Annotated in this window: 49 protein-coding genes, 1 tRNA gene and 1 pseudogene (2 of these 51 cut by a window edge); 39 read left to right on the top strand and 12 right to left on the bottom strand. The window is 53.7% G+C overall.

From position 1 onward, the window contains the following. The 9 genes and pseudogenes from CCALI_RS00530 to CCALI_RS14555 form a co-directional block, all read left to right on the top strand. Positions 1-151 carry the end of a class I SAM-dependent methyltransferase gene (locus CCALI_RS00530; RefSeq protein WP_016481512.1) on the top strand. 653 nt of this gene lie to the left of the window's left edge, so 151 of the gene's 804 nt are visible here — the last part of the coding sequence; its start codon lies off the left edge, out of view; the stop codon is at positions 149-151. Between the two features lie 29 nt (positions 152-180). Next, positions 181-1,170, top strand: coding sequence for a hypothetical protein (locus CCALI_RS00525; protein WP_016481511.1), 990 nt, complete (start codon positions 181-183; stop codon positions 1,168-1,170). A 50-nt stretch (positions 1,171-1,220) separates the two neighbouring features. Then, a pseudogene (carB, locus tag CCALI_RS00520) lies at positions 1,221-2,777 on the top strand (carbamoyl-phosphate synthase large subunit); the annotation flags it as partial. Between the two features lie 387 nt (positions 2,778-3,164). Further along, the gene (locus CCALI_RS00515) at positions 3,165-4,505 is read left to right on the top strand and encodes an O-antigen ligase like membrane protein (protein ID WP_016481509.1); all 1,341 of its coding nucleotides are present in this window, start codon (positions 3,165-3,167) and stop codon (positions 4,503-4,505) included. Between the two features lie 104 nt (positions 4,506-4,609). Further along, the gene (locus tag CCALI_RS00510; RefSeq protein WP_016481508.1) at positions 4,610-5,704 is read left to right on the top strand and encodes a hypothetical protein; all 1,095 of its coding nucleotides are present in this window, start codon (positions 4,610-4,612) and stop codon (positions 5,702-5,704) included. Beyond that, on the top strand, positions 5,701-6,780 hold the full coding sequence (locus tag CCALI_RS00505; RefSeq protein ID WP_016481507.1) for a hypothetical protein: 1,080 nt from the start codon (positions 5,701-5,703) through the stop codon (positions 6,778-6,780). The genes CCALI_RS00510 and CCALI_RS00505 overlap by 4 nt, the downstream gene beginning before the upstream one ends. Positions 6,781-7,001: 221 nt before the next feature. After that, the gene (locus tag CCALI_RS00500; RefSeq protein WP_016481506.1) at positions 7,002-7,661 is read left to right on the top strand and encodes an RNA polymerase sigma factor; all 660 of its coding nucleotides are present in this window, start codon (positions 7,002-7,004) and stop codon (positions 7,659-7,661) included. A gap of 50 nt (positions 7,662-7,711) precedes the next feature. Beyond that, positions 7,712-9,937, top strand: coding sequence for a transglycosylase (locus CCALI_RS14560; RefSeq protein ID WP_016481505.1), 2,226 nt, complete (start codon positions 7,712-7,714; stop codon positions 9,935-9,937). 20 nt (positions 9,938-9,957) lie between these two features. Then, positions 9,958-10,788: a prepilin-type N-terminal cleavage/methylation domain-containing protein gene (locus tag CCALI_RS14555; protein WP_016481504.1), complete on the top strand. Its 831-nt coding sequence runs from the start codon at positions 9,958-9,960 to the stop codon at positions 10,786-10,788. A 37-nt stretch (positions 10,789-10,825) separates the two neighbouring features. Here CCALI_RS14555 and CCALI_RS00485 read toward each other — a convergent pair whose 3' ends face one another. Continuing rightward, positions 10,826-14,515 (bottom strand): hypothetical protein, encoded by a 3,690-nt coding sequence (locus CCALI_RS00485; protein ID WP_016481503.1) that lies wholly within the window; start codon positions 14,513-14,515, stop codon positions 10,826-10,828. 184 nt (positions 14,516-14,699) lie between these two features. Here CCALI_RS00485 and CCALI_RS00480 point away from each other — a divergent pair, with 184 nt between their 5' ends. Beyond that, a complete protein-coding gene (locus tag CCALI_RS00480; RefSeq protein ID WP_016481502.1) occupies positions 14,700-15,095 on the top strand; it encodes a DUF423 domain-containing protein in 396 nt (131 codons plus the stop codon). Between the two features lie 21 nt (positions 15,096-15,116). Here CCALI_RS00480 and CCALI_RS00475 read toward each other — a convergent pair whose 3' ends face one another. Next, positions 15,117-16,904 carry a TolC family protein gene (locus CCALI_RS00475; protein WP_016481501.1) on the bottom strand — a complete coding sequence of 596 codons (1,788 nt, stop codon included), beginning with the start codon at positions 16,902-16,904 and terminating at the stop codon, positions 15,117-15,119. A gap of 231 nt (positions 16,905-17,135) precedes the next feature. On the opposite strand from CCALI_RS00475, the gene CCALI_RS00470 reads away from it, so the two are divergent. The 8 genes from CCALI_RS00470 to folE all read left to right on the top strand — a co-directional run bounded on the left by CCALI_RS00470 (position 17,136) and on the right by folE (position 24,878). Next, complete coding sequence (locus CCALI_RS00470) at positions 17,136-18,032, top strand: hypothetical protein (protein ID WP_016481500.1); 897 nt, start codon at positions 17,136-17,138, stop codon at positions 18,030-18,032. A gap of 135 nt (positions 18,033-18,167) precedes the next feature. Beyond that, positions 18,168-18,638: a hypothetical protein gene (locus tag CCALI_RS00465; RefSeq protein WP_016481499.1), complete on the top strand. Its 471-nt coding sequence runs from the start codon at positions 18,168-18,170 to the stop codon at positions 18,636-18,638. A gap of 145 nt (positions 18,639-18,783) precedes the next feature. After that, positions 18,784-19,851, top strand: coding sequence for a BMP family lipoprotein (locus tag CCALI_RS00460; RefSeq protein WP_016481498.1), 1,068 nt, complete (start codon positions 18,784-18,786; stop codon positions 19,849-19,851). 2 nt (positions 19,852-19,853) lie between these two features. Beyond that, positions 19,854-21,434 carry an ABC transporter ATP-binding protein gene (locus CCALI_RS00455; RefSeq protein WP_016481497.1) on the top strand — a complete coding sequence of 527 codons (1,581 nt, stop codon included), beginning with the start codon at positions 19,854-19,856 and terminating at the stop codon, positions 21,432-21,434. Further along, positions 21,434-22,540 (top strand): ABC transporter permease, encoded by a 1,107-nt coding sequence (locus tag CCALI_RS00450; protein WP_016481496.1) that lies wholly within the window; start codon positions 21,434-21,436, stop codon positions 22,538-22,540. Before CCALI_RS00455 ends, CCALI_RS00450 begins: the two co-directional genes overlap by 1 nt. A 10-nt stretch (positions 22,541-22,550) precedes the next feature. Beyond that, a complete protein-coding gene (locus CCALI_RS00445) occupies positions 22,551-23,495 on the top strand; it encodes an ABC transporter permease (protein WP_016481495.1) in 945 nt (314 codons plus the stop codon). Between the two features lie 19 nt (positions 23,496-23,514). Further along, on the top strand, positions 23,515-24,318 hold the full coding sequence (locus CCALI_RS00440) for a 6-carboxytetrahydropterin synthase (RefSeq protein ID WP_016481494.1): 804 nt from the start codon (positions 23,515-23,517) through the stop codon (positions 24,316-24,318). Further along, the gene (folE, locus tag CCALI_RS00435) at positions 24,315-24,878 is read left to right on the top strand and encodes a GTP cyclohydrolase I FolE (protein WP_016481493.1); all 564 of its coding nucleotides are present in this window, start codon (positions 24,315-24,317) and stop codon (positions 24,876-24,878) included. The genes CCALI_RS00440 and folE overlap by 4 nt, the downstream gene beginning before the upstream one ends. 41 nt (positions 24,879-24,919) lie before the next feature. Here folE and CCALI_RS14550 read toward each other — a convergent pair whose 3' ends face one another. The 5 genes from CCALI_RS14550 to CCALI_RS00410 form a co-directional block, all read right to left on the bottom strand. Next, entirely contained in the window at positions 24,920-26,056 is a 1,137-nt protein-coding gene (locus CCALI_RS14550; protein ID WP_172636609.1) for a murein hydrolase activator EnvC family protein, read from the bottom strand. Between the two features lie 164 nt (positions 26,057-26,220). Beyond that, complete coding sequence (locus CCALI_RS00425) at positions 26,221-27,114, bottom strand: permease-like cell division protein FtsX (RefSeq protein WP_016481491.1); 894 nt, start codon at positions 27,112-27,114, stop codon at positions 26,221-26,223. Continuing rightward, positions 27,101-27,814 (bottom strand): cell division ATP-binding protein FtsE, encoded by a 714-nt coding sequence (gene ftsE, locus CCALI_RS00420; RefSeq protein WP_016481490.1) that lies wholly within the window; start codon positions 27,812-27,814, stop codon positions 27,101-27,103. Before ftsE ends, CCALI_RS00425 begins: the two co-directional genes overlap by 14 nt. 79 nt (positions 27,815-27,893) lie before the next feature. Then, positions 27,894-28,256, bottom strand: coding sequence for a DUF488 domain-containing protein (locus CCALI_RS00415; protein WP_016481489.1), 363 nt, complete (start codon positions 28,254-28,256; stop codon positions 27,894-27,896). Between the two features lie 506 nt (positions 28,257-28,762). Continuing rightward, complete coding sequence (locus CCALI_RS00410) at positions 28,763-29,791, bottom strand: LacI family DNA-binding transcriptional regulator (RefSeq protein WP_016481488.1); 1,029 nt, start codon at positions 29,789-29,791, stop codon at positions 28,763-28,765. Positions 29,792-29,901: 110 nt separating this feature from the next. Here CCALI_RS00410 and CCALI_RS00405 point away from each other — a divergent pair, with 110 nt between their 5' ends. Continuing rightward, the gene (locus tag CCALI_RS00405; RefSeq protein ID WP_016481487.1) at positions 29,902-30,750 is read left to right on the top strand and encodes a YesL family protein; all 849 of its coding nucleotides are present in this window, start codon (positions 29,902-29,904) and stop codon (positions 30,748-30,750) included. A gap of 180 nt (positions 30,751-30,930) precedes the next feature. On the opposite strand, the gene CCALI_RS00400 is transcribed toward CCALI_RS00405, so the two are convergent. Then, positions 30,931-31,755: a serine hydrolase gene (locus CCALI_RS00400; RefSeq protein ID WP_016481486.1), complete on the bottom strand. Its 825-nt coding sequence runs from the start codon at positions 31,753-31,755 to the stop codon at positions 30,931-30,933. A 136-nt stretch (positions 31,756-31,891) separates the two neighbouring features. On the opposite strand from CCALI_RS00400, the gene CCALI_RS00395 reads away from it, so the two are divergent. The 4 genes from CCALI_RS00395 to CCALI_RS00380 are packed head-to-tail and all read left to right on the top strand — an operon-like array spanning position 31,892 to position 37,506. Continuing rightward, positions 31,892-33,286, top strand: coding sequence for an ABC transporter substrate-binding protein (locus CCALI_RS00395; protein WP_016481485.1), 1,395 nt, complete (start codon positions 31,892-31,894; stop codon positions 33,284-33,286). Beyond that, on the top strand, positions 33,283-34,164 hold the full coding sequence (locus tag CCALI_RS00390) for a carbohydrate ABC transporter permease (RefSeq protein WP_016481484.1): 882 nt from the start codon (positions 33,283-33,285) through the stop codon (positions 34,162-34,164). Before CCALI_RS00395 ends, CCALI_RS00390 begins: the two co-directional genes overlap by 4 nt. Positions 34,165-34,178: 14 nt before the next feature. Then, entirely contained in the window at positions 34,179-36,629 is a 2,451-nt protein-coding gene (locus CCALI_RS14545) for a PAS domain S-box protein (RefSeq protein ID WP_016481483.1), read from the top strand. Between the two features lie 22 nt (positions 36,630-36,651). Next, positions 36,652-37,506 carry a carbohydrate ABC transporter permease gene (locus tag CCALI_RS00380; protein WP_016481482.1) on the top strand — a complete coding sequence of 285 codons (855 nt, stop codon included), beginning with the start codon at positions 36,652-36,654 and terminating at the stop codon, positions 37,504-37,506. A 298-nt stretch (positions 37,507-37,804) separates the two neighbouring features. On the opposite strand, the gene CCALI_RS00375 is transcribed toward CCALI_RS00380, so the two are convergent. The 3 genes from CCALI_RS00375 to ric all read right to left on the bottom strand — a co-directional run bounded on the left by CCALI_RS00375 (position 37,805) and on the right by ric (position 39,483). Beyond that, the gene (locus tag CCALI_RS00375; RefSeq protein ID WP_016481481.1) at positions 37,805-38,038 is read right to left on the bottom strand and encodes a hypothetical protein; all 234 of its coding nucleotides are present in this window, start codon (positions 38,036-38,038) and stop codon (positions 37,805-37,807) included. 34 nt (positions 38,039-38,072) lie between these two features. Further along, positions 38,073-38,672 carry a hemerythrin domain-containing protein gene (locus CCALI_RS00370; protein WP_016481480.1) on the bottom strand — a complete coding sequence of 200 codons (600 nt, stop codon included), beginning with the start codon at positions 38,670-38,672 and terminating at the stop codon, positions 38,073-38,075. A 76-nt stretch (positions 38,673-38,748) separates the two neighbouring features. After that, a complete protein-coding gene (gene ric / locus CCALI_RS00365) occupies positions 38,749-39,483 on the bottom strand; it encodes an iron-sulfur cluster repair di-iron protein (RefSeq protein WP_016481479.1) in 735 nt (244 codons plus the stop codon). A 337-nt stretch (positions 39,484-39,820) separates the two neighbouring features. Between ric and CCALI_RS00360 the strand changes: the two genes are divergently transcribed. Together CCALI_RS00360 and CCALI_RS00355 are read left to right on the top strand one after the other, a co-directional pair. Next, on the top strand, positions 39,821-40,258 hold the full coding sequence (locus tag CCALI_RS00360; RefSeq protein ID WP_016481478.1) for an Rrf2 family transcriptional regulator: 438 nt from the start codon (positions 39,821-39,823) through the stop codon (positions 40,256-40,258). Between the two features lie 179 nt (positions 40,259-40,437). After that, complete coding sequence (locus CCALI_RS00355) at positions 40,438-41,820, top strand: hypothetical protein (protein ID WP_016481477.1); 1,383 nt, start codon at positions 40,438-40,440, stop codon at positions 41,818-41,820. 417 nt (positions 41,821-42,237) lie between these two features. Here the strand turns inward: CCALI_RS00355 and CCALI_RS00350 are convergent, their stop codons facing one another. Continuing rightward, entirely contained in the window at positions 42,238-43,125 is an 888-nt protein-coding gene (locus CCALI_RS00350; protein ID WP_016481475.1) for a glycosyltransferase family 2 protein, read from the bottom strand. 45 nt (positions 43,126-43,170) lie between these two features. Here CCALI_RS00350 and CCALI_RS00345 point away from each other — a divergent pair, with 45 nt between their 5' ends. From CCALI_RS00345 to CCALI_RS00280, 14 genes are all read left to right on the top strand, one after another. Then, positions 43,171-43,749, top strand: a complete 579-nt coding sequence (locus tag CCALI_RS00345) for a peroxiredoxin-like family protein (RefSeq protein WP_016481474.1) — start codon at positions 43,171-43,173, stop codon at positions 43,747-43,749. A gap of 109 nt (positions 43,750-43,858) precedes the next feature. Then, a tRNA-Val gene (locus CCALI_RS00340) sits at positions 43,859-43,930 on the top strand. A gap of 297 nt (positions 43,931-44,227) precedes the next feature. After that, entirely contained in the window at positions 44,228-45,142 is a 915-nt protein-coding gene (locus CCALI_RS00335; protein WP_016481472.1) for a ParB/RepB/Spo0J family partition protein, read from the top strand. Positions 45,143-45,227: 85 nt separating this feature from the next. Next, complete coding sequence (locus tag CCALI_RS00330) at positions 45,228-46,520, top strand: GspE/PulE family protein (protein ID WP_016481471.1); 1,293 nt, start codon at positions 45,228-45,230, stop codon at positions 46,518-46,520. After that, a complete protein-coding gene (locus CCALI_RS00325) occupies positions 46,517-47,551 on the top strand; it encodes a hypothetical protein (protein ID WP_016481470.1) in 1,035 nt (344 codons plus the stop codon). Before CCALI_RS00330 ends, CCALI_RS00325 begins: the two co-directional genes overlap by 4 nt. Before the next feature lie 82 nt (positions 47,552-47,633). Then, entirely contained in the window at positions 47,634-48,254 is a 621-nt protein-coding gene (locus tag CCALI_RS00320) for a uridine kinase family protein (protein ID WP_016481469.1), read from the top strand. Next, positions 48,247-49,923 carry a formate--tetrahydrofolate ligase gene (locus CCALI_RS00315; RefSeq protein ID WP_016481468.1) on the top strand — a complete coding sequence of 559 codons (1,677 nt, stop codon included), beginning with the start codon at positions 48,247-48,249 and terminating at the stop codon, positions 49,921-49,923. Before CCALI_RS00320 ends, CCALI_RS00315 begins: the two co-directional genes overlap by 8 nt. A gap of 206 nt (positions 49,924-50,129) precedes the next feature. After that, on the top strand, positions 50,130-51,128 hold the full coding sequence (gene hpnH / locus CCALI_RS00310) for an adenosyl-hopene transferase HpnH (RefSeq protein ID WP_016481467.1): 999 nt from the start codon (positions 50,130-50,132) through the stop codon (positions 51,126-51,128). A gap of 5 nt (positions 51,129-51,133) precedes the next feature. Next, on the top strand, positions 51,134-52,144 hold the full coding sequence (gene hpnA / locus CCALI_RS00305; RefSeq protein ID WP_016481466.1) for a hopanoid-associated sugar epimerase: 1,011 nt from the start codon (positions 51,134-51,136) through the stop codon (positions 52,142-52,144). Further along, on the top strand, positions 52,122-53,051 hold the full coding sequence (gene ispH / locus CCALI_RS00300) for a 4-hydroxy-3-methylbut-2-enyl diphosphate reductase (RefSeq protein WP_016481465.1): 930 nt from the start codon (positions 52,122-52,124) through the stop codon (positions 53,049-53,051). The genes hpnA and ispH overlap by 23 nt, the downstream gene beginning before the upstream one ends. Next, positions 53,048-53,788 (top strand): phosphorylase family protein, encoded by a 741-nt coding sequence (locus tag CCALI_RS00295; RefSeq protein WP_016481464.1) that lies wholly within the window; start codon positions 53,048-53,050, stop codon positions 53,786-53,788. The genes ispH and CCALI_RS00295 overlap by 4 nt, the downstream gene beginning before the upstream one ends. Next, positions 53,785-55,092 (top strand): TolC family protein, encoded by a 1,308-nt coding sequence (locus CCALI_RS00290; RefSeq protein ID WP_016481463.1) that lies wholly within the window; start codon positions 53,785-53,787, stop codon positions 55,090-55,092. The genes CCALI_RS00295 and CCALI_RS00290 overlap by 4 nt, the downstream gene beginning before the upstream one ends. A 5-nt stretch (positions 55,093-55,097) precedes the next feature. Then, positions 55,098-56,426: an efflux RND transporter periplasmic adaptor subunit gene (locus CCALI_RS00285; protein WP_016481462.1), complete on the top strand. Its 1,329-nt coding sequence runs from the start codon at positions 55,098-55,100 to the stop codon at positions 56,424-56,426. A 6-nt stretch (positions 56,427-56,432) separates the two neighbouring features. Next, positions 56,433-57,671, top strand: the 5' portion of a protein-coding gene (locus CCALI_RS00280) for an efflux RND transporter permease subunit (protein WP_016481461.1). It continues 2,004 nt past the right edge of the window; 1,239 of the gene's 3,243 nt are visible here — the first part of the coding sequence; the start codon lies at positions 56,433-56,435; the stop codon falls past the right edge of the window.

The raw sequence follows: 57,671 nt of genomic DNA, 5'->3' as shown, positions 1-57,671 counted from the left end.
AATCGAAGAGGCTACCGAGAACCTGGTAGCCGCTGGCCTTGCGACCAGAGAGGAGATTAACGATATCTGTCAGCAGCTGCGGAGAATGGCCAACGACGAAAGCGTCGTTTTTGGAATGGCGCGTATGATGCAGGTGTGGGGCACGAAATAGACATAAAAAGCCAAAGGTTACAGCACGCCATGCAGATCGGCTTAAAGGACATAGATAAAGAGATTGCAACCCAACTGGCTGCACGGCTTGAAGTGGCGCCGGGGAGCTATCTGCTGGATAACATCGCCTGGAAAGGAACCCTGCCGTTCCACTTTACCTGGTCGGCCGTCTCCGGCCCTCGATGGATTCAAAAACGCCCCCCTACACCCGTAGAGGCGAAAGCCTACACCAGCTACCTGAAACGCCGTCGTCGCCAAAGAAACCGTAAGCTTTACCTTACGGCAGGCATCGGCTTTCTTGCTCTACTCCTTTTGACGACCTACATCGTTTATGGATTTGTGTTCCCTGCGCCCGTCTTCCTTCAAATGCTATGGTTCCTCATCCTGTTCTGCGTTCTGGGCTGTGGCATAGGTGCTCTACGCCAACGCTTGGTGCCGCTCGACAATACCATTCCTCCCGAGGAATTGGCGGCAGCTCTCCCTCTCCTCCATCTCTCTGAGGCAGAGCGAGCCTATGGCGATATTCTGCTCCTCCTCGCCCAAACGTCTCCTTCCGAGCCGGAACAGGAGCGCGAACTTCGCTCGACGCTGAACCACCTTAGCCGCCTGTTGGAATCGAAACGACAACTTGAAACTATTCGCCAAAACCTCCTTAAGCTTCATCAAGAAGAGAACCTCCAAAGGCTATCCGAGGAGTACGCCGAACTGGCCCTCCAACGGGATGCAGCGACCGATCCCGCGGCACGTGCCACCTTTGAGCATTCTATGCAGCTCTGCCTGGAACGCATCGAAGGGCTGCGCGCGCTGCAGCGCAACCTCGAGCGCCTTTCAGCGCAGCAAAAGGCCATCGAACAGACGATTTTAGCGGCCCGCAATGCCCTTGTGCGCCTCCAATCGGTGCCGCGTTACGAACCGCAGCTACAAAGCGCCTCGAATGAGCTTTATGACACCATCGCACAGGTGCGCCAAAGAGCACAGGCGACCGAGCAGGCCGTCATCGAACTGCTTCATATGAACTGATTTTGAAAGGATGGTGAAGAGTACACACTATGCTGAATAGCAAACCGATGAAAGTTGCCGTCATTGGCTCCGGCCCCATTCGCATCGGGCAGGGCATCGAATTTGACTACTGTTCCGTTCATTGCATCTGGGCCCTCCGCGAACTCGGCCATATGGCCATCATCGTGAATAACAACCCCGAAACCGTCTCCACTGACTTCGATACCTCCGACCGACTGTTTTTTGAGCCGCTCACACTGGAGGACGTTCTCAACGTCCTCGAACATGAAGAGGTGGATGGAGTTATCGTGCAGTTTGGCGGCCAAACGGCCATTAATCTGGCTCGTCCCCTCCATGAAGCCGGTGTTTCCATTCTAGGCACCTCACCCGACTCCATTGACCTCGCCGAAGACCGCGACCGATTCGAGAAGGTTCTGACCGAGCTTGGCATTCCAAAACCACCTGGGCGCGCTGTCACCAGCATTTCGGCAGCGCTGGAGGTGGCAGAAGAGATCGGTTACCCCGTTCTCGTACGCCCCAGCTATGTGCTTGGAGGGCGCGCAATGGAGATCGTGTACAACCGCGCGGAACTTGAGCAATACATGAACTATGTAGTGGATGTCTCACCTCGTGCTCCCATTCTTGTGGACAAATATATTCTTGGGCGCGAGGTGGAAGTGGACGTTATTGGAGACGGTGAGGAGTGCCTTATTCCTGGCATTATGGAGCATATCGAACGCGCCGGCGTTCACTCTGGCGATAGTATGGCTGTATATCCTCCTCAGACCCTTTCCAAGCACGTTATCTCTCAGGTAGTTGAGACCTCCACGCTCTTGGCAAAGCGACTCGAGGTGCGAGGTCTTATGAACATTCAGTTTGTGGTGGATAACGAGACCGATACAGCCCAAGTTCTCGAGGTAAACCCGCGCTCCTCCCGCACCGTTCCCTATCTTAGCAAAATAACGGGCATTCCAATGGTAAAAGTGGCGACGCGAGCCATATTCGGATATACCCTTCGCGATCAGGGCTATCAGCCGGGTCTCTACCCTGAATCGCCATCCATTGCCGTAAAAGCCCCCGTCTTTTCCTTCCTTAAACTTACTCAGGTGGATATCAACCTCGGCCCAGAGATGAAATCCACCGGAGAGATCATGGGCATCGCGCGCGACTATCCTCAAGCGCTTTACAAGGCCCTCATCGCATCGGGAATCGGCGTACCCCGAGGCGGCAGCCTCATTGTTACGGTTGCCGATGCCGATAAGGCCGAGAGTGTACCCATTGTACGAGAGTTCGAAGAGCTCGGCTTTCGCATCTTTGCCACGGAGGGCACAGCCCGCTTCCTTAATCAACATGGCATTCGGGCAAACGTCGTCAAAAAGCTCCATGAGGGAGAGGGCAACATTGTAGACCTTATTCGCAGCGGTCAGATCGCGCTGCTCATCAACACACTTTCAAGCGATCGTCGCATTGAGCGTGAGGCCGCCCGCATACGTCGCGCGAGCGTGGAGGCCGGTGTACCTTGTCTAACCAGCCTGGACACAGCTCGCGCCCTGCTCGTCGCTCTCAAAGCCCGCCGCTCCGGCACTCCAGAAGTCGCCACCATAACGGAATACCTTCAACCCATCTAGACAGGGGTCTATAAACCGCGCCTCCCTATTCAAGAGGCTATACCAGCCAGTCCAACGTGGGCAGGTGCTTACCTGCCCAACTTTCACTTTTCGTGGAAGCCTCCTAGCAAAGAGCACCTCAATAGATGGCTTTGCTTCATCGTGCATTTCCTCGCCATTCAGAGCATCGTTGCCATTTTTCCGCCAAACCTTGCGGCACCCTTGGTTCAGCAAAAAGCGGATCTTATAGTGACTTCCAGACGGTTTTAGGTGTTATTATAGATGAAGGTGCAAAGAACCCGATAACCTTCTAGTAGTTTGGCCTTGGCCCTTTTTGTATCGTTCATAATGTTTACCTTGGAGACAGGACACACCAAGGAATAAGTCCTAAGAGCACAGGAGAGCAAAGTGATTCAAACTCCTTTTGCGCTGCGCACAAAACAACCGGATTCGGCAGACTCCACAGGACAGCTGGGCGGCTTGGTCTTTGTGTTGATCGTCGGGTTCTTCCTACCTGCGGCGTTGCTGCCCCTTCACTTTGTGAGATATCCAACATTTGAACTGGATGGTTACCCCTTTACCCTGATACCCCACGCGGCTTGGGGGCTTTGTCTCCTCGGAAGTGTTGCCCTCCTTGCGTGGTACTCGCGTGCCCGATCGGCGAAACTGGGGCTAGTAAATGCCTCGGCTATCTGTTTCTGCATCTATGTGCTCCTACTTTGTTCAACCTTCTCGTCTTTTCTCGCGGGCTGGTCGCTCTTCTTTCTCTCCCAGTGTTTGCAGGGCCGCGAACGTCAGCTGACACTGACAACCCTTAAGGTGCTGCTAGCACTGCATGTGGTGATCGCCTATCTCGCCTATGCCTTGCACTTTCATCAGTTCCACTCCCCCTATGTGGGCTATCGCGCCTCCGGCCTTTATGGCAACCCCTTTGATCTGACCCCGCACATGCTTGTGTTCTTCTTTATCCTGTTAGCGGAGCTGTTGCAACATCCCCTGTCGTGGCGGACGCCTTGGCGATTGAACGCACCCTTTTTTGTGCTGGTGCTCCTTCTCTTAACCTACACCCGCGGTTGTTATGTTGGATTGGCCGCTGGCCTAGGTTGCATCGCCCTTTTTCAAAGTCGCCCACGACGCTACGTGTTGATCCTCTCCGCAGCCGTGCTGATCATAGGCTGTTTTTGGCTGCGCAGCGATAAACATATCTCCACGCAGCTGCTTCAGCACGATAACTCTACAAGAACGCGAATCTCAGACTGGTTCAGCGGGCTCGAATCCTCGCTCTCCAACTATCCCTGGCTTGGCGCTAACGCGCTCGTTCATCCCTCAGACCTCTCTAACGGGGCGGGCATTCATACCCTCATCTCTAGGGCTTACGACCGGTGGCTTGAAGAGGGCACGCAACAGTTCTCCTACAATTATAATATTATAGTAGATTATAATCTTTGCATCGGTTTCCTCCACGGCTATGGCGCGGTTGGATTGACGCTTTTTCTACTGCTCGTTCTCGCCCTTTTCTACTGGCTATGCCGACAGCTCCAATCGCCCGATCTGCCACCAACTCAAAACGGTCTCGTTGTCGCAACACTAGGCGCATGGACGGCCTTGATAGTTACGGGCCTCTTCGACCCCAGTGTGTTTCTCGACGTCGAGCTATACGCCGGCCTAATCTCTCTGCTCCTTCTAACAGGTTTGGCGCTAGGCAGGCGCTTCGATGTCATCGTGTCAAAATCGCCTCCAGCAGTGTGACCCTGCGCCGCTATCAGGTGTCTTTATAAATGAGATCACCGCTAAATTGACCCCATCCGTTAGGTGAACCAGTACCCAACCTGGGGATTTAGGAAAAGACGGCGATGAGACAAAGGCTTCTGAATAGATACACCGTGCAATGGTTCTGCATTGTCATCCTGTGGTTTATGGTGGCCTTTATGTTTGTTATTCCCGATGGCTACTCTCACGGTCTATCCTGGCTACGAAGGATGTTAGGCTTAGGTCAGCCGGTCGCGCGTGGTCTGAACTTTGTTCCGTCGCATATCTCCATGGCGGTGCTTCCCGGGGTGATTCGTGGCAGGGTAACCCTTCGTAACTCCACCGAGAAGACGCTGTCTAATATCACTCTCACCACAAGCTGCTTCTGCACTAAAATCTTGGGCGCTACCTCCATTCCCATCCTGCCCCCGCATAAAGAGGTGACCATCGCCTACCAGATCACCTGTCCTGATTCTGGAGATCTCCTCGAAGGCCTTTTCGCTTCTGTGCAAGGAGCCGTCGCCAAAGTACCGATCGGGGTTCACGTCTATTCTCCCATCCTTGAGGCACAGCCTGTGTGGAGGTTGCCCACACTCGTTCGCTGCGCCCCTGGCTGCGCTACAGATCCCGTTCTCGTCCCTTTTCACCCCTATTCCAGCATCTACAGCATTCATATCTCCTCACAGATCCCTTGGCTTCATCTCTCCCAAAAGCTTTTGCCTGGCAGAGGCCATGTGCTTGTATGCAAAGCAGATGGGGAGGCACCGGAGGGACCGTTTTCAGGATTTGTGCACGTGCAGTTTGACGCACTACACCAAACCGGTTCGACGGACATCCCGATCACCGGTCAGATTCGCTCGAAGTGGCAAGTTCATCCGCCCCAATACACCTTTGGGCTGGTTGCGCAAAACAGCCCTTCTCCCCTGCAAACGTTTCAGATCGTCACCGACGAGCTGCTGCCAGCCGACCTCACGGTTCGTTGTACAACCCCAAGCCTTGAGGCGCATCTGCTGAAGCACTCCGCCCATCAAGCTTCTTTCTCGGTGCGGCTTCTAACAGACCGTCCAGGCGAGATAGATGCCTATGTCCAGCTGAAAGGAGGTGGTAAAACGCTTATTGCTATTCCTATCTCAGCCTTTGTTCAGAGATCTTCCACTCGAGTTGCTACTATCGCTAAAGAAGGAGATAATAAGAAATGAAGCTATCATTCAAACGGTTGATGACCGTGACGAAGCCCAAGGCGCTTCTACTTTCAGGCCTATGTATCTTGTTGAGCGTCTCTACGGGCTACGCCCAATCGCAACTGCCCTCGCCACAACTTCTCCTCAACGGCTGGCAACAGTATGTTCAAAACGTGAACAACGCTCTCTCGTCTTATCGAATGCGGGTCTTCGTGACCCCCAACATGCCCCTGAAAAATGCCACACCATCTCCGCTCTATCAGGAGCAGATAGAAACGGTGGTTAGTGGCAATAAGTTTCACGTGCTCTTCACGGACAACTCCCCCAATCACAAGGACGAACAAGAGTACGCCTACGATGGAAAGGGCTTCGATACGGCGGAGAATCAATTTTTCTCCCATCAATTTCATTGTGCGCATCATACAAGCGATGAGTCCGTAGAAAACTATCTAGCTCCTATACGCGCTGAGGGATTGCCGATTTTTCTGAACGACCTTCTTCTCTATCCAAACTTCGATGCCAAGATGATTCAGTCCGGCCCTTCTTTGATAGCCTACTATCTGACGCGTTCTACCTCTCTTTCGGTGGTGGGCACAGACAGAATCGGGGGTTGGAACTGTTTCCACGTCCGGTTTCTGGGGCAGCAACCACCGGCTCTTGATGTGCCGCAAGACCTGTGGTTTGCCCCGATCGGACACTACTTCTTTCCAGTGCGCATTCAAACTACGAACGGTGATTCCCAAGTCGTCGTGATTTTTACGCGGGGTCAGCAAATAGCTGGAATTTGGGTTCCTACTGAATATCGAGTGGAAACCCACTTAAAAACAACCCATCCTTCCGGAAAAGTGGACTTCGAGGCCTACATGGTTCCCTCTCCGGTTTTTCATCTGGATTTAAGCGATATAAACACACAATTCCCAGATAGTACGTTTCACCTCGCCTGTAAGCAATCCCATGTACCTGGAAAGCACATTACAAAACGGCAAGTACTTCTCGTCTCTATTTTCATCATTCTTCCGTTATTAATTGTGACACTTATTATAGCAACTCTTCTCTTACGTAATAGAGCCCACCAAGGGAAACCGAACAGCTGATGGATGCCTAACAACGCATTGTTAGAGCTGCAAATTTCAAGACGTCTCGTTTGAGATCTCAGCAAAAAATTTTTCTACGCTCGGTGACTTTTTGCCTTATTTGTGTGTTAATATAGATAGAACCTTTTTATACGCTTTCGATCGCTCTGCCGGGGCGGTGCCCCCATGAGTTGGACAGAAGCCCATGATGGCTTCTTTTATGCTATGGAAAGGAAGGAAGGATGAACTCAGATGCCACTGCATTATCAGTCTCCGATACGCTATGGTCTAAAGAAGAAAAGGACGAATTGGCGGCATTCGAGGAGTTGGTGAAAATCGGCTTCGTTCAAGCCTGCCGTGTCGGAATCCCTTGCCTCGAACGTGAAGACTGTGCCCATGACTTTGCCGTGCACCTCTTTCACAAAGCGCTCTCTGATGGCCTCATGAGCAATAAGCCGTACCTCCATCGCTCAGCCCACAACTTCGCCTGTAACTACCTCCGCGCTCTAAAGCCCTGTACTTGTCTTGATGAGATACCCGAACGCGATCTCCAGATGAACTTTAAGCCCGAATTCCTTCGCGCCGAGCTTCGCTGCCTCTTTCAGCAGATCCTCCCGCTGTTAACTCCCCTCCAACAGGACGTGTTGCAACGGTACTATTACGGAGAGGAGTCGCTGCTGCAGATAGCGTCATCTTTGCGCATCACTGTAAGCGGAGCGAAAATGCACCTGCATCGGGCAAGAGTAAAGCTGCGCCTTATCATCGAAGAAGATGTTGCAAAGCCAACACTATCCCATCAGAAACCGCGCAGGCTCCTTCGGAAACGGCAAGCAACAAAGGAACAAAGCGAATCGAGGGACGACTCGAATCCCTACCCCTCCAATCCGGAGGAGCTACCTTGATCGCCCATCAGCTTTAAACTTCGCAGAGAGCTCCGGCAAAGAGGTTCCTGATGCCCACCACGATCAACTTGGACATAACCACCCAATCGTCGAAAGAAACATCGGTAGGGCATACCGTGCTGCGCAGATTGGGTCTCATTCTTCTACCGTTTTGCTATCTGTTATGGACAGAAAGCATCGTGAAAGACTGGTTCCTCTCCACGGCCGATCTCTACCCGTATCGTCTTGCGGGGTATATCACGGCGGCCGCATTTGCTGGGCTTGCTCTGCTCCTCATCGCACGCGATCTCTACAAAGTTTGGCTCGGCCTGTTGGGATTCCTCGATCTGTTGATGGTCGTTGGGCTACTGCTTCATGGCGGGCCGAGCGTGGGACTTTGGGCTACCTTGCCCACCGCGCTTGCTGTCGCCGGCCTATGGCACGGCAAGGTGCGAAAGATAGCGTGGCCGCTTGTTGCTCTTGGGGTGTTCGCCATCCTCATCTGCGCGCTGCCCCTGTCCCTACGCCTCCTATTACTGCTTGCTCCCGCCCTCACCGCCCTATGTCTTCTAACCCAAAGAGCGCCATGCGAGCTCCGCTGGTCTCTGTTTTGTTGCCTCACTTTCGGTCTCATCGTTCTTGTAGCTCTCTCGGTGCTGCCGCATCCGCTCCACCTCCTTCAAACCGACCCCTTTGGCACTGGCCTCGGCACTTTTCAAACCTCTTCCTTCGCTAGAACCTATCTCATGGAGCAGGGGCCTATCGCTACCATCAGCCTTGCTCTTTTGCTGATCGTAGCTGGCCTCGTAGCATTTCAACGCGCTCTCTTATCTACATCACAGGCACACTCCTATGAAACGCTGCTCGCCGCAAGCGCCTCAGGCACGCTTTTAACGCTTCTGCTGTTTAATGCTATTCGCCCCGCTTTTCTCACCGACGCCTCAGCACTCGGCACATGGCCGCTCGCCCTCTCTCTCGCTCTGCCCGGGTTAACCCACTTCCCAAAGCCTGAACCCTCTGCAGAAACCTTGACAGGCCTTCGCGCCCGGCGACGGAGACTACTAGTGGCGGCTGCACTCCCCTGCGATCTTTGCCTAATGTGGCTTGCCGCGTTTCTGTATCATGCCTACCACCTGATCTTGCCCTACAGGGGTAACGGCAAGCCGGCGGGCTACAGCGTGTATGTGCCTCTTAACCATATCTCCCAGACCATGCAAGACGCCACGATCGCCACGGAGGACGGCTCTTTCTACGAGAACGCAGGGGTGGATTGGAACGCTACCGATCGCGCCATGCGGATAGATATTCGCGCCGGAGAGATCAAGCTTGGGGGCAGTACCATCACACAACAGCTAGCCCGCAACCTATTTCTCACGCCGCGTAAAACCCTATCCCGCAAGCTAGAGGAGATCCTTATTGCCCTGCTGATGAACCGCCTACTGCCCAAAAAGCGGATCCTTGAGCTCTATCTTAACACCATTGACTACGGCCTGGGGTATCACGGCATCGCACAAGCCGCATGGGGGTATTTCTATACCACCCCAGACAAACTCACCCTCGCCCAAAGCGCGCTGCTTGCAGGCCTTGTGTCGCATCCCCCAAAACCCGACCCTCAGCTTGCTGCTACCGGTGAAGCGCAGTATGTCCCCCTCGACAAAATGGCGCACTGGCAACAGACAGCTCTCGGTCGCCTTAGTGCCTTCTTTGGTGACCGATATACAACAGCTCAACTTCAACAGGCCGCCCGAATACCCATTGACCGCTTTGTGCGCCCCTACCGCGACGTATACGATAGAGGCGCCACCGACTTTATTCCAGCCCACTGGCTTGGAGTCTCCTTCTACAGCTTCGTGAACCCACAAATTCCTGCCTCTATCCCTAACGTGGCCCCATGCCTAAAACAACACCTTGCCGCTTTTCTACTCCTAGCCCATAAGACGCTGGGGCTCGTCGGTATTCATCATCTGGGAGTCTATAACGACCGGACGATCCGTAACGATCTCGCCCATCTCTCCGCGCATGCCTACGGTCAAGCGATAGACATAGCCGGCTTCGTTTTTTCAAACAGAACAACGATGTGGGTCAAAGATCATGACAATCCAAGTGTAACACCAAAACTCCTTAAAGTGGAAAAGCTCCTCAAACGCCACTTCGATCTTGTTTTAGACTGGCAAAATAACCCCTCAGAACACCAAACCCACTTTCACTGTGAGGTACGAGGACCGCGCCCCCCGGCGCCAACGCCCCCACCCTATATGTTTCACAACAGCATACCGAATAGCGCTGCAGGCTTCTGATAGCAAAGGAAGAACCCTCTATGAAACACCGTGCATTTACCCTCATTGAGCTGCTTGTGGTTATAGCGATCATCGCACTGCTGGCTGCATTGCTCTTTCCAGTGTTCGCTAGGGCACGCGAGGCCGCCAGAGCCGCCGCCTGTCTCTCGAATGTGCGCCAAGTGGGCCAAGCCGTGCTGATGTATGCACAAGACTATGACGAGGTCTTTTGCCCCTACTACAGCACGCTTATCTACATTAACAATCAGTCGGCCTTCGTGTCCCCAAACCAGTTCTGGCCGCAACTTGTATGTCCTTACGTTCAGGGCAACGTCATCGGCCACGGTCATTTGGGGCAGGCGCTGATCACCGACCTACCGGCCATCTTTACCTGCCCAGATACCACGCCAGATAAAAACTCTCAACTGGCCGACTGCGCCGGCAACGGCTATATCTCCTCCTATGGCATTAGCGACGACATCGTCAACTGGCGCGGCCCCGATTCCCACAGCGGCACCCATACTCCCGCCTCCATCGCCGCGGTTACCGCACCAGCCAACACCGTTCTCCTAGCCGAAACTTTCGATTGGCTCTGCAACGGCAAACAGCCCGGAGCCGCCCTGTTACTCAGCTACTTCGATGTCTCCGGCTCCAATATCCCTTCCGGCTCAAACGGCGCCTGGTGGACACTCGCAGGCCGCCATAGCGCCTCCTTCGTACGCAACAGCCTCAGCGGCGGCCCCACGCTCCCCGATCCCAAATCCACCAACAACACCTTTTTCTGCGACGGACATGTTAAGGCAATGCACACCTCTACCCTCGCCACCAACGGGAACTACTGGAGCCTAGGCCAAAACAACCAATGGCCCTAACCGATTATGAGGCCTATGAAGCAGCCCAGGCAATAGTCTACGAGCCCGCGGCCCCCTGTACCACCCACCGCACGACGGCTTCGAGGATGAGCGGACTATACCGATCGTCATGCAGCAGCACATCGGAGATATAGAGAATCCGCCCGCGTTTTCCATCCGGTCCTGGGGGCAACGTGACGAGAGCCGCCGCAACCCCATAGTCCTTACCGGAGGCACCCACCACCCGATAGATCGGCTCTAAGGTCGCTCCTGCTGGTAACGAGGTCAGGTCTACGCTTCGCAAGCGGGGGTCACCATCCGGATAGGCAAACCGCTGAGGTAGATCGGTCAACACATGTTGCCCTTCGATCTCCTGCACCTCTAGCCTATCTTGCGGCATCGTCTCAATGGCATTATAGAGCGGTAATCCGAGGCGCGGCAGTAAGGGATCGGCGTGAGAAAGCTGCCCAGAAGCCTGCGCATAGTAGAGTGGGTAGGGAAGGCCGGTTAGCAATACAAGGGTTCCACCTTGTTGAAGGTAGCTTTGCAGAGCCTCTGCCGCGTCATGAGGCTGGTGTACCGTATCGAGATAGTCCTCACCATCGAGGTCAAAAACCGCCTTGTACTTCTCCGCATTGAAGATCTGCGGGTTCACAAGCTGCTCCGGCGTTAGTTGGTCACATCGAGACCGAAAATCCCCAAAGTCTAGGAGATTTACCACGGAACTGCTGTTTTGCGTGTAAGGTAGAATAGCAAACGCCCCTTGTGGCACTTGGCTTGCAAGCGCTCGGATGGAATCGGCGATCCGCTCGAATCGCAGCATGGCCTCCCAACGCTGTACGTCTTGCTGCATGGCCTTAGCCACCTGATCAGCCACCGCCTGACTTGCCCCACTCGGCAAGCCCACAGCGGCGATAACCGTCCGCCCATTTGGATCGATACCCACGACACGCTGTCCCACAGGAACCTCATAACCCGCCAACAGTAGCCGAGCCGACATAACAGGTGGCCATGCTTCCCAGGCAAGCGCAGGGGTTGCATAGATCGGCTTTGCTTGTTGGCCGTTCTCCAAAAGCACTTGCGGCGCCACCGCTGTGTCTTGCCCCTGAGGTAGGGCTGTGTACAGCAAGTAGACGTCCTGCAGCCCCTCAAGTGGGCGCGCCCATCGAACAGGCTTCGACGCCCCTCTCAAAGGCCCCTCAGAACGCACAAACGGAACCCAGTCTATCCATTTTAACCCTACCCATAGGCCGGCAAACGCCTGTTTGTCGCTCCAACTCGTAGGGAGGGTGGTATCGGTGGACAGCGGTAATGAAACGAAAGGCGCATAAGCCTGCGCTGCTATGGGCGCTTCAGCCGCTGTTAGCGGCGGCTTCGTAGGCAGCGGCTTCGCGTGAGCAAGATCGGGATGCCCAACGATCACGGTGTCCCCAACATATACTCCACGCACCACCACCGTCCAAAGCGCTTTCGGATCGCGCTGAACCTCAATAGCACGCTCGTCCCCATTTGGCGAGCGAACGACAATCGGCTTGGCAGATAGATCCCCATAGGGAAAGGTGATGGTAACGCCAAACGGGCCTGACGGTTCCCCCACCAAACGAAACGCGAAATCACCATCTCCGGTGCAGACATAACGGGCAAGTCGCAACTGCGAGCCATCCCGATCAAAAGCCATAGCAGCCTTCTCGCCTGCGAGCACACGTACCACCGTGTCTCCAACCGGGTCCATCATGGCGAAATCAACTCCAAATCCGTAGTGGGCATGATGACCGGGATAGAAGGGACTGCCGGGTGCCAAGCCATACTCTTCGGCGAACTCAGATGGGAGATAGTCATTGAGCGATGAATGGTAGTTATCTTGATAAAGGCGATACCAACGTGAAAGAGAGCCTTGCAAAGCCCACATCAAAATGGGGTCGCCCGTATGCACAGCTACCTGCGCGAGGGTATCTAAGTCCCAGAAAACCTCATTAGCGCAGGCCGCTCCCGTCCAGTCTCTTCCCGAATTGGGCTCCCAAAGAAAGGCGCTAGAGACGCTATCATCCCTCCGGCTGTCGGCAGTCCACATGACCATGTACCGATAAACATAAGAGCGCGCTAGCTCCAAAGCTTGAACAGCCCGTGTGTGATGCGCTGGGTCGTTTTTGAAGGTGAAGTAGTAGTCCAACAGGAAAGCGATTGGAAGTGTAGCCCCGATAGCGAAGGGCGAGGAGGGTACATCGGCAAACTCACAGCGTGTCCACACCATCTGAGTTGCCCAGTTATAAGCCCCTTCGACGTAGGGCAAATACTCTTTCTTCCCCACGTAGTGGTACAGATCGAGCAGCAAGCGCGCGGCTGCGAAACCATTCGCGTTGTGCAAAGTGGTTACAGGCTGCCCACCCCATGGATCAGTCCAACGCCCCACAAGAGGCTTCTCCCAATAGGCACAGGGCTTTCCGTTCACGGAGAATCGCTTGGTGTACTTTAGAAAGATGGCCGCCTCTCGTTCAAGCGCCTCTATCCGCGTGCTATCCCCCTGTTTAACCGGCGCCGCCACAGCGCTCTCATTGTGCCAATACCATCCATCAATTAGTAGGCTTCCCGGAATCTGAAAGTTGCCCTCTGGCCCCGCCAAAAGACTGCCGCCTGGTGCTTCGGGCGGGTTGTTCATATGCCCTGCAGCTCCAATATAGGAAAGATCTACCGTCGTGGGAACCCGCGGCAGCCTTGCCCGTACAAAGGGATTCCGCCACCACCGTTGCCAATTAAAGGAGTTTGGGTCTGCAGTAGGGCCAAGGCTTCGGCTAAACACAAGGTCGGCGAAGGAAGCGATATGCGCCCCATCGGTAGGATAGACACACTGCTGGTACCCTAACCCTCCATAGGGATAGACTAGCGCTACAAACTTGCTTCTCCCCTCTCTATCGGCATTGCGCTCACGACGCTGTAAGGGAGTCAGTGCCGACTCGCCATCGTCGTTAACCCCCTCTTTGAGGGCATCGGTAGGTGGTACCTCACCATTGGTCGGCGTGATCAGGCGATTACAAAAACCCGATGCAATATCCCGTTCAGAGTTATCGGTGAGGCGTGCCTCTTGAAAATCCCAAGCAGCGTAGAGACCATGTTCCGGATCCCATAAACCGGTTAGCGGAAGGGGTTGGGCGGACACCGGAGGTGTCGTAGACCATTCGCGATTATAAGGATAGGCCGATAGTTCCGGCGTCCCACCATGCACATCTAAAAGTAGGGGGAACAGATCGGCACGAGGTGTGGCGTTAAGCCACCCGCCATGCTGCCATAAAAGCGCGCTCGGCATCAGGATTTTGAGAAAATGGAACGGCTGTTTACCTACCTTCTGCTGCCATTCGGTAGGAGAAAAATGCGCCACGGTAAGATCGAAAAACACTTTTGGAAAATGTCCCGCCCGCAATGTCACCTCAATACGACTATGAGAAAGTTGAAGCCCAGAGTTAGGGACCGTCTTTAATGAGGGAAAAACAAGTCGCGATAGGTCTCCATGCCGAATCACATCGGCATGTGGGGCAAAGATAACTCCTTCGGATGTGAAATGGACGGGCACAATGGGCTTTCCGTTCTCAAACACCTCAAACCCTATGTAGTGCCCTGTCTTGCCTAGGGCCTCAATTGAGATAACGTGTCCGTCTCGCGGCTGTTGAATCGCGGGATTGGCGCTTGCACGAACGCCCTGTAACACCGCAAGCACACCGATAAGCGACAGCGATAACCTACGCATAAGACCCATTTTGTTTCTGAACTCCCTTGCCCTTGTTATTTCAAGTAAAGTCTTCTTAGCTAAGCGCGTCCCGTTTTCCTGCATAAAGAGAGTTTTACATTTATTGCTATCTAATCAATGGATACAGAAAAGGCATACTATCCTCCTGCTACGCCCTACGTGAAGAGTGGGTAGAATGAAGGGGGAGATTTTTATGGGGCAATCATCAAGTTCGGCGCGAAACTTTGTCTTTCTGGCTGGTATTAGCGGCTTTCTTTCGGTAGCCTTAGGCGCTTTTGGCGCGCACGGTCTGCAGGCGCATTTGGCCGCCTTACAGATGACAGAAGTCTATCATACGGCGGTCCAATACCATATGGTGCACACGTTGGCGCTTCTTGGAGTGGCTCTTTTTATGGAACGCACACAGCCCAGCCTCCACCTCTCTCTGGTCGGTTGGCTCTTCATCGTAGGTATTATTCTCTTTTCTGGCAGCCTGTACGTTCTCGCCATCTCCGGCATCAGAGTTTTCGGGGCAATTACGCCTTTAGGAGGCCTCTGCTTTCTTGCTGGCTGGTTGCTTTTAGCGGCCGCTGCGCTTCGAAAAAGCTAAGCACAGCGGCCGTAACAGTCCCTATTTAGCGGGAGGCACCTCTTTCGTAGATGGAGCAGAAGCATATCCCGGTTCTTGTCCCACGAAGGCAGCGCGACCAAGTGCCGCATCTAGCTGGGCCCGCGCGATGTTGTAGGCGTAGAGCGCTGCTACCTGATCGCTCTCAGCCTGTGTCAACGAGGTTTGGGTGGTGCTTAGCTCCAAAATAGGCGAGACCCCCTGTTGCTGTGATACGCCCGCGTTATAGCGCACCTGCGCGAGACGATAGGCCTCTTGCGCCTGTGCAAGGGTCACATTAGCAACCGCCACACGCTCTTGAGCCTGGATAAGGTTAATATAGGCTTGTCGCACATCGGCGCTTACCAAGTCTACCGCATTGCGATAGGCTACCTGAGCCTGTGCTAACTGGCCATGGGCTGCCTCTCTGCGAGCGCGCGCTAAACCGCCATCCCAAATGGGAATATTCACATTGAGCGTGACCGCAGCCTGGTTAAACAAGGTAAAGCCAGCGGCGTTGGGATTGAGCGTATAGCTAAAACCTAGGCCAAAGGTAGGCAGTTCGCTGGCGTTCGCAAGGGTCAACCCGGCTTTTGCCGCATCAATCTGCGCCTCAGCCTCTAATATCTCCGGTCGTTGGTGCAGAGCTTCTTGAACGAGCTTTTGGTACTCCGGCCCGAGGTTGAGAGGGTCGGAAACAGTCAACGGCTTACCTCCGCCAATACCCTCTTCCGCCAAAGTTGCCGCCCCTGGCATAATTCTGCGCATCTGCTCATCAGGCGAAAGTGTCGTCTGCCCACCACCGGCATTTGTCTCACCTGATGGAGCTGTCGTAGGGGCGTTCTGAGGTGCTGCAGTATAGAGTGGCACCCCAGGAGGAGTGGTTACAGCTCCGGCATCGGTTATTTCTAGTGGGGCTGAAATGGAAAGTCCCATCACGTTTTTTAGATTGGTGAGGCTCAAGCTCAACTGCTGTTGGGCACGAAGATAGGCATCCTGCGCGGCGGCGACATCGGTTTGTGATTGAATCACATCGAAGCGCGGTGAGACGCCGGCAGCGTAGCTTTTTTGGGCTGTATCTAGCCGCAGGAGAGTTGTATGCAACGTATCGGCGGCAACGGCCAGCTGCGCCCTCGCCTGCAGCACCTGATAGAAGGCGTTCCTCACCTGAAACACGATCTGGTTGCGGATGCGATTCACCTCTAACCGAGCTGCCACCTCTTGAAACTGCGCCTGGGTTTTGGCCGCCTTCAGCGTGCCAAAAACGTCGAGCGGCAGCGTCGCCTGTGCAACCACAACTGGGTTGAAGGTGTAGAGCAGAGGCAGAGTCAATCCGCCGAAGCTCGCCTTATTGCCACGATTAAACTCTGTTATCTGTGCGCTTACTCCCACCGTTGGATTGAAGGCCGTGCGTGCCTCCTCCGTGCGTCCTTCAGCAGTCAGGAGTGCGGCCACTGCTTGAGCCAGCTCCCGATTCGTACCTAAAGCAATAGCCACCGCTTGGTCTATGGTGACTGGCTTTCCCTGCAGATAGCTCTGCAGAGCGTCAAGGCCAGGAGAGCTCATCAGCGGTTGGGAGGGCTTCGGCAGCGGCAGAGCCGGCTTCGGAACAGGACCAAGCGGCGTTGTTGGTGGCGCTTGTTGGGGTAAGGGCACCACACCGGTTGGCACCGGTAGCGGTTTCACCGGCGCTTGCCCTTGAGACGTTTGTGCATAGGCTGTTAGCGGCAAAGCCAACAGGCCGGTCACCACAGAAACGAGCAGACCTCTTCTTCGTCCACCTAGTTTTCCACCCCATTGTATGGCGTTCAAATTCTACATCCTCCTTCTTCATGCCAGCATCTGTCCTAACTGTCAAAACAGGAGAACGGATGCAAGCATTTTCAAATAGGTGAGTTTCTGCTCAATTTACGATTGAACAGGCAAGGTTACTCCTTTGCTGACCTAATATGTCCGGCAAGTATCTGTGGCAACTACTTTTGGCAACAACTTAGTCCGTTCAAAGCATCTATCTATTAACATTGCGGAAAGGAAACAATCCATATGTCTGTAAAGCGTGTATATCAAGCTGTGTTTTCCGTTTTCCTGGTCGGATTTTTCTTAACCACAAGACAAACGGCCTTTGCATTCGACGTAACGGCTACTCTGAACAATCAACAGGTCGTTATCGGAGACTTAAGCTACTCTGTCGGACTGTCTGGTGCAAATAGTGGGCAGGAAACCGGGACTTTCCTGCTAAAACAAAAGTACAACTATCTGATGGACGATAAAATGGGATGTCAGTTCCGATGGTTTCAGATCATCATTCAAGACGATTGTCCAGCCACCTACAAGGGTAACCCTCTTAGCGTCGCAGTGGATCCACCTTCGGGAGGATGGGACTACCAAAAACCCAACGGAGGAGCCGACACCTCGCCCTACTACGAAAACGATGACAACGGAAAGTATGCCTATCCCAACTATGCTCAAAGACATGATAAAAACTACAATGGTGGCCCAGGGTTCCTCGGAAAGAGCTGGACAGACGACTATCCTGGTATCTGTAATGGTAAGAACGTTAAAACCACTTGGCAAACCTATCTTGTATTTACTGGCCCCAAGATCAAAAATGAGTTTGACATCCTCTTCGGTTACCAGTGGACGGTCGGTAGAGACAATAACGGAAATCCGGTTTTCAATAGCTTCGATAACAACGGTCAAGGTATTGACCCTACAAAGCAGATAGATGTTACCCAGACTCCCCCTGTCAACTATCTTACGGAAGCGTTGAATAACTCCGGGTTTGCCGGCTGGAAATGGGCGTTTGGAAAAGATCTCGCCCTCTACTGTCCTGCAGCTTCAACACCAGAGCTCTCCACAAATCTTACCTTGGCACTCACCCTACTCGGTGTTGCCCTATGGCATAAACGGAACAAGCAATCCTCCGTAACGAAGAGTTAAATTGGAAATGCTTATGGAAACCGCCGCAAGGCTAAAACCAGTGGATTCCTGACACCTTCCCTGTAAATGGCTATCGCTGTCACAACATATCTCAAGGATCGTCCCTGAGTCCACCTCATCGAAGGAAAAAGAGACATGTCAACCTCTTCGCTCCGACTAGCTATTGCCGTGCCCCTATGGCGTGGCTCGAGAACGGTTTTTCTTACGAGCCACGCCTCACATTTTCATGTCGTCCTCGAAAATATCTCGCAAGATCCTATTCGTATTTGGAGCGAGGCCTGCTCCTGGGGCTATGAGGCCTTGTCGTTTGAAATGCAGACGCCGCACGGCATGGTTCCTATTAAGCGGAAATCCATCAATTGGAAACAAAATACCCCTGACTATATTCTCCTGAATCCCACCGAACTACAGATTTTTGACATCTACTTTGCCTCCGAAGAATGGCAACGCTTTCCCCTTCCTTCTGCTCAGCACTCTCTTACTCTTATGCTTAGAGCGGTTTATACGGTAAGCTCAGACCCCTTGTCAAAGCGATTTAACGTCTGGTCAGGCCGTCTTACATCGAATACTCTGCCGCTATTGTTCGTGAATCACCTTTCCTCTTAACAGCACATTGAACGAAGGGTTCCTTCCTTGAAACACCGCCTAGGGGTCCACTCTTTCCCCTATTTCCATATCATCACCTGATAATGAGTAAAAATACGGTATTGTGACGTATAATGTACACCAAACACCATTCACGGAGAGCTGCATGCACTTTGACAGATCGCTGCAACGAGCGGCCGCTATCTCTCTGCTTCTGTCGCTTCTGGTTTGGGCAGTTGGTTGTGGGCGTCAACAAAATGCCGCTTCCAGCCCGACAAACGCCCCCCCTGGAGCGCCTTCTGGACAACAGCCTTTTCGAGTCGCCCTCATTATGTCCGGTTCCACTACCGACCATGGCTGGAACCAAGGCGCCTACGAGGCCTTAAAAGCGGTAGCCAAAAAGTTGGGGCTAAGCGATAGCCAGATCGCCTTTAAAGAGCAGGCAACCTCCGCCGATAGCCAACTAGAAAGCCTTCGCGCTTTTGCCTCCCAAGGCTACAATGTGGTCATCGGTCATGGAGAGGAGTACGAACAGCCGGCGCTACGCATTGCTCCCGAATTTCCCAAAACGCTATTTGTCATCTCGTCGGGTAGTCAGGTCGCGACCAACGTGACTCCCATCGTCTTCAAGTTGGAGGATGGCGCCTATCTCGAGGGCATGTTAGCTGCCGGAATGAGCAGAAGCGGCATCATCGGCGCTGTTGGTGCCGACCCCATAGGTCCGGTCAAAAGCGTTTTCTCAGCCTATGCGCTCGGCGCCAAGGCCATCAACCCCAAAATCAACGTTTTACAACCTCTCTTCACCAACGACTGGGACGATGTTGGCAAGGCGAAACAGGCCACTCTCTCCCTCATCGGCCGTGGCGCGGATGTCATTATCCAAGACCTCGATAACGCCGCGCAGGGGGTCTTCAATGCCGTCGAACAGAGCAACCGACCTGGTCACCCTGTCTATGCGCTAGGAACGAATAGTGACCAAAATGGCAACGCTCCGGATGTGATTTTGGCAAGCGCGCCGATCAACCTTTACCCGGCTTTTCTTAACATTATACAGGCCGCAAAAGAGGGTACCTTTAAACCAAATGCAACGCCTTATGGCCTTAAGTCAGGCGTTATCGGTTTTGTCTACAATCCTAAACTAGAGCCTAAGATCCCCCCGGCGCTAAAACAAAAAATAGATGCGGCCAAACAAAAGATCATAGATGGAACCCTTGTTATACCGAAAGCAGGCTAGCAATGAACTTAGCGCGTGACACTGCGGGATCAAAAACTCCGCTCGTAGCGCCTTCACCTACAATCTCTTCGGTGCAGATGCAGCAGATCGCCAAGCGCTATGGCACCACGGTCGCCCTAGATGCTGTAGATTTCGAGCTGCAAGCCGGCGAAATTCACGCCCTGCTTGGCGAAAACGGCGCTGGAAAATCAACCCTTATGCATGTTCTATCGGGTATGACCCAGCCCGATGCAGGCACCGTTCGTATCAACAATGTCTCCGTTCATATCGGTTCCCCTAGAGAGGCTCGCCGGCTTGGCATCGCAATGGTGCACCAGCACTTTACCCTTGTACCGGCCTTTACGGTACAGGAAAACCTCGCTCTCGACGCCGACATCTCTTTACACACTCTGCGCTATCGCGCCGAAGAGGCTGCCAAGCCGGCCTTAAACCAGGCCGCTGCGCTCGGCTGGCAGCTCGATCCGCACGCACGTGTGGAGGATCTTCCCGTGGGTATTCAACAGCGTATCGAGATCGCGAAAGCCTTGGCGACCAACGCACAATGGCTTATCTTCGATGAGCCCACCGCTGTGCTCATTGGTGAAGAGATCGAGGAGCTGTTTCGCGTTCTGCGTGCGCTGCGCGATTCAGGGAAAGGGATTGTCTTCATCACGCACAAACTGCCCGAAGTCATGGCCATTGCCGACCGCGTGACCGTGCTGCGTAGAGGGCATAAGGTGGCTACAGCGCCCATTCATCAGGTTCATCCGGCCCTGCTTGCCCAATGGATGGTTGGCGAAGCACCTGCAACACAGCGTGCACCAGAAAGCCACTCGATCTCACGCCCCCTTCACACCAAGACGCCCGCCTTCCGAGCCGAAAATCTTACCGTACTCGGCGATAAGGGAGAGAAGGTACTGGAAAATATCTCCTTCGAGGTCTATCCAGGAGAAATATTCGGCGTTGGTGGCGTAGATGGTAACGGCCAAACAGAGCTTGCCGAAACGCTTGTGGGGTTACGATCTCCGCAATCCGGCCAGTTATTTTGGTACGAAGGAGCGTTTCAGCCAGGACACTCCCCTCGCATCGGCTATATCCCCCAAGATCGGCGACGTCATGGGCTAGCCCTCACTATGACGGTAGAAGAAAACCTTCTGTTTGAAGCGGTGAAGGAGGCCAAATATCGTATCGGCCCTTTCCTGCGTCGTGCAGCTCTGCACGATCTTGCCGAAACGCTGATTCGTGAGTTCGATATTCGAACCCCAAGTGCAAAGCTTCCCGCCTCGGCTCTGTCTGGTGGCAATCAGCAAAAGATCGTCGTCGCACGCGCTCTGCACCACCGTGCCGAGTGGATCGTAGCTGTTAACCCAGTGCGAGGTCTCGATATTAACGCCACCCAATTCGTGCATACCCAACTTCTGAACGCCAAACAACGCGGGGCCTCTATCGTACTCATCTCTACTGACCTCGACGAGTTGGCAGCTCTGGCAGACCGCACCGTCATCCTTTCCAATCGTCAAATGCACCCCATAGACCTTACCCAACGCGATGCCACTCAAATCGGTCTGCTGCTCGGTGGTGCCTTTACCAAGGAGGCGCCTTGATGTCCTTCTCCAAAAGCTTCCCCACAAAACCCAAGGCCATCTACCATCTCCTTCGTTTTCTGAGCATTGCTTTTCTTTACATCATCGGCTTTCTCATCCTTTTAGTCGCAACTTTCGCTATTTTTGGGGTCGCTCCGAGCAAGGCGCTCTTCGCATTACAACAGGGCGCGTTCGGCGGAGGTTCCATCTCACCTGCCTATGCCCTCTCCGAAACCCTTGTGCGGGCCACCCCTCTCCTGCTTACCGGGCTCAGCATTGTTGTGGCGTGGCAAGCCGGCATGTTTAGCATCGGCGGCGACGGTCAGCTCCTTATGGGGGCGCTGACCGCCACCGTTCTCGCCCAGCTTCAGCAGGTGGTTAACCCTAATCTGCTCATTCTGCTTATGCTTGTGTGCGGTACCCTCGTAGGCGGACTTTGGGGGGCCATTGCCGGTTGGCTTAGGGTAAAGCGCAATGTGCAGGAAGTCATCAGCACGATTATGCTCAACTACATCGCCCTCTATCTCGTCGGAGCTGCAGTAGTAGGGCCTCTTCAAGAATCTTCCCACAGCAATCCCGAATCCAACCTGTTGCCCGATAAGCTTCTCTTTGCCCACATCCTACCGCCCTCATGGTCTGGAGGCGTCACAACAAGACTCCATAGTGGCGTTTTTCTTGCCTTCCTGGCCGTGCCCATCGTCTGGCTCTACCTCTATCGAACACTTCCAGGCTTTCACCTACGCCTTGTTGGCCAAAACCCCGATGCCGCACGTGCCACAGGTGTGTTGGTAGACCGGATCCGTGTTCGAGCCATGGCGTTTTCCGGCGCCCTCTGCGGTCTGGCTGGCGTTGTTCAGCTGCTTGGCACAAGCGAGCGCCTAAGCGCCAATTTTTCGCCGGGTTGGGGCTATACCGCTATCCCGGTAGCTTTGGTTGGCGGTCTACATCCTATAGGCACGCTCCTGTCTGCCCTCTTCTTTGGCGCCCTTGAGGCCGGCTCTGTCAACGCAGAGCAGACGTTGCAGGTGCCCGCCAGCCTCATCGCCATCGTACAAGCAGCTGCTGTCTTGGCCATCATCGGTGTCAACGCCTGGCGTCAACACTACCCCACTGAACTGAAGGATTGAAGTAACAAGGATGAGCATCGTTACCGGAGTTCTCTTAGGCACCCTCGCAGAGACAACCCCCCTTCTTTACACCTCGCTCGGCGAAACGGTGGCCCAGCGCGCGGGCGTTATCAATGTGGGCCTAGAAGGTATCTTACTAGCCAGTGCCTTTACAGCTAGTCTCACAACATATCATATTGGAAACCCGTACATCGGTGTAGGTATCGGCATGTTAACTGGCGTTGCCTTCGCCCTGCTGTTCGGCTTTTTTGCTCTTGTCCTGCATGCCGATCAAGTCGTTACCGGAGTCGTTTTCAACCTCTTTGCGCTTGGCATCACAGGCACGCTCTATCGCTTTCTTTTCGCCTTACACGATAAAAGCCTTATCACGGCCCAGCTCCCACTCCTTCATCACACGGTAACCCTCCTAACGCCGCTTGCCCTTCCGGCCGTCGCCCTCGTTTGGTGGTGGCTCTACTCCACACGCAGTGGGCTTGAGTTACGCGCCTGCGGCGAACAGCCTCTTGCAGCCGACGCAGCCGGCATCTCCGTTCGCAGAACGCGCGCTATTGCTCTTATTTTTGATGGAGCGATGGCAGGTATTGCCGGCGCCTTTCTTTCCGTCGCCGACTCCAACACCTTCGTGCCGAATATGTCGGCAGGTAAGGGCTTTATCGCCCTCGCCATTGTTACAGCAGGCCGCTGGAACCCTATCGGATGCCTTGTAGCCTCACTGCTGTTCGGTTTCACCAATGCTCTGCAGTTTCAAGCCCAAGCCCTTGGTTTCGATGGGCTCTATCGGCATATCGCTGCAATCTTCCACCTTACTACGCTTTTGCACCGGCTTAATCTCGATCATTTTCCCTATCAGCTATTTCTTGCCCTGCCCTACCTCGTCACCATGCTGATTCTCTTCGGCAGCAGCCGCTCCACACGCGCTCCTGCAGCACTTGGGCGTCCCTATCGTAAAGAGTAAATAGAGGACCAAAGAACCTATGCTGATCATGACACGTCGTCTCTATTTTGCTGCCGCCCACCGAGATATCCAAGGTTCAGAGCTAACTGGCCATACCTACACCCTCGACGTGGCCGTAAGTGGCCATATCAACGAACGCACCGGATTACTGGTTAATATCAAGGAGCTAGATCGTATTGTAAAAGAGCACGTTCTCAACCAAATAGATGGGAAATGTCTGAATGATCGCCTGTCATTTTTTCAAGCACACCTGGCAACCCCAGAGAATATCGCTACCTATATCGCCGGAACCGTTCACCCTTTTCTACCTTCAGATATTCATCTGCACTCTGTTCGGCTGCAACCAACCCCTGTCCTCTATACAGAGTGGCTCTCTTCGCTTAAGGAGGTCTCTCACATGCTCCTGACAAAAATTTATGAGTTTTCTGCTTCTCATCGTCTCCATAGCGATTCTCTTTCGGCAGAAGAGAACCGTACTCTGTTCGGGAAATGCAATAACCCTAACGGTCATGGGCATAACTACGAACTGGAGGTGACGATCTGCGGCCCCATTAACCCGATAACCGGCAGAGTGCTTCCGCCGGAACGCCTTGACGCCGTCGTGGAGCGCGAAGTTCTTTCCCGCTACGATCACCGTTACCTCAATTTAGATGTTCCAGAGTTCGCTCATGTGGTACCTTCGGCGGAGATGATCGTAAAAACCATATGGGAACGCCTGCGCCCGTGCATACCAGCACCGGCACGCCTCTATCGGTTGCGCCTCTATGAGACGCCAAGGAATCTATTTGAGTACTCGGAAGAAGACGACAAGGAACAACGATGAAATCGAAACTTGAAGAGATCTATGCCTCTCTCCTAGAAGAGATAGGCGAAAATCCGGAACGTGAAGGGCTTATCAAAACCCCGCACCGAGCTGCCGAAGCGATGCGATTTGTTACGCGCGGCTATCGGATGAACCTAGAGGACATCGTGAACGGCGCCATTTTTAAAGCCGATTCCGACGATATGGTGATCGTGCGTGGCATCGAGTTTTTTTCAATGTGCGAACACCACCTTTTTCCCTTCTTCGGCCACGCTAATATTGCCTATATCCCAGACGGGCGAATTATCGGGCTCTCCAAACTAGCCCGTATCACGGAAATGTTCGCCCGCCGACTGCAAGTCCAAGAACGTCTTACCGTGCAGATCGCCGAGGCCGTGCAAGAGATTCTCAAACCGAAAGGAGTGGGGGTCGTCCTGCAAGCAAAACACCTGTGCATGATGGCACGTGGGGTGGAAAAGAAGAGCAGCGACATGGTAACAAGCCACGTGTTGGGCGTCTTCCGAACCGATCGCAGCACAAGAATGGAATTCATGAATTTGCTCGACCTCAAAGAGGCGTAGAAAATCGAGCGAGAAAGGACTTCGCTCTAGCGGCACGCCGATTAGAATGGTTTTACAGGTCGCCCGTCTACACGTACTTCAAAATGGCAATGCGGCCCTGTAGCTAAACCGGTAGCCCCTACACGCGCGATGATCTGCCCTTGATGCACCGTCTCCCCCACATGCACCAACAGCTCAGAGCAGTGACCGTAGAGCGTGGTTAAACCACGCCCATGGTCTATGACCACGGTATAGCCATATCCGTTCAAATAGGAGGCCACAATAACGGTGCCATCTCCAGCCGCATGAATGGGCGTCCCCTCCGGCGCGGCGATATCTACCCCGGTATGCATGCGATAGCGATGCAGAATTGGGTGATATCGCATTCCGAACTCCGAGGTGATAACCCCATTCACCGGCTTTATCAGCTCACCGCGCCAGATGGGAGCGATGGCAAAATGCTCTTCAGCTTGGCGCAGCTCACGCCTCGGCGCATTGGGATGGGCCGCACGCCAGGCTGCCTCCTCCTCACGTCGCCTCTCCTCCAAAAGCCCCGAAAGAAACTGAATACGCGCCGTCATCGCCTCGGCCTCGCCTTCCAGTTCGTCCAGTTCTTCTTCCTCTTGAGTTCGCAAAGCCACCGTATGGCTTAACGCCTCCTCCTGCGCCCACTGCAACGTCAAATACTCTTTCTTCCGCTGCTCGTAAAGCGCAGCGAGCTGTTGTTGCTGAGCCTCTTGGGCCTCCAAACGGCGCTTATCTATCTGAATTTGCACGATATCTCGCTGCACTGAGTTGATCAGGGCCATATCGCTCCGAACAATCTGCCGCACATACACCCCGCGTGATAGGAGATCGGAAACGCTGGCCGCTCTTAATAACACTTCAGCATAACTTATCTGGCCTCGCATATAGTTCTCGCGAATGCGCTCGGCCAGCATTTTTCGCTGAAAAGCCAGCTTCTTTTGGGTGGCTGCCAAATGCTCCAGCACCACCTGGTGCTGATGCTCTAGAGCGCTCATGCGGTCACTAATGTCCTGTAAACGCGCACGTGCTGCATCTACCTGCTGCTTCGTGACATGCAGAACAACGTGAAGATGACGCTCTTTAACTCGGGTAGCGCGAATTTTTGCACGCACTGCAGCGATATGACCTCGTAGACCGTGCAGTTGAGAGGCCAACTGCCGTTTCTTTCTCACCGCCTCGCGCGCAAGTTCGGCCGTTACTTTCTGAGTCTTTTTGGGCGATTGCCTCGATGGCCTCGTGTGGTTCGAGGGAGGATGTAGAGGAGAGCCAATGCAGCTGCGTCCAGAAAGCAAGCATTGGAGCATACAGAGGATGATAAGGATAGAGGAAGTATGTCTCATGTCTGCCTCAAAAACCGATGGATCGCAAGCTGGCTGCCGGTGATACCGATAAATGCCCCCACGCAGATAAGCCCAGCTATCACTTCAAAGGGCGTTATCCGCGATGGAATATCTCCCACGAGCGGCGAATGGAGGCTACTTACAAAACGGCTCACCTGACGGGCGGCAAAAAGGAGCAAGCCAGAGGCGATGGCTCCCCCTAAAATGCCATGAAAAGCTCCCTCTAGCAGGAGAGGAAAACGAATAAAGGAGGCGGTTGCACCCACCAGCTGCATGATGCGAATCTCGCGTCGGCGCGCAAAAACCGTGAGTCGAATGACGTTCTGAACGCTAAATAGGGTCGCAACAAAAAGCGCGATCGCAGCCGTGCCTCCTAAAACACGCACCATTCGAGCGAAGGCTCTTAGCATCTGAACTTCGGTGTTGGCATCGTTTACCTGTTGTAGTTGCGGAAAATGCTTCTTATTGCGGAAGAAAGCCGCTAACTTTCCAACATCGGCGCTATCGCGCGCCTGAACGGTTAGCTTATCCATCAAGGGGTTCATAGGCATGGCTTGGGTTAGTTTTGGCTCTTCGTGCTCCAGCATCGCCCATGCCTCCTCTTTCGTTACCAGATGCACCGCGGCTACAGCCGGGAGCGTCTCGATCTGGTGCTTTAGGGCGATGACTTTATCCCTAGGCACGTTCACGCGCAAAAACAGATCGATCTCGTTGAATTTTTGGGGCTGCGCCGCAATGTACTCGTTGATGCGAAACCCCAACCACAAACACCCTCCAAGCACGGTGAGGGCAACCGTCACGGTACCCAAAGCTGCCAACGACATTAGGCCATGCCGACGGATGTTCAGCCACGCTTCTTGTACGAGGAAAAAGAGACTATCGAGCTTCATTGTCTTCCCTCATCACGACGGTTGCATAGGCGCCCTGCGAATCGTCACGTACCAATCTTCCATCGGAAAACTCGAGCACGCGTCGCTGCAATCGGTTCACGATCGCCACATCGTGCGTGGCAACCACCACCGTCGTCCCCTTTTGCGCGTTGATATAGGCCAGCAGGTCAACGATGCCCGCCGAGGTCTCCGGGTCTAGATTGCCGGTTGGTTCGTCGGCAAGCAGAAGATGTGGCTCGTTGACCAAAGCGCGGGCAATGGCCACCCGCTGCTGCTCACCGCCCGAAAGCTGGTGCGGGAAGGCGTCGGGGCGACTTGCCAAACCCACCATCTCCAATACCGCGGGCACACGCTGCCGAATCTGGCTGCGCCCGGCCCCAATAACCCGTAGCGCAAAGGCCACATTTTCATACACCGTGCGATCGGGCAAAAGCCCAAAATCCTGAAACACTACCCCTAAGCGGCGACGGAAAAATGGGATGTCGCGGGGCCTCAGTCGGCTCACACAGATACCGTCCACGGTAACTTCGCCCTGTGTGGGCACCTCGGCTCGATAGAGCAGCTTTAGCAATGTGGATTTACCTGCACCGCTCGGTCCTACCACAAAAACGAACTCTCCCCGTTTCACACAGAAATTGATGTGTGATAACGCGGGAACTCCTTCCGGATAGATCACCGATACATTGCGGAGTTCGATCATAAGCCTTCAGAGCTAACTTCTGAGAAGCCGCTTTCTTGCATCGAGGATAACAGATTAAGACATTTTTTCGCGCCCTCTGTCAATCCCCCCTTCGAAGCTGCTCCTCTAAAAAGGATTTTAGTACAAGCGCGCTGTTATGTTCCGTATCGCGCGCACTATAGAGCAAGGTCACATTCCCCTGGCGAGCCTCTTTAACTAACTCTTGCAGGAGGGAAGCCTCGGCCCGCGCGAGCTCGGCACGATAACGCTGCTGAAACTCCGGCCACTTCGATGGATCATGCCCAAACCACCGTCGCAACTCAGGCGACGGGGCTAACTCTTTTAACCACTCGTAGATGTGCAGCGCTTCCCGTTTCATCCCTCTCGGCCACAACCGCTCTACCAGATAGCGCTTTCCGTCATCTGGTTCTTCTGGCTCATAGACCCGTTTCACTTTGATCACCTTCCGAATCCTCCAGGTCTTGTTACTTCTAGGGACGGCTGGCCATCTATGGCCTTTTGCAAATTACCATCGGCAAATTCCGAGAGCGCCGGCTGCGCATGCGCAGGAGTCTGTTCGACCTTTATCAGAAAGGCCTGGTCGTCGCGTGAAATCTTCTCCCAAGAGTGCCTGAGAATAATTTCGGATGATTTCCTTTAATTTCCTTTAAGCTTAGGCAACAAGGATATGGTTCATCAATGCCGATGCCTATCGCCCCGTTGGGCCTGACGAGTCGGAACAGCTGTTGCAGCCTACAGGGAGGCAAAAGAAAGACGGGGGTTATCTGAAAAATGGTTTTTTGTTTACCATTGCCTTCCTAGGTCAGGAGGCTTTTCTAACAGCAGCCACATTCGCGCTATTCCATTCATGAACAGGCATTATAGCGCAGATAATGGCCACTGTCTACTAAAGGGTTACAGCTCTTAGCACCACCAGGAGAGGCTTGTGCTACAATAAGGTTATTATTACTAACGACAGGGCGGCTCTGCCACGGTCCCCCGAATCACGAGCTCCGTTGGCATAAGCTCTTTGATGCCGGGGGCGCGTTTGTGTTCGATCTGTTCCAATAACAGCTCCGTAGCTCGTGCTCCTATCTCGACTAGCGGCTGCCGCATCGTGGTAAGCGGGGGTTGGATGGTTGATGCCGTAATAATGTCATCAAAGCCAATAAGCGATATCTCTTCAGGTACCTTTACTCCATGCTCAGCAAACGCTTTCAGCGCTCCAATCGCCAACTCATCGTTTGAGCAGAAGACGGCTGTTGGCCGCTCCGCTTGGGGCAGAGCCAGTAGCCTCTCCGCCTGATGGTACCCAAACTCCTCAAAATATTTGCCTGGGAATATCCATTTTTCGCAAATAGGGAGACCAGCCTCCATGAGGGCTTGACGATAACCAGTCAATCGCTCGTGGGTGCTGTCCGTACTATCATGACCACAAAAAATGGCGATCTTTTTATGTCCCATCTCGATAAGATAGTTAACTGCCCGGTGAGCGGCTGACACATTGTCTACATCTATGCAGGTGACATCCTTGCGGTCTGTCATGTAGTTTACTAGCACAAAGGGTACCTCGCGTGCAAGCAACTCATCTATTACCGTTGGGTTGTGCGGTAATGCGACAATCACAAGGCCATCACAGCGTCCATCGCACCAACGCATCAGGTTCTTAGTAACGTCACACTCTAAATTGTCCGTAAACAACAACACGTTCTGGTTACGCTCCATCGTTGCCCCTAGAATGCCTTGCAACACCGTCATAAAATACAGATTTGGCACGAGGTGATCGTAGTGTGTGAAGACGACCCCAATGGTATGAATGCGTTTCTGCACTAATCCACGCGCCAGTGCGTTGGGAGTGTAGTTGAGACGACGCATGGCCTCTTCTACCCGCGCTCGTGTACGAGCGCTTATACGGCGTGGGCCGTTGTTGATAACATATGATACGGTGGATGGCGCCACCCCACTTGCTTCTGCCAGCTCGCGAATCGTAACCCCCATAGTTTTCTGTCACCTTTTCTCTACTTTATATCTAACACCTGTCACCCTTCGTATATATGATACAATGAAAAGAGGTTACTGTCAAGAGAAACACGCACAAAAAGGAACAGATGAAGTCCACAATGAGCGACTCTGCCACGCAAAGCCCTTTCAGACCCACGCTTTTTCAGGTGTTGCGCCTTACTCTGCGCGATTTTTGGGATCATCTTGGCTTGGCCATATCCTTCAGCCTGCTCCACAGTCTGCTAATCCCTCTGCTCATCTCTGTTCCTCTCAGCGCCATAAAGCTTTTTCACAGCCCCCCTCATGCGAGCTATTTTCTGCTTATCCTGCTGACACTACCCATTTTTCCGCCCTTTTTCACGGCCTACTGTTTTGTCGCCTACCGAATTTGCACGGGGCGCTCGGTATCCTGGGCTTATCTGCTTCAGGGCTTTCGTCAACACTACTGGCCAGCCATGCGCCTTGGCCTCATTCAGCTGGTCATTACCTTCGGGTTGCTTGCAAACCTCCTTTTTTATACTTACAGGCATCATCCTTTCGGTACCCTCCTCCCCCTCTTTTGGGCTTACATCCTCCTTTGCTGGTCACTGCTTCTGCTCTACCAATACCCACTGCTGGTTTTACAGGAGAACGGGGTTTTTGACGAAGAAAACCGGCGGGCGCGCCGTGGAGCTTTGGCCGCTATTCGTCGCTCCTTTTTTCTTACCCTGGGGAATCCGCTCTATACTCTAGGCCTTCTTTGTATCACCGCACTGCTCGTGCTGCTCTGCTTTCTCACCGGTATTGCTTGGATCCTGCTCTACCCCGCGCTCCCGCTACAACTGGTAACGCGCGCCACCTGCCTTCTGCTTGCACGCTATGCGCTTATGCCGCCTCCACCTCAGAACACGCCCATCGAAGACACGCCCTGGCACGTCGAACCCAACCCAGAATCGAAAATCACATCAGAGCCGTAAACGATCGCGCGCCTAAAGACGCCAGCTTTGGTCTGGCGCGCATTCGGACCTGCCTCCGAATCGTACGGCCGGTTTACAGCAGCCCAACTGCAATGGGGCTAGCCGCGATCCTATCCGCCAACCTAGCCAAAGGGAAGGGCAAAGGCATTGCGCCCGTGCTGGTCCTGCATCCCTGCTCCGCTACTCTAAAAGAAGCCGTTTTGCAAGCTGAGCCAAAGCGATTTCACCCGGATTATCCGCCGTCCAACACACCACCTGCAGCTCCTGACAGAACAGCGCCAGTGCGAACCTATTTCCTACTGCATCGGTAACGATGCCGACGTCGTTGCGAGCCTCATCAATCGAACCTGTCTTGCCAGCATAACGCCACTCCTCCGGCAGATAGCGCGGGATGCAATCGCGATAGTGCTGCTTGGAGAGAATAGCTAAAAACTCTTCACATAGGGCCTCACTGCCCAAGCTACCGGTTGCGATCATCTCAAGAAGTTGCAACATCTCCCGTGGCGTTGTCACGCCTAAGCCATAGGGATTGGGAAGGGCATCTCTGGCATACACCTTGCGAAAGCAGGTGGTTGTCTCCAACCCAAGCGCTCTCATCCGTGCATTAATAGGGTTCACCCCGCCAATATGCTCGATAATCATATTTGTGGCGGTGTTATCGGAAAGAACGATCATCAGTACGCACACGTCGCGCAAAGTAAGCTGTAGGCCTGCCGTCAGTTGCGAGAGGATGCCCGACCCAGGCACCTTTTCCTCATCGGTCAGCACCAAAGGTTCCTCCCACGCCCGTCGGCCCTCCGCGACCTCTAAACCAACATGCACTAGAATAGGCAGCTTGATAACGCTGGCCGTACGGCATTTATGCTCCGCGTTGTGTTGCACGACCTTCCGTGTCTGTAAATCCTCTGCAGCAAAACAGAGCACCCCGGTCGAGGCCTTTTCAATGGCAGCTACATCGGCCCAAAAACGTTCATCTGGCGTCACTAGGCTCGCAACTTGCTGCATCGCGTCCCTCCCCTGCAAAACATCCTAAACATTGTGACACAGGTGGCGCACACAAACGTACAGCTTGCTCGATTCTTCGTGCGCAGAGGGTACAATAGAGCATAATGTTCGAAACTCTGCAAGGAGCGCTTTTCTGTTGAAACGTTCGCCCCTGCCGCTGAACCGACTCGGCCTTCCCATGATAGCCGTCCTGATTATCGCGACAGCTATCTATAGCGAGATGATCGCGCACCCTACCTATCACGATGGCAAAATCCACGTTATCTACTGGGAAAAATGGACGGACTTCGAAGGCGATGCCATCCGCAAGACGGTCGAAGCGTTTAACCGCTCTCAAAATCGCATTCATGTAGATCTCCTCACCGTCAGCGGCATTGAGAACAAAACCCTTCTTGCCATCGCCGGAGGAGACCCGCCCGACGTAGCCGGCCTCTACGGCCCCAATGTGGCCCAATATGCCGACGATAACGCGATTATTCCCCTCGATAGCTACTGCAAACGCTATGGGCTAGACCGCAACCACTTTATCCCCGTGTTTTGGGATATGGGGCACTATCACGGCCATCAATACGCACTTCCAAGCACACCTGCTACCACCGCTCTGCACTACAACATGGCCATGCTACTTGCCGCCGGTATCACTCACCCACCGAAAACAATCGAAGAACTGGATGCCGATGCCGCCAAGATCACCACTCGTGATGCCAACGGCAATATACAGAAAGTCGGTTTTCTACCCACAGAGCCAGGATGGTGGAACTGGGCGTGGGGCTATTTCTTTGGCGGCAAACTGTGGAATGGAAGCGATAAAATCACGGCCACCGATCCCGGTAATATCCGGGCTTATCAGTGGATACAATCTTACTCCCAAAAATATGGGCCGGGCAATTTGCAGTCCTTCCGAAGTGGCCTAGGAACTTTTTCTTCCCCTCAAAACGGCTTCCTCGATGGCAAGGTCGCCATGGAGCTTCAGGGCGTATGGATGTATAACTTTATTAGTCGCTTCGCGCCTCAAATGGAAAAACCGAAACGCATATGGGGCGTTGTGCCTTTCCCTTATCCTGCTGACCGGCCGGATCTGGCCAATACCTCTGTGGCCGACGAGGACGTCTTAGTGATCCCGCATGGGGCAAAACATCCGAACGCCGCTTTCGCCTTTATTCGGTTCATCGAATCGCGTAAGGGCAGCGAAATGCTGTGCGGCCTTCAAAGAAAGTTCTCTCCGCTGCGCCACGTAGACCCCCAGTTTTATGCGACTCACCCTAACCCCTATATCAAGTTGTTCGTGAGGCTAGCCTATAGTAAAAACGTGATCACACCGCCCAAAATGGGCATATGGCCTGAGTATAGTAGCGCCCTCTCTAATGCGATAGATGAGGTAACACTCATGGAAAAAACACCCGAACAAGCCCTCGAAGAGGTGCAAAAAGAGATGCAACCGAAGTTAGATGAATACCTGCGACGCCTACATCTACGTCAACAGGTCATGCACGAGGATCAGACTCTCCCTACGCAAGGAGCTAACCAATGAAACAGAGCCGACGCGAAACGCGCACTGCGCTCCTCTTCGTTCTTCCATGGTTCATTGGGTTCACTGCCTTCCTGCTCTACCCGGTGGTCGCCTCTATCTACTTCAGCTTCTGCGACTACTCCGTTCTCTATCCGCCCGTCTTCATCGGGCTCGCTAACTATCGTGACCTCGTCCACGACGCTATTTTCTGGCAAACGGTTCAAAACACTGTCGTCTATACTCTCTGGGCGTTGCCCATCAGCGCTTTGGTGGCGCTCTCGTTGGCCCTGCTACTAAATACAAAGGTGCGCGGGATGGCCTTTTACCGAACTATTTTCTTCATTCCTTCCCTTGTTCCCATGGTGGCTCTCGCCATTCTCTGGCAATGGATATTTAACGGACAGTACGGCATCCTCAACGCCTTCTTGCAGGATCTTGGCATTAAAGGCCCTAACTGGCTGGGCGATCCGGCCTGGTCAAAAACGGCTCTCGTCGTGCTTTCGGCATGGGGTGTCGGCAACGCTATGGTAATCTACTTGGCCGGACTGCAGGATGTGCCCCGACAACTCTACGAGGCTGCTGACCTCGATGGAGCGGGCTGGTGGGCCAAAACGCTCCATGTTACCCTTCCCATGATCTCCCCCGTCATCCTCTTCAACGTCATCATGGGCATTATCGGTACCCTTCAAATCTTTACGGTACCCTACGTCATCTCACCTCAGGGCGCACCGGCACGCTCCATCTATTTCTATGCCATGTACCTTTTCGATAACGCCTTCATCTACCATAAAATGGGCTACGCCTGTGCCATGGGTTGGATACTGTTTGTTGTGATCCTCATTTTAACCCTTGCCGCCCTTAAATTTAGCGAACGTCATGTGCATTATGGCGGCAATTAAGGAGTTTGCGATAGATGAGCGAACAACAAGCTTCTGATACCTTCGCGACTAATCCAACCTTGGAAGGCTTCTTAGACAAAGATGGCCTGCAAGCCCAGGCTATTTTAGCAAGTATCACCGATGCTTTCTTTGCCTTGGATACGAACTGGCGCTTTGTGTACGTCAATAGTAACGCCGAAAAGCTACTTCGTCGTTCGCGACAAGAGTTACTGGGGCAAAATATATGGGAAGTCTTTCCCGAGGCAGTGGGTTCCACATTTTATGTGCAATATCATCGGGCGATTGAAGAGAGATGCTCTGTTGCTTTTGAAGAGTTCTATCCGCCTTTAGAGACCTGGTTTGAAGTCCACGCCTATCCTTACGTCCACGGGCTTTCGGTCTATTTTCGTGACATCAACGACCGAAAACGCGTGGAGGAGCTTCTGCAACGCGCCCATGAAGAGGATCGCCTTTTTACTCAGAAACTTACCGCACTTCAAGAGATTACCTATCAACTTGCCCTTGCCCCTGACAAAGAGACCTTCTATAAACTTGCTGTGGAGTTAGGACGAGAACGGCTCGGCTTTGATAGGCTTGGTATCTGGTGCCTAAAAGAGAACTTTATTAAAGGCACCTTTGGTACAGATGAAGGGGGCAAAACCGTGGATGAGCGATCGGTTCAACGCCCTCTTCCAGCCCTCGACGCTTTGCATCAAATACAGCATAGCCCCCAAGCCATCGCCGTCATCGAAAATTCCACGCTCTGTAACGCTCTTGGGGAGCCAGTAGGTCATGGAACTTTGGTTTTTGCCTCCGTCTGGAATCATAACCGCTGTATTGGCTTTCTAAGCGCCGATAACCTACTTTCTGGACAACACTTTACCCCGCAGCGTCTAGAGCTTCTTCGCCTCTACGCCTCTACACTTGGCCATCTCTATACTCGCCTGCAAATTCAACTCTCTCTCCAAGAGAGCGAAGAACGCTACCGTTCCCTATTTCGTAGCATCCCAGACCCCGTCTGGGTCTTCGACATCCACACCCTCCAGTTCCTCGATGTAAGCGATGCCGCGATCGCGCATTATGGATATAGCCGAGACGAATTCCTTAAAATGACCATCCGTGATATTCGCCCGCCGGAAGATTGGGAGGCATTAGAAGAACGCCTTGCTCACCTGAAAGCCGGTTATTCTCCTCCTACTCTTTGGAGGCATAAACGGAAAGACGGCACCATCTTCGAGGTCGAGATTACCTCACATGATACCAACTATGCCGGTAGGGAAGCGCGTATTGTTCTAGCCCGCGACGTCACCGAACGTAGACGCCTTGAGACACAACTGCTTCAGGCACAAAAAATGGAAAGCATCGGTAGACTTGCTGGTGGCATCGCACATGACTTCAATAACCTGCTCGCTGCCATCGTGGGCTACCTGGAGCTTTTAGAAGATCACATTCAATCCGATGCCCAGGCGCAAACGCATCTGCACCATGCCCAGCAAGCTGCCGAACGTGCAAAGCAACTTACCTCCCAACTCCTCGCATTCGCTAGAAAACAGATCACGCGTCCGCAAAATCTCGACATCAATCGTCTCATTGTAGACATCGGGCAGCTCCTGCGCCGCATTATTGGGGAAGACATCGAACTGACTTTTCGCCCCAGCAATAACCTCTGGACGGTCAAAGCGGATCGGAGTCAAATGGAACAGGTGCTCATGAATCTGGCGGTCAACTCGCGTGACGCCATGCCTCATGGAGGGCATATTCTCATCGAGACTCACAATAGAACCGTCTCTGAAACGCTTACCTTCGCTCAGACGGTGATTCCGCCTGGGGAGTACGTCTACATTCTATTCCGCGATGACGGTGAGGGAATGAGTGCCGATGTGCTTGCACGTATCTTTGAGCCTTTCTTTACCACAAAAGAGGTCGGCAAGGGAACCGGGCTGGGGCTATCTACTTGCTATGGCATCATTCGGCAAGCGGGCGGATATATCGCTGCAGATAGCGCCCTGCAGGAAGGAGCTGCCTTTCATATCTTTCTACCGCGCAGCTATGAGGAGTCGGACGTACAACCTGCTCCTGTTTCCTCCTCATCCCCAAGCGGAAATGAGACGATTCTGCTTGTCGAAGACGAGCCGCTTGTGCTACAAACGTTAACGCTCTCTTTAACGCGCAAGGGCTATCATCTCCTCACGGCAGAAAGTCCCGACGAAGCTCTGGAAATTCTCGCAAAATACCCAAAACCCATTGATCTTCTTATAACCGATGTGGTCATGCCCCAAAAGAGCGGATTAGAACTTGTGGCTCAAGCTCATCGCATCCGACCCAACCTGCCGGTACTCTACATTTCCGGCTATACGGAAGAACACACAAAAGTGCAAAACCTCGTCCATGAGGGCACTGCTTTCTTACAAAAACCTTTTACGCCCTCTACCCTAGCCCGCAGAGTGCGCGAAATTCTCGATGCACCCAAATCAAAACCTGTTTAATACACGGAGAACGTCATTCGCCATGCACAAAAAACGTTTCCTAACCTCCCTTCTCATACATGCGGTGCTCATTACGCTTTCCTTTGTATTCGCCTTTCCTCTGCTCTGGATGATCTCAACGTCGCTGAAGCCGATCGATCAGACCATGCATATGCCTCCCATATGGATCCCACATCCTATTGAATGGCAAAACTATGTCGCTGCCTTCACCTACGAGAGCAATCAGCTACACTATATCCCCTTTCTTATTTATGGTCGCAACACCCTCATTCTTGAAATCCTTGTGGTCAGCGGCACCGTCTTTTCCAATGCCTTAGTGGCCTACGGTTTTGCACGGCTTCGCTGGCCCGGCCGCGACCTCGTCTTTAAGCTCACCCTGGCCACCATGATGATCCCCTTCCCGGTCCTCATGGTGCCCACGTTTGTGCTCTTCGAAAAGATTCACTGGACAGGCACCTATCGCCCTCTTTGGGTGCCGGCTTGGTTCGGCAGCGCCTTCTACATCTTTCTATTGCGTCAATTTTTTCTCACCATTCCTTTCGAGCTTTCAGAGGCGGCAAAAATTGATGGATGTTCTGAATGGGGCATCTTCCGAGAGGTCATCCTGCCCTTGGCAAAGCCAGCCTTGGCCGTCGTTGCCCTCTTCACATTTATGGGCGTATGGAACGACTTTCTCGGCCCTCTTATCTATCTAGCCCATCAGAACATGTACACACTCGGTTTAGGCCTACAAAACTATCAAAGCCAAAATGGGGGTACGCAATGGAATCTCCTCATGGCTGCCTCGACCATTGTGGTAGCTCCGGTTATCGTGCTCTTCTTCTTCACTCAAAAACAGTTCATCGAGGGGATCGCTGTCACCGGTTTAAAGGGCTAACGTGAACGGCTCACTTCCTTGATCGGACAGGTGCGACTATTTTTAGAACGAAAAATCACAATAGGGGCGTAGGAACCTACGCTCCTACTGTCTCCGGGTGCACACATTTTATGAACGCCAGCCTCTCTACACGCACAACCCACAGGTATTCAAACAGCGAGTGCATCCTTTCGACGCTCTCTCGCTACTCGGACAACAGCGCGCCACAACCGACTCACAGCTCGGCCGATAGTGATCGCACTGGCCCTCACGGGTGAGCAGTTTTTAACGTCGGAAGCCGTCCCCTAACACCATGGCCTCAGTAAGATAACTCCCCATTCTGAACGGCTAGCACAAACTGCATCATCTCTTTTTCATAGCCGAAGTCTTGCGGTTCATCATCAGGCGGGCGGAGATATCCCTCCTCGGCGATCCGTTGATGGATCTCCTTCCGCACCAAAGCGGCCATAGAGCATCCTTCCCAGTAGGCTCGACGTCGCAACCATTCGTACTCTTCGGGGGTCAGGCGAATAGATAACACGCGGTCGCGCAATAGAACACTCCTCCTTTTTATGGTAACTTCGGTCTTATTTTGGCTGCTCCTGTTTTGATCTGCGGCTCGCACAACGCATTCCCGGCGGCGTATCGAACGGCACTCCACGCCGATCGGCCATCTCGTGCCCGATAACCTCTAACTCTTCCGCGCTCAATAGCGCTGCCGCAAGAGGAAAAAGCACTTGATCTTCCATACCTATATGACGGCGATAGGTGTTACGCAGAAAATAGAGCTTTTCGAGCAGCTCCTCGAGCTCCTGCTTTTCTAGATATCCTCTCGCCAACCACCTTTTCCCAATCTCCCCAACCGCCTTATGTAGCGCTCCTACCACATCGTGATCGGCCTCTAACGTCCTGATAATGCGTTCGGCCTCCTCATGCTTCTTGGCGAGCAAGCGAGGGAACAAAGAGACCTCTTCGTCGGCCGTATGCAGTGGCTCTGCGTTTTCAAAATACCGCAAGGCCGTATCTAGCTCATCCCGATAGGCTTCGTTTAATCCATCACCCTCGGTCTGCTCAGCCACATGAATGAGCTGTTGCAGAAACCGCTCGATGCGGCGATGACAATCGCTTAGTAGCTGCAGCGGCTCACGAAAGCTGCCTTCAGCCTTTGCTCCAATCTGTAGCGCCATTTCCTATCTCCTCCTTAGATTCTACTCTCTTTTTAGAGGGCTGAAGAGAATCCTCCAGCCCTCTATCCTCCCACGTCTACCCGGCTTTCGCCGCCCGTAGGCTATCCTCCTTCACAAGCGCACGCGGAAAGAGAATATTGTTCTCCTTATGGATGTGCATATGCATGTCCTCCTCTAACTCGGCAAGCCCAGCCAGTAACACACGAAATGTATTACAGGCATCTGGGGGTGGGGTGAAATCGTTTGTCAATCGGCGCATCTCGGCGAGGTCGTCTCCAGCAATGTCATGCTCGCGCTCCATTGCCTGGATGGGGTGCCGCAATGTGCCGGCGCAAAAGGTAGGTGGCATCTCCGTAGCCGTATCGAGCAGCTTGCACATCGGAAAGAGCACAGTCTCCTCTTTGGCCATGTGCAACTCCTGATCGCTCTGAAAACGCTTAAAAAGCTCATGCACCTGTACCATCTCCGGATGCCGATCGCCATGCATCAAAGCCACTTTCGCAGCCATCTCTTGAAGTCGGGGAAGCTCTCTGCGAAGGTACTCGTGGTGTGTCGCAACAATGTGATCTACCAACTTGCTCAAAGTAGCCTGGCCCCAATCTCTCTCTGAAGCTGGCGGTGTTGCTGCATCATGCTCGCGGAGGGCGGCAAGTACCTCAGCTGCGTTCTTGCCCTTTTCGGCGCACGCCTCACCGATGGTCTTCTTCCCTCCGCAGCAGTAGTCTAGCCCGAACGCTTCGAACACACGCGCTCTATCGGGCCGCTCCACTACAAGCTGCCCTATTGTCTTCTGAACATCAATCTCAATCATTTCTTACCTCCTTTGAGATTTAGGTTCGTAACCTCGTTCTCTCAACATCGAGATTGTCTAGTGCACCGTGAAAGCACGAAAGCAGCGGCCTTGCCCATGAGAGGTAGCAATACAAGCCGCTTGTTGAAAGACGATAACTAACTATCTATAAGCGACCCCACCACGAGCCCTACAACAATCCATAATCGCGCGTAACGCATCAGAAACCCTCCGCGGTTTAGATGGTAAGCAGTTTATTTTGGATATCATCATCCACTTATCAATATTATATGCTTTGGGGTACACTACATGTCAACCTTTTGGTAAAAAAATTTTTTGGAGAACGATTTGGACGACCATGATCTCACAGACCGCTGAATATGCTCTACGTGCCATTGTCTATCTGGCAAAGGAGCCGAATGTCGCAAAAACAACAAAAGAGATCGCTGAAGCTACACGAGTACCAGTAGGTTACCTTTCAAAGGTGCTGCAAAACCTAAGTCGGGTAGGGCTCATCAGCTCACAACGCGGCCTTTATGGCGGCTCGCGCCTTTTGAAAGCCCCTTACGAAATCACCATCTACGAGGTAGTCAATGCCGTAGACCCCATACCGCGTATACGCACCTGCCCGCTTCGGCTGGCCGCGCACGGTGAAAACCTGTGCCCCCTCCATAGACGCATTGATGGCGCTGTGGCCATCATTGAAAACGCCTTTCGTTCCACTACCGTAGCCGAGCTTATTGAGGAGGCCGCACTGGAGAGCCAGATCTGTCATTTCCCTAATATAAACTCTTGAGGATGTAACTAGGTAGGCGAGCGCAGTCCGAAACCTATCTCCATTGGGACGCAAGCTCGGAAACCATAGGCCAAATATGTCGCACGATGAGCGTTTACCGGCGTAGCCGTAGAGTCGTGAAACGCCTAGCGCTTTCATTACGTCTGTCGTATTAAAAAAACCCTACAGGACGATGGAATATGCCAGGAACAGCGCTCTCCGCCGGCTACTTTAGAGCAAAGACCTCAGCTGCGCCTTTTGCCATACTCTGTTTCGCGCTTGGCCTTGACGTGTTGCTAATCGTCCTCATCGGCGTGTATAACTACGAGCGCCTTCACGCCGCATTTGCACCCTGGCTCGCAACGCTCACCCTGTGGACGCTTGGCTTGCTGCTCTATCTGTTCGGTATCGGCGTTGTAAAGGCACTCGCATGGCGACCCCGCACCTTCATCGTCACCAACGAAAGCATCAGCGTCCGACAAGGCCGCTCGCTTCAGCGTATTCCCTTCAACAAAATTCGTCTCTATGCTCTCGATGAACGCTTAGCGGATCCAGATACCCCGCATCAGATGGCTCTCTGGGGCAATGGCGTGTTCCTGCTTGTTCCCGCGAATATCGCTCAATTAATGGAGAGCCAGTCTCAGAACCTCACTCAAATTGCCCTACAAACAACACCACAGATTCGAGAGGGCCGCATCGTGTTACGAGCCCAGCGTTTGCTCCGAGTGCTCGAACGCCGTCAATCGCGCTTAACCATGCTCCTCATTCTAGCAGGCCTTCTCGGAACACCGCTTCTCCTACTGTCCAGCATCTCGATGCAGCATACTCTCGGAACAGACTCTCCATTTATGGTTGCCATCGGTAGTTCGATGGTGTGCTTGTTGTTGTGGGAGCGCACCTATCGCATCCAGATCAGAAAACTCCGCGTTGAGAACGAAATACTTGCCTCGCTTACCAAACATAGCATTCCCTTCCTTATAGAAAAGCTCCACCTCTTCTGCGACCTACAACGGTTCGATATCTGGCAACACTACGGTGCGCGCCAGGCACTAGCAAAAATCATCCCCACCCTCTCTGAAACCGAGCGACTGGTGCTGCCCGCCCGCAGCTATCTTCGCATCTATACACTGCTCTGTCCCCAGCGTGCTGATGAATGGAGACAGGCGCTTAAAAGTTGTCTAGATCCAGAGAACCTTCTCGATGCCGCTTGCATGACAGGTCGATTCGCCGGGATTATTGGTTTGGTGTACGTGCTGTCAGTCCTATCTGACAACTCTCCGTATTACTATTTGCATTTGCGAGGCGATTGGATGGAGAACTCCCCGTCTGACGCGCGCCCAGCAACTCGAACCGAAATGGAGAACCTTTTCCAAGATCATCAGACGTGCCGTGTTCTGCTTCAGCTCTTGGCAAAAACCGGCCAACACCATACCCTACCAGTACTTCGGAGTTTCCTCTCCGATTCAAGGTATGATAGAATCGATTCCGTTCTTAGCCAAGAGGCGGAGAACTGCATCGAGGTCTTAACCCGATCTTTGCAACAGTCCTCCTCTGTAGAAAAATCGTTGGGGCAGCACGCATGAGCTCTCGAAAAAAGAACCTAAGTATATGGGACCTGCTAACTGTCATCTTCGTTCTCGTGATGGTACTGCCGTTTCTCTTCTTTGGCATTATGCTGAGTATGTCTCATGAGGATGGTTTGGGAATAAGTTCGTTTTCGCCCTATAAAGATATTTTTACTCTAATATTCCGAGTTGCAGGGTTTTGCTTTATAATCCCATCCTCTTCATTCTTGTATGTATCCGTAACATTGTAGAACAGTTCGCCAATAGCACACCTGAAAGACGACGAGCGACCAACGACGAAGCCGAAACGACATCCTCAGAGCCAAGGAAGCCCTCTATAGACGAGATGCCAAGATATCGGAGGAGCTCATTCGAGTATCCCCCTCACAAGACGGGTCTATCCTCCCAAGAGGAGAATGAGAATCTTCATCAGCACTAAAGGCCAGATCGCTTCCCGATAAGGCGTCTTAGCAGGCGTTTGCCCATAACACCCATATAGATAAACTCGTTGCGCACCAAACGAGCCACATTAACGACAGCTGCTAGCAGACGCACAGGAGGCGATGCCGTTTTGCGATAGTAGATAAAGCTGCTCCTCAAAAGCAGGCGCGCCATCTGCCGATACTGGCTTTTCACGCTGCCCATCCAGTGGTGTACCACCTCTGCTTGCGGTAAGTAGACAACCCGGTAGCCCGCTCGCTTTATTCGCCAACACCACTCCACCTCCTCATAGAACATAAAAAAGGCCTCATCCAACATCCCAACCTCTTCAATAACCCTCCGTGGCACCATAATGCATGCGCCCGAAACGTGGTCTACGTTCCACTGTACGTCAAAATCATCACGCCCAAACTCGAACTTCAGCCCTAATAAGCGCGAGAAAAGCTTCCTGATCACATCGAAGCCGAGCAGTTCGCGCAATGGAGATGGAAAGGGACGCCCGTTGCGCTGAAGGCTGCCGTCGCTGTTGAGCAGTTTCGGCCCTATGGCTCCCACATCGGGGTGCGCATCCAGATATTCCACCATCCGTCGTAACGCGCCTGGTTTGGGCTCTGTATCTGGGTTCAGCAAAAGACAGTATCGCCCAGAGGCCCGTTTCAATGCCAAATTGTTGGCTTTGGCAAACCCTAAGTTCTCCTTACTTGCGATCAGATGCACTGCGGGAAATTCGGCAGCCACCATGTCGGCGCTGTGGTCTTGTGAAGCGTTATCCACCACCCAAACTTCGTATTCTAAACCCGCGGCCGCCGCTGGCAAACTCGCCAAACAGGCACGAAGCAATTGGCATGTGTTGTAATTTACGATAACAATAGAAAGATCCATCGGTCACCGAAATATGGTAGAATAGTGTGTAGGAGGGAATGGTCTATGCCTTCATCCCTACAAAAGGATACCACGCCGACCTTACAGTTAGGCGAAAAAGCCCCGGATGCCTCCGTCCAATTAGCCGATAGCGGCGAGGCAGTGGCCCTCTCTTGTTTCTGGACTCAACGTCCCACGCTTTTCGTATTCCTTAGGCACTTTGGTTGCCCCTTCTGTGTCGAACTAGTCCATCAACTTCGTCAAGCAAAAGATCAGTTCATCGGTGCCAATGTGCAAGTCGCACTTATTACCCTAGGCACCCCAGAACGTACTCAAAACTTTTGTCAACAACAACGCCTCGACGCACCCTTTATCTGTCTTAGTGACCCCACGAGAGAGGCCTATCGTGCCTTTGCTCTAGGACGTGCCTCGCTCGCCCAGTTCACCACGAGCCACGTCATTTCGAGTGCCTTCCGTGCCATGCTTCATAAACATTTCAGCCTGCTTCCGCAGGGCGATCCTTTCCAAATGCCCGGTGTGTTTCTCGTAGATCACCAGGGCACGATTCGCTATGCTCACTACTATAATGACATCGCTGACAACCCCACCATCAGCGAACTACAAGAGGTCATTCGGCAGTTATGAAAACCTCTTGCAACAAAACGATGATCATGTTTATCCTGAAGACACCGACTCACGGCCTCATAACAGCTTGACAAAACAGCTCTATGCGAGGGTACAATGAATGCAGAATGGGCGGTTGGCTCAGGGGTAGAGCGCCTCGTTCACACCGAGGAGGTCGCTGGTTCAAATCCAGCACTGCCCATTTTTGCATTTTTTAGAAAACCTCAGTCCGTTCCACAATCGCAGCTCGACCCCGCTATCCTCCATGCTCAGCAAGTGACAGTCCTGCTTTGATGTTTCCGAAGAACAGAGTGTCGGCCCTGAGGCGGCAAGCAATAGCCGCCGTGTGGCAGTGATCGTGACGACACCCTCGCGTACCCGCACTCTAAAGTCTCTTACTAACGGAGGGGTCTGTGCTGCTCCGCCTGGCGAAAGCCTGTTGACACCGCTGTAAAAGGTCGTTATAATGGCGTAAACCTGTGGTTTTCGGAGGAGAACTTTGGAAATACGGGCGATTCCCATTGATCATATCCTTGCTGATACCGCACAACCTCGTAAATACCACGATGAGGAGAGTTTGCAGGGACTTGCGGATAGCATCCGGCAGCACGGTTTGCTGAACCCCATTACCGTAACCCCCATCCCCGGCTCTCCTCACTACCGAATCGTCACGGGTGAACGCCGGTGGCGCGCGGCCAAATTGGCACGCCTCGATGCCCTTCCCTGCGTGGTACGAGAGATCACCGACGAGGAGCGCCTCACCGAACAGCTCATCGAAAACCTTCAACGCGAAGACCTGCAGCCCCTCGAAAAAGCGCGCGCTATCCAGCAAATTAAAGAGACCTTGAACCTTACCACCCGCGAAGTCGCTCAGCGGCTAGGCCTGTCGGAACGCTCGGTAAACTATCTTCTCGACCTGCTCACCCTCCCCGAAGAGATCGGCGAGGCCGTCGTCTCTAGCCCCAATAGACCCTCAGCCGGCCAAATTACCGAAAAACACGCACGCTATCTCAAACAGCTGAACTCATACCCCGAATTGCAGCAACAGGTGGTGGAACATATTCAACAAGAGCGTCTCAACAGCGAAGAGACCGAGAAACTCGTTCGCGTCATACGTACCGATCCCCTTCGCGCTCAGGAGATTTTGGAGACTCCTCCCGCTCAAAGGGAACAGATCTATCAGCAACTCCGTGAACTTCCCCACATGGACGATGAGCGTGCCGTTGTCGAGAACCATATGCCAAGTAGTCATGCAGCGCAGAAGGTTTTGGACATATTGCCGCTTCTAGCCGATATCCAAATCGAGCAGCTTCAAGAGGATGAACTAACCGCACTGCAAGAGGCTCTCCACTCCCTACAGATGGTCGTTGAAAGTCTGTTGCATGCCTGCAAACAACGTAGCACAAATTTCTAGCAATACGGTACACTATAGAAAACGGGCTTTTGTCCCATAACCGACAGCCCTTATGCCGATGCTTTGCTGAAGAGGAACAGAAACCATGACCCAGGTTGCACCCCGTGGCCCTTTGGCCTTTCGACTGATTATGCGCGAGGACGGCATCGCGCGAGAGCTTGGTGGTGAACTGACCCAGGCCGTTAGCGAGACCGACTTCTTGCTGCGTAAAGCGCTCGACCTCGGTGCCTCCGACATTCACCTGCAGCCGGAACGCAATCGCATGCTTGTGCGCTATCGCATAGATGGCATTATGCATGATGTGGGGCAACTCTCCATAGACATCGTGCCCAACATTCTCGCACGCCTCAAACTTGCCGCCGGCATGCACATAGACGAACGGAGAGAGCCGCAAGACGGCCGTATTGACATGGAGTACGGCACGCGAAAACTAAGCGCCCGCGTCTCCGTGCTGCCCATGTTGAACGGGGAAAAGATGGTCCTGCGTATTCTCGACCCGGTCGGTGCCAGGGTGGAGTTAGATAAACTGGGAATGCCACCCGACGTGCTGCAAAAGTGGAGCCAGGCCATTCAATCCGCCTATGGCATGGTGCTCGTTACCGGCCCTACAGGTAGCGGCAAAACCTCTACCCTCTACGCCTCCATCAACAAGCTAGACCGCACTCGCCGTAACATCGTTACCGTGGAAGACCCCATTGAGTATGAGTTCGCCGACCACATCACCCAAGTGCAGGTCACGGAACGCATGACGTTTCCGCGCGTTATGAGAGCTTTCCTCCGCCAAGACCCCGACGTCATGATGGTCGGCGAAATGCGCGACCCCGAATCGCTGGCAATCGGCATTCAGGCAAGCCTAACGGGTCATCTCGTTCTCTCCTCCCTCCATACGAACAATGCGGTGGAGACCATCGGCCGCATGATCGACATGGGTGGAGAGCCTTATCTTATCGCCTCCACCCTCCAAGCCGTTATGGCCCAGCGCCTCGTACGTACGATATGTCTTAACTGTAAACAACCCTACCAGCCCCCTCGTGACGAGCTGATCGAAATAGGCCTCAACCCCGATGCGATGCAGGGGAAAACTTTCTACAAAGGCGCTGGCTGCGAACAGTGCCGTAAAACGGGATACCGAGGACGTATCGGCATTTTCGAGATTCTGGTGAGTACACCGGAGTTGCGCGAAATGATCGCCCGTCGAGCCACCATCGGGGAGATCTATGAATACGCCCGTAAAAAACAACAGATGCGTACCATGTTAGAAGACGGCCATCAAAAAATTTTCGCCGGGCTTACAACCCCCAGAGAGGTCTTCACCGCTGTCTACTCCACCATGACCTCTGGTTTGACTCCTGGCATGGAAAACGGAGGGCTGGGATGAGAAGCCGAAGCTTCTTATCCCCCCTCTGTCTGCTCTTTCTTCTCTGCGCGATCGGCCAATGCCTAGGGCAGCTCAATCCGTTCGCCCGTAAGGACAACCCCTTTCTCACCGCCTTCACTCTCGCCTGGCACACTCCTTTGCCCGATGATACAGCACTGTTCGAGCTTTGCCCTATCCGGCAAAATCAACAGGACGACCTTTTGCTGTTGATCGGAACGGAAAGCCCCACCGACTTTCGACGGCGACTTTTGCTTACGCATTGGGATGGCTTTCGCTTTGCAACCGACGCTACGGCCTCTTTTATTGGATGGGCTACGGATCCTCTCATCGCCGGCCACTTCGCCGACTCTTGGCCAACGCTTGCCGCACCAGACGAAACCGATGCGCAACCACCTAAAAACAAAATCGTGAAAACCCCAAAGCTGCCGATGGTGCAGATCGTAACCTCTGGTGGCATCTTTATGTGGAAAGGTGGAGGTTTTGAACGCCTCTGCGATCCCCCACCGGCGCTCCGCTTCAGCCTTATCCGCCCTGGTCAGCTCGACCTCCTGGTCTGCGGTAACGGCGATAATACCTCGGTATGGACGCTGAACGCAGGCAAACTCGTGACCGATGACCTTCACCTGAACCCCACCGAGGAGGGCTACCCCCATTGGGGCACTGGTACCTACCCGTTTGAAGGCCGACAAAACCTCACAACCAACATACTCTACGCTCAAACCTACTGGCAAGGCCAGAGAAGATGGCTCATTGGAGTTTTGACAGCAGGCACAAGCGGAAGCCCAACCGGCACGCCCGATGGCGACCGCCTCATCGTCTATGTGCCTAAAGCTGACGAGCGCGATAAAACCTTCTGGCAACTGACTCGCTTTGACGATTATGAAGAGAGCTGGCGTAGCGATCCGCTGCCGGGCAAAGTCCTCGATGTGCGTATCGGTGACCCACGAGACGACGGGAAAATAGGCCTGCTTGCGCTCGTAGATGAAGGCAAAGGAAAACGCGAACTCTACTGCTTTCAACCAGTGCGGTAATTCCATGATCTGGAGTGTGAACTCAGTCACCTAGTTTTCATAAACACAAACAACACCCTAAAAGAAACAGCCTACAAGAAGGATGAAAAATCAAACACGTTCAGTCATCGTAGGTATCGCTGGTGGTTCGGCATCCGGAAAGACCACCCTCGTTCAGCACCTTGCGCAGGCGCTTGCCGCCGGTCGGCCTCCGCTGCATGCGGAGGTGATCGGCATGGATCGCTACTTCTATCGCGGCGCGCCCGGAGGCCCTACCTTTATCTCCCCCTCCACCGGCGAACGCCTTCCCGATAACAACCATCCAAACTCCGCCGATAACGCGCGGCTCATTGCCGAACTTGAGACACTCTGTGCCTCAGAAAATGCCCCTGATGTCATTCTCGTGGAAGGCCTCATGGCACTTTATGTCCCCGAACTCCGAGAGCGATTCGATCTTCGCCTTTTTGTGGAGCTCGATGCCGATCTTCGGGCTCTTCGACGCCTTCTTCGAGATATGCAGGGTGGGCGTGGAAGCACCGACCCCCACTGGATCGCCACCTACTATCGAGAGTGTGCTCGCGTGGGGCATGCAGCCTACGTAGAACCCTCCCGCGTCCACGCCGACCTCAGTGTAAGAGGTGATGCCGATTTTCAACGCATCGCTCCCTATCTCGCCGCTATCATTCGTGAACTTTGGAGCACTCGAAGGAGCCCGCATGAATAACGACCTCGCTATCGCTCAATCCGTTACCCCACGCCCCATTACCGAGGTGGCAGCCGCTTTAGGTCTCACTCTCAACGACCTTGAACTTTACGGCACTTATAAAGCCAAAATTGGATACTCTGCGATTGAACGGCATTTGAACGATCCCGTCGGCTCGGAAGGCAAAATTGTGCTGATGACCGCCATCACCCCTACTACCGCCGGAGAGGGCAAAACCACCGTGACGGTGGGTTTAGGCCAGGCCCTTTGCCGACTGGGAAAACGTGCCATTGTCACCATTCGCGAGCCCTCTATGGGACCAGTTTTTGGCTTGAAAGGAGGTGCTGCCGGGGGTGGTTATGCCCAAGTCATCCCCATGGAGGATATTAACCTTCACTTCACGGGAGACATGCATGCAATCAGCGCCGCGCATAACCTGCTTGCGGCCGCTATAGACAACCATCTACATCATGGTAATCGTCTTAACATAGACCCTCTTACCATCTCCTTCCCCCGCGTTGTGGATATGAACGATAGGGCGTTACGTCACATCGTCGTCGGATTAGGAGGAAAACAAGGAGGCATCCCCCGCGAATCACAGTTTTTTATCACCGTTGCCTCCGAGGTCATGGCTATTTTGTGCCTTAGCAACCATCTTAGCGAGCTGAAAGATCGCTTAGGAAAGATTGTCGTCGGACAGAATCGGGCAGGTGAGCCCATAACGGCCGCCGATCTTAAAGTGCATGGGGCCATGACGGTTCTTCTGCGCGATGCACTTAAGCCCAATTTAGTGCAAACTTTAGAGGGAACACCGGCTTTCGTGCACGGAGGTCCCTTCGGCAACATCGCACACGGCTGTAGTAGCATCATCGCCACCAAACTAGCACGCCGTTTGGGAGAGATCGTTGTTACTGAGGCCGGTTTCGGGGCAGACCTCGGCTTCGAAAAGTACTGTGATATTGTCGCTCCGACCGCCGGTCTACCCCCCGATGCTGTGGTCATCGTAGCGACTATCCGTGCCCTTAAAACGCATGGCGGCGTTCGCAAACAGAAGCTCGACGAGGAGAATCTCGCGGCACTTGAGGCCGGATTGGTCAACCTCGAACGTCATGTAGGTATCGTGCAACAGGTCAAAGTTCCCTTCGTAATCGCCATCAATCGCTTCTCCTCCGATTCAGTCAAAGAGATCGCGCTCGTACAAGACTACGCACAAAGCAAGAACTGGCTCGTCGCCCCCTGCGATGTTTGGGGACAGGGCGGAAAAGGCGGAGAGGAGCTGGCAGCAAAGGTTCTTCAGGCACTAGAGCAACCCGCCCACTTTACCCCCTTCTACACCGAAGAAGGCAGCCTCTTCACCAAGATGGAGACCATCGCGAAACGGGTTTATGGGGCTAACGGTATCGCTCTGGAACCGGCCGCTTCGACGCAACTACGCTGGCTTGAGAAAAACGGGTTCGGTCGTCTCCGAGTCTGCATGGCAAAAACACAATACTCCTTTAGCGATGACCCAAAGGCCGGAGGCGCACCAACCAACTTCATCCTCCATATTCGGGAGTTGCGCCTTTCCGCAGGGGCTGGTTTCGTTGTCGCTCTTGCCGGCGACATCATGACCATGCCAGGCCTTCCCGAAGTTCCCGCCGCCGAAAACATAGATATAGACGATACCGGGCGCATCGTCGGGCTTTTCTAGTTGAGCATAGCCTCAAAAGCCGTCTCTCCTCGCGATGGAGAAGCAACCATAGGCTACAGTTGCCTATTTAGATACTAGTTGCGATCTTAGATCGCCAAGTATCACAAAACATATGTCTGAGCGTATTATAGGGTACAATCACTAAAGTGAACCGGCAATTTTTCGTAGACCAGCGATACAACACCTAAAAGGAGGCTCCTCACGCAATGCGTTATCCGATAGGGTTTATGATGGCGCAAGCGCGTCATCGTGCAAAAATGGAAAAGGCGGGCATAACCCGCTATCCTACAGTGCTCATGCTTGAGCCCCTCTATACCTGCAATTTGGCCTGTATCGGCTGTTCTGTAGAGCGCCATACCGGCAAATTGAAAGATCGTCTCAGCGTGGAAACCTGTCTCAAAGCGGTTGATGACTGCGGCGCCCCGATCGTGAACCTCTGCGGTGGCGAGCCTACCCTCTATCCAGAGCTCAAGGAGCTGATCGAGGGGCTATTTGCGCGCGACAAATACGTTATTCTCTGCACAAACGCCCTTAAACTCGACACAAAGGTGTTTGGAGTTATACCACCAGACCCTCGCCTCTTCATTATGATCCATCTTGATGGGCTTCGAGAAACCCACGACTATGTGTGCAACCGCGCCGGTGTGTTTGACAAAGCCGTCGAGATGATGAAGCGCGCCGCCGAGCTCGGCTACTATGTCTATATCAACACCACCGTGTATAAAGAGACCTCGGTAGAAGAGGTTGAGGCACTCTGCAAACTCGTGGATGAACTGAAAGCTCAGGGCATCCTCGTTTCGCCGGGCTACGAATACGAAAGCGTGGAGCGTGATATCTTTCTTACTCGAGAGCAGATCCACGAAAAGTTTCGACAGATACGCAGCTTCGCCGGCAAATACAAAGTCTGTGCGACCCCCATCTTTCTAGAATTCGCAGCCGGCTTGCGCGAGCTGCCTTGCTCCCCTTGGTCTACCGTCAACTATACCCCCATGGGGTGGAAGTCTCCCTGTTACTTGATCGGCGAACGGTACATCCCAGATTGGGAGACCTTCTGGAACACCACCAACTGGGAGTACTGGGAATCGCGCCTAGACCCGCGCTGCCAAAACTGCAAAATGCACAGCGGTTTTGAGCACAGCGCCGTAACCGAGGCGATGAAAACCCTCAAGGGAAAACTTCAGCTCGCTGCCTGGTCGCTTAAATAAAATCAATGCCTTCGCTGGTTACCGGTGCCACCGGCTTCGTCGGCTTTCACGTGGCCCGTCTCCTTACAGCACGCGGCCAACCTATTCGGGTGCTTACCCGCCCGACGAGTCGTCGCGAGAACCTGTGCGCTCTTAACCCGGCGCTCTACGAAGAGGTGTGCGGCGATCTAACCGATATCGCCTCACTTCGCAAAGCAGTAGCCGGTTGCGATGTGGTCTACCACGTGGCAGCGGACTATCGCCTGTGGGCGCGAGACCCGCAACAGCTGTACCGAGCCAACGTAGAGGGCACAAAAAACCTCTTGACCGCAGCTCGTGATGCCGGCGTAAGGCGCGTGGTCTATACGAGCACCGTGGGGGTACTGGGTATCCCTCGCGACGGTTCGCCCGGAAATGAAGACACACCGGTATCTCTGGCCGATATGATCGGCCACTACAAACGCTCGAAATTCTTGGCCGAGGAGGTCGCCCGACAATTCGCAGCAGAAGGGCTCGATGTGGTTATCGTGAATCCGAGCACGCCCGTGGGAGAAAACGATATCAAACCGACCCCAACAGGCCGTATTATCGTGGATTTTCTTAACCGGCGTCTGCCCGCTTACGTAGACACCGGTCTCAACCTCGTGGATGTGCGAGACGTGGCAGAAGGCATCCTGCTAGCCGCGGAAAAGGGACGCACCGGTCAACGTTACATCCTCGGCCATCGTAATGTAACTTTGAGGCAGATGTTAGAAATGCTCGCCCAGATATCGGGGCTACCTGCTCCGCGCCTTCGTCTGCCTTATGCCATTGCCTGGTGCGCCGTAGGCCTCGAAAACCTTCTGGTCGCACGTTTATTAAAAAAAGAGCCGACACACCCCTTCGAAGGGGTGAAAATGGCCCGATATAAAATGTACTTCGACTCAACGCGCGCTGTGCGGGAATTGGGAATGCCCCAATCCCCAATCGAAGACGCTCTCGCCCGCGCAGTGGCTTGGTTTCAGGAGAAAGGTTATGCCAAAAAACAAAAACCATAACGTGGCCAGCACACCGTCTGGCCGAACCGTGATCATGGCCAGCGAGGTGGGTTTCTGCTTTGGCGTTAAACGTGCCATCAATCTCACCCGTCAGGCCCTCGATGAACGCAAAGACGTGTTTATTCTCGGTGATCTCGTCCATAACAAACGTGTTACCGATGAACTCGAAAGCAAAGGCCTTCGGAAAGTCGAAGACTACACGCAGAGCCGTGGCGGAACGATGGTCATCCGCGCCCATGGACTGCCTAAAGCGAAAATAGAAGAAGCCAAAATGCAGGGCATCGAAGTGGTAGATGCCACCTGCCCCATCGTCTTGCGCGCACAAGAGGCCGCCCAAATCCTGGAGCGAGATGGCTATCAGGTGGTGATCATCGGAGATAAAAATCATGCAGAGATCAAAGGCATCCTTGGCTCACTTGAAAACCCAGCCCTCGTGATCGATAGCGTTGAGGAACTCCATGAAGCCAAGAAAAACTTCAAGCTCCTGCGCAAAGTCGGTGTGATCTTTCAAACGACTCACGCGCTTGAACTGTGCCACAAAATCATCAACGAGATGTTGATGATGTGTAAGGAGATACGCATCATCAACACGATCTGCCGTCCCGTACAAAATCGGCAGGATGACGCCATCGAGTTGGCTCAAAAAGTAGATCTGATGATCGTGGTCGGCTCTCGCACCAGTGCAAATACCATGGAGCTTGCCGCGCTATGCAGACACTATAACCCCAATACCATCCATGTTCAAAACGCCGAAGAGCTGCCCATCGAGGCGTTAGCCGACTGTAAAACCATCGGCATCGCGTCCGGCCTCTCCACTCCGGAAGACCTCGTCGAGGCCGTGCGCCAAAAGGTGCTTTCCTGTGATATCGCACCACCGTCGGAAGAGCCGGTGGCGCAGTCATCTTGATATGTGAGAGAGCACAGCTGCGAATCGGAGTGCTCTTTGCGCTGCCTCAAGAAAGAAAGCCCTTCCGGCCGATAGAGGCAGCGCAACAAAATCTTATCGTTCACTGCTCCGGCGCCGGGAGAGAAAATGCAGCACGGGGCGCGCAGCAGCTTCTTGCACAAGGCGCTCAGTATCTTATCGTCTGCGGATTCGGCGGTGGCCTGGTAGAGGAGGTTATGCCAGGCACCTTGTTGTTGGCAGACCAAGTGCTTGACGGGGCGGCATCGTCACCGCAAGTCTATAAGCCCAATGTCGAACTGTTTTGGCAAGCACAACAGGTTGCGCCGCCGCAGGTCTGCCTGCAGATAGGCCCGCTGGCAACGGTAAATCGCGTTCTGCTAAACTCAGCGGAAAAAAGCGCCTTTTTGCAGAAGCTCTCAGCAATCTATCCAGAAAAACCCTTGGGAATCGATATGGAAAGCTTCGGCGCAGCACAAGTTGCCGCTGCACACAACTGCCCTTGGATTGTTGTACGCGCCATTACGGATGGCCATCGGGATAGCATGCCTTTTGATTTTAATGTGCTCACCGATACACAAGGTCGTATTCGTCCTTTTCCTCTCCTGCTTGCCGTCTTAAAACAGCCTCAAAACCTGCCAGAGCTCTTGCTATTGGGCAAAAGAGCTGCCAACGCAGCGAAGATGCTCGCGCTGTACCTTCAAAATCTCGTTGCCGTGCTGCAGGAGCCTCTCCCATGATCGGCCGCAAATCCCTTTTTATCCTAGTCGCGCTCATCGCGTACGGCATATCTTTATGCCGTGCACAGGAAACGCCCACCTCTCTCACCATCTCTCAGGCCATCCAAATCGCGCTGCAACAGAGCCCCCAAGCACAAGCAGCTCGCTACGAACTGGCTTCGGCGGAGGCCGCAGCGGAACCCGACCGCCCCGTGGCGCGCCCCTCCATCACCGCGACCGCCTCCGGCACCGAGCAGGGCCAAGAGGTGCGGCTTCCCGGCATCTCAGCTCCTCCGACTCTTCCAGAACAGTTCGGCCAAATAAAACTGGAGTTCGAACAGCCTCTCTATCGCGCAGGGCTTGGCGCTGCAAAAAACCGCTATCAGGCCGAACGCGCCATCGCCTATCAAAACTATCGGAAAGAGCTGGCCGACATCGCCCTTTCCGTTTCAAAAGCCTGTGTAGATCTATTACGCGCTCAGGCCGGCCTCAAGGCGGCAGAGGAGGGTGTCGCATTCGCAAAAGAGTACGCTGCTCTCGTGGAACGGCAAATTACCGCTGGGTTCGGTAAGCCGGTGGATCGCGCCCTCGCGCAGTCTCAAACAGCCGAGGCTGAGCTTGGCCTGGCAAAAGCACAAGGCGCCTACCATTTGGCAAAAATGAACCTCAATCGGCTCCTAGGACGTCCCCTAGAGGCCTCCATTCAGATCGTGCCTCCTGCCTCGTTACCGGAGCCGCCCTCTTCCCCCGAAGAGGCCATCGCCACAGCGCAAACGCAACGCCCCGACTTGCTTCTTCTTGACCTTCAACTACAGGCCGCCAAAGCAGGACTTTCTCTTGCACGCCTTGCAACGCAACCCACACTCAGCTTTCATGCCGAACTTGCAGAGCAAACGCGTACGGCCCTCGTTCCGCAACACTATGCGGCCGCTACCATCGAGCTTGATTGGCAACTGTTGGATAAAGGGGAGCGTAAAGCAAATAGGGCACAGGCCGAAAATGCCGTGGAACGCCTTGTGGCGCTTCGCCAAGATGCCTTGTCCGGTATTGTCCTTGATGTGACACAGGCCTGGCAGCAGATGGAAGAGGCAAAAGCACAACTAGCCCTTGCCCAAGTTCAGTTGGAAAGCAGCAAGGCGAGCTTAGCCGTGGCAGAGAAAGCCTACGAGGTTGGACAAGGCACGGCACTCGACATAAAAAACGCCTACCACGACTATACAACGTCGCAACAGAGTGAACTTCAAGCTGAGTACGATCTGATCGCTGCCGAGTTCGCTTTTCGGCACGCTCAGGGAACTATCGTTCCTCAACAGAATCCCAAATAGAAGACATGAAAAGCTCCGTCAACCGCCGCCGATTTATTATGTTCATCGCACTTATAGCTCTCCTGGCTGTAGTGCTCATAGCGATGAGTAGAGAGCGAGGCGAAGAGCATCGGCCTTGGAGGGAAGAAAGCGGCGAGAAGGTTTCTCTCACTTCTCCCTCTTCTGCCCCGACCTCTCTAACCTCATCCACTATTAGCAAAAGCTCTAATCAACCTTCAGCGCCAAAGCAAGAGCCGCTGCAACTGCTCGGACTTGTTCAGACCTCCGACCGAGCCGTCCTCTCCATCTCGCAGCCCACCAAAGCGCTTACGGTTCTTGTGCACAATGGCGATCGTGTTACTGCAGGCCAAACCCTTGTTGTTCTTGACGATACGCAAACACGCGCCCAATGGGATCAGGCCGAAGCAGGCTATCGCGCCGCGCAAGCTCAACTTCGCAAGGCTATCGTAGGCGCTGAAGCCCAACGACTTAAAGCTGATAGCGATCTGCAAACGGCTAAAGCGGCCCTCCAACAAGCTCAACAAAAGGAGCAGCAGGCCCAAACGGCCCTTCGCGCGGCTGAAGCTGCCAACAACGCCGATGCTGTTGCTGCGGCTGCCAATGTGCAAAAAGCGAAGATCGAGCTCGATCAAGCTCAAAAAAACCTCTGGTCTCTACAACAGCTTGCCTCCGTCGGAGGGGTTTCGCAACTGCAACTCCAGGGAGCACAAGCCCAGGTCGAGACCGCTGAGGCCGATCTCAAAGCCGCCAAAGCCCAGCTACAGCAGACTAGCACAGCGCCCGGCGGATCTCTACCCTATCGGGTTGCCCTTGCCCAGCAAGACCTCGATCAGGCGAAAGCCGGCGTTCAACAAGCACAGCAAGCGGTTCAAACTGCGGTCACAGCACGCCAGCACGTCCTCGCAATCGCCCAACACGATGTCGCCGCCGCTCGTGATGCCGTGCAGCAAGCCCATGCCGCTCTCGTCGCTGCAAAATCCGTCTATCGGGCGAACCAACTCATCAGCCCGATCGAGGGCATTGTTACCGACCTCGCGGTTCATACCGGCGATATCGTACAGCCGGGCTTGCCGCTTCTTGCCGTGGTCTCCACAAACCATCCCTATGTAGAGGCCCTAGCGCTGGCACGTCAACTTCCTTTGCTACATATTGGCCAAGCCGCAAAGGTGTTCTTAGATAGCCACCCGGGTGCTGCCTACACAGCCGAACTCACCTACATATCGCCGGTAGCCGAGCCCGATGGCCGGTCGTTCCGTGTGCACTTCGCCTTTCTCCACCTTCCAGCGGGGTTGCGGATCGGCCAGAGCGCCCGCATTCTGGTGATGCTCCCGTAGGCCGCCATGTGGATTACCCGCCTTGCCATATCACGCCCCCTACTTGTGTGGATGATACTCCTCGCTATAACGGTGCTCGGTATTCTTGCCTATTTTCATCTTCCGGTAGACCTTAATCCGCGTGTAACCATACCAACCATTACCATTACAACGGTCTATCCAGGGGCAGCGCCCTCTGAGGTAGAAACGGAGGTCACTAAGCCACTCGAAGATGCGGTGGGTTCCGTCGCTGGTCTCAAAAACGTCTACTCTAGCTCGCAACCAGACGTCTCCATTATCAGCATGGACTTTGTTGCGGGAACCGATGTGGCGCGGGCTTTGGCCGCAGTTCGCCAGCACCTACAATCCGTTCATCTACCGGCAGGGGCACAAACGCCTCAAGTCTCTCCTCTCGACATCAATGCGCAGCCAGTGCTCTATCTTGGCATAGAAAGCCCCTCGCTGAACTCGCTTCGTCTGCGCCAACTGGCCGACGATGTGATCGCTCCACGCTTGCGCCGAGAACCGGGGGTCGGCGCTGTCGAGGTGTATGGCGGAAGAACACGCGAGATAGACATTCGAGTAGACCCTCTGCGGCTGCAGGAGAACCATCTTACCCTCGCCGACGTTATTAACAGCTTACAGATGGGCGGCCACAATGTGCCAGCAGGCTCCATTACGCAAGGACAACAGCAGATCGAGGTGCGCTTCGCCAGCGCCTATACCTCTCTGCAGGCATTACGCAACACCGTGCTCCTGCCATCCACTTCGCCTCAACCTCTTTCCTCTTCTCCACCAACAACGCCTTCGCTGCCTTCACCACCGCTTACCCTGGCCGATGTGGCCGATGTTTCAGAGGGATATGCACCTCAATCGGTTATAACGCGCATCAATGGCCATAAGGGGGTGAGCCTTGTAGTGGTAAAAGCAGCAGATGCCAGCGCCGTAACCGTGGTGGAAGAGCTGCAAAACGCTCTTGCACAACTCCATTCAACCCTTCCGCCGGATGTTCACATCATCACGTTACAAAATACGGCTACCATCGTTCGTGAAGCGTTACAAGATGTGGATTTTAGCCTCCTTTTAGGGGCTTTTCTGGCGATGGGCGTGGTCTTGCTGTTCCTCCATAACCTGCGCGGCACTCTCATTGTCTCGCTGGCCATTCCTACCTGCATTATCGCTACCTTCTTAGTCATGTACCTAGTGGGGTTCACTCTCAACCAGATGACCCTTTTAGCGCTGTCGCTTTCCGTGGGTATTTTGGTG

The organism is Chthonomonas calidirosea T49 (assembly GCF_000427095.1).
GTDB classification, from domain to species: domain Bacteria; phylum Armatimonadota; class Chthonomonadetes; order Chthonomonadales; family Chthonomonadaceae; genus Chthonomonas; species Chthonomonas calidirosea.
The sequence above is the reverse complement of the archived record's forward strand: the minus strand, read 5'-3'. Positions and strand labels throughout refer to the sequence as shown.

Bases quoted from the DNA above. Each gene is read 5' to 3' on its own strand.
- CCALI_RS00525 (WP_016481511.1), top strand. From the start codon at position 181: ATGCAGATCGGCTTAAAGGACATAGATAAAGAGATTGCAACCCAACTG.
- CCALI_RS00510 (WP_016481508.1), top strand. From the start codon at position 4,610: ATGAGACAAAGGCTTCTGAATAGATACACCGTGCAATGGTTCTGCATT.
- CCALI_RS00505 (WP_016481507.1), top strand. From the start codon at position 5,701: ATGAAGCTATCATTCAAACGGTTGATGACCGTGACGAAGCCCAAGGCG.
- CCALI_RS00500 (WP_016481506.1), top strand. From the start codon at position 7,002: ATGAACTCAGATGCCACTGCATTATCAGTCTCCGATACGCTATGGTCT.
- CCALI_RS14560 (WP_016481505.1), top strand. From the start codon at position 7,712: ATGCCCACCACGATCAACTTGGACATAACCACCCAATCGTCGAAAGAA.
- CCALI_RS14555 (WP_016481504.1), top strand. From the start codon at position 9,958: ATGAAACACCGTGCATTTACCCTCATTGAGCTGCTTGTGGTTATAGCG.
- CCALI_RS00485 (WP_016481503.1), bottom strand. From the start codon at position 14,515: ATGGGTCTTATGCGTAGGTTATCGCTGTCGCTTATCGGTGTGCTTGCG.
- CCALI_RS00480 (WP_016481502.1), top strand. From the start codon at position 14,700: ATGGGGCAATCATCAAGTTCGGCGCGAAACTTTGTCTTTCTGGCTGGT.
- CCALI_RS00470 (WP_016481500.1), top strand. From the start codon at position 17,136: ATGTCTGTAAAGCGTGTATATCAAGCTGTGTTTTCCGTTTTCCTGGTC.
- CCALI_RS00465 (WP_016481499.1), top strand. From the start codon at position 18,168: ATGTCAACCTCTTCGCTCCGACTAGCTATTGCCGTGCCCCTATGGCGT.
- CCALI_RS00460 (WP_016481498.1), top strand. From the start codon at position 18,784: ATGCACTTTGACAGATCGCTGCAACGAGCGGCCGCTATCTCTCTGCTT.
- CCALI_RS00455 (WP_016481497.1), top strand. From the start codon at position 19,854: ATGAACTTAGCGCGTGACACTGCGGGATCAAAAACTCCGCTCGTAGCG.
- CCALI_RS00450 (WP_016481496.1), top strand. From the start codon at position 21,434: ATGTCCTTCTCCAAAAGCTTCCCCACAAAACCCAAGGCCATCTACCAT.
- CCALI_RS00445 (WP_016481495.1), top strand. From the start codon at position 22,551: ATGAGCATCGTTACCGGAGTTCTCTTAGGCACCCTCGCAGAGACAACC.
- CCALI_RS00440 (WP_016481494.1), top strand. From the start codon at position 23,515: ATGCTGATCATGACACGTCGTCTCTATTTTGCTGCCGCCCACCGAGAT.
- folE (WP_016481493.1), top strand. From the start codon at position 24,315: ATGAAATCGAAACTTGAAGAGATCTATGCCTCTCTCCTAGAAGAGATA.
- CCALI_RS00425 (WP_016481491.1), bottom strand. From the start codon at position 27,114: ATGAAGCTCGATAGTCTCTTTTTCCTCGTACAAGAAGCGTGGCTGAAC.
- ftsE (WP_016481490.1), bottom strand. From the start codon at position 27,814: ATGATCGAACTCCGCAATGTATCGGTGATCTATCCGGAAGGAGTTCCC.
- CCALI_RS00410 (WP_016481488.1), bottom strand. From the start codon at position 29,791: ATGGGGGTTACGATTCGCGAGCTGGCAGAAGCAAGTGGGGTGGCGCCA.
- CCALI_RS00405 (WP_016481487.1), top strand. From the start codon at position 29,902: ATGAAGTCCACAATGAGCGACTCTGCCACGCAAAGCCCTTTCAGACCC.
- CCALI_RS00400 (WP_016481486.1), bottom strand. From the start codon at position 31,755: ATGCAGCAAGTTGCGAGCCTAGTGACGCCAGATGAACGTTTTTGGGCC.
- CCALI_RS00390 (WP_016481484.1), top strand. From the start codon at position 33,283: ATGAAACAGAGCCGACGCGAAACGCGCACTGCGCTCCTCTTCGTTCTT.
- CCALI_RS14545 (WP_016481483.1), top strand. From the start codon at position 34,179: ATGAGCGAACAACAAGCTTCTGATACCTTCGCGACTAATCCAACCTTG.
- CCALI_RS00380 (WP_016481482.1), top strand. From the start codon at position 36,652: ATGCACAAAAAACGTTTCCTAACCTCCCTTCTCATACATGCGGTGCTC.
- CCALI_RS00370 (WP_016481480.1), bottom strand. From the start codon at position 38,672: ATGGCGCTACAGATTGGAGCAAAGGCTGAAGGCAGCTTTCGTGAGCCG.
- ric (WP_016481479.1), bottom strand. From the start codon at position 39,483: ATGATTGAGATTGATGTTCAGAAGACAATAGGGCAGCTTGTAGTGGAG.
- CCALI_RS00360 (WP_016481478.1), top strand. From the start codon at position 39,821: ATGATCTCACAGACCGCTGAATATGCTCTACGTGCCATTGTCTATCTG.
- CCALI_RS00355 (WP_016481477.1), top strand. From the start codon at position 40,438: ATGCCAGGAACAGCGCTCTCCGCCGGCTACTTTAGAGCAAAGACCTCA.
- CCALI_RS00350 (WP_016481475.1), bottom strand. From the start codon at position 43,125: ATGGATCTTTCTATTGTTATCGTAAATTACAACACATGCCAATTGCTT.
- CCALI_RS00345 (WP_016481474.1), top strand. From the start codon at position 43,171: ATGCCTTCATCCCTACAAAAGGATACCACGCCGACCTTACAGTTAGGC.
- CCALI_RS00330 (WP_016481471.1), top strand. From the start codon at position 45,228: ATGACCCAGGTTGCACCCCGTGGCCCTTTGGCCTTTCGACTGATTATG.
- CCALI_RS00325 (WP_016481470.1), top strand. From the start codon at position 46,517: ATGAGAAGCCGAAGCTTCTTATCCCCCCTCTGTCTGCTCTTTCTTCTC.
- CCALI_RS00320 (WP_016481469.1), top strand. From the start codon at position 47,634: ATGAAAAATCAAACACGTTCAGTCATCGTAGGTATCGCTGGTGGTTCG.
- CCALI_RS00315 (WP_016481468.1), top strand. From the start codon at position 48,247: ATGAATAACGACCTCGCTATCGCTCAATCCGTTACCCCACGCCCCATT.
- hpnH (WP_016481467.1), top strand. From the start codon at position 50,130: ATGCGTTATCCGATAGGGTTTATGATGGCGCAAGCGCGTCATCGTGCA.
- hpnA (WP_016481466.1), top strand. From the start codon at position 51,134: ATGCCTTCGCTGGTTACCGGTGCCACCGGCTTCGTCGGCTTTCACGTG.
- ispH (WP_016481465.1), top strand. From the start codon at position 52,122: ATGCCAAAAAACAAAAACCATAACGTGGCCAGCACACCGTCTGGCCGA.
- CCALI_RS00290 (WP_016481463.1), top strand. From the start codon at position 53,785: ATGATCGGCCGCAAATCCCTTTTTATCCTAGTCGCGCTCATCGCGTAC.
- CCALI_RS00285 (WP_016481462.1), top strand. From the start codon at position 55,098: ATGAAAAGCTCCGTCAACCGCCGCCGATTTATTATGTTCATCGCACTT.